The organism is Halorubrum sp. SD690R (genome assembly GCF_005435035.1).
GTDB lineage: Archaea > Halobacteriota > Halobacteria > Halobacteriales > Haloferacaceae > Halorubrum > Halorubrum ezzemoulense.
The window spans coordinates 1-55080 of record NZ_SGTV01000020.1; the positions used below are offsets into that span (position 1 = coordinate 1).

The 55080-nt window shown below is 70.5% G+C and carries 54 protein-coding genes (1 of these 54 only partly in view); 19 read left to right on the top strand and 35 right to left on the bottom strand.

What is annotated here, in order from left to right; genetic code table 11:
• Positions 1–13 precede the first annotated feature (13 nt).
• Both EXE41_RS12445 and EXE41_RS12450 read left to right on the top strand, forming a co-directional pair.
• Positions 14–2086, top strand: a complete 2073-nt coding sequence (locus EXE41_RS12445; protein ID WP_137691178.1) for a long-chain fatty acid--CoA ligase — start codon at positions 14–16, stop codon at positions 2084–2086.
• Positions 2087–2146: 60 nt separating this feature from the next.
• Entirely contained in the window at positions 2147–3232 is a 1086-nt protein-coding gene (locus EXE41_RS12450; RefSeq protein ID WP_080508527.1) for a sensor histidine kinase KdpD, read from the top strand.
• A gap of 164 nt (positions 3233–3396) precedes the next feature.
• Here EXE41_RS12450 and EXE41_RS12455 read toward each other — a convergent pair whose 3' ends face one another.
• The 5 genes from EXE41_RS12455 to sucC all read right to left on the bottom strand — a co-directional run bounded on the left by EXE41_RS12455 (position 3397) and on the right by sucC (position 9841).
• The gene (locus EXE41_RS12455) at positions 3397–4719 is read right to left on the bottom strand and encodes a tRNA (N(6)-L-threonylcarbamoyladenosine(37)-C(2))-methylthiotransferase (RefSeq protein WP_086220498.1); all 1323 of its coding nucleotides are present in this window, start codon (positions 4717–4719) and stop codon (positions 3397–3399) included.
• Between the two features lie 84 nt (positions 4720–4803).
• Positions 4804–5124, bottom strand: a complete 321-nt coding sequence (locus tag EXE41_RS12460) for a hypothetical protein (protein WP_049929458.1) — start codon at positions 5122–5124, stop codon at positions 4804–4806.
• A gap of 80 nt (positions 5125–5204) precedes the next feature.
• Positions 5205–7751 (bottom strand): GAF domain-containing protein, encoded by a 2547-nt coding sequence (locus EXE41_RS12465; RefSeq protein ID WP_137691179.1) that lies wholly within the window; start codon positions 7749–7751, stop codon positions 5205–5207.
• A gap of 78 nt (positions 7752–7829) precedes the next feature.
• Complete coding sequence (gene sucD / locus EXE41_RS12470; RefSeq protein ID WP_049929456.1) at positions 7830–8699, bottom strand: succinate--CoA ligase subunit alpha; 870 nt, start codon at positions 8697–8699, stop codon at positions 7830–7832.
• Positions 8696–9841 carry an ADP-forming succinate--CoA ligase subunit beta gene (gene sucC / locus EXE41_RS12475; RefSeq protein WP_086220948.1) on the bottom strand — a complete coding sequence of 382 codons (1146 nt, stop codon included), beginning with the start codon at positions 9839–9841 and terminating at the stop codon, positions 8696–8698. The genes sucD and sucC overlap by 4 nt, the downstream gene beginning before the upstream one ends.
• An 81-nt stretch (positions 9842–9922) precedes the next feature.
• Between sucC and EXE41_RS12480 the strand changes: the two genes are divergently transcribed.
• Complete coding sequence (locus EXE41_RS12480) at positions 9923–10306, top strand: ACT domain-containing protein (RefSeq protein ID WP_137691180.1); 384 nt, start codon at positions 9923–9925, stop codon at positions 10304–10306.
• An 18-nt stretch (positions 10307–10324) separates the two neighbouring features.
• Here EXE41_RS12480 and EXE41_RS12485 read toward each other — a convergent pair whose 3' ends face one another.
• Positions 10325–11734, bottom strand: coding sequence for a class II fumarate hydratase (locus EXE41_RS12485; protein ID WP_137691181.1), 1410 nt, complete (start codon positions 11732–11734; stop codon positions 10325–10327).
• Between the two features lie 283 nt (positions 11735–12017).
• Here EXE41_RS12485 and EXE41_RS12490 point away from each other — a divergent pair, with 283 nt between their 5' ends.
• On the top strand, positions 12018–12647 hold the full coding sequence (locus tag EXE41_RS12490; protein ID WP_086216725.1) for a hypothetical protein: 630 nt from the start codon (positions 12018–12020) through the stop codon (positions 12645–12647).
• Positions 12648–12671: 24 nt separating this feature from the next.
• Here the strand turns inward: EXE41_RS12490 and EXE41_RS12495 are convergent, their stop codons facing one another.
• The 3 genes from EXE41_RS12495 to EXE41_RS12505 all read right to left on the bottom strand — a co-directional run bounded on the left by EXE41_RS12495 (position 12672) and on the right by EXE41_RS12505 (position 14589).
• Entirely contained in the window at positions 12672–13199 is a 528-nt protein-coding gene (locus EXE41_RS12495) for a hypothetical protein (RefSeq protein WP_137691182.1), read from the bottom strand.
• A gap of 47 nt (positions 13200–13246) precedes the next feature.
• Positions 13247–13570 (bottom strand): BolA family protein, encoded by a 324-nt coding sequence (locus EXE41_RS12500; RefSeq protein WP_086216724.1) that lies wholly within the window; start codon positions 13568–13570, stop codon positions 13247–13249.
• Positions 13571–13650: 80 nt separating this feature from the next.
• Positions 13651–14589, bottom strand: coding sequence for a DUF1028 domain-containing protein (locus tag EXE41_RS12505; protein WP_137691183.1), 939 nt, complete (start codon positions 14587–14589; stop codon positions 13651–13653).
• Between the two features lie 439 nt (positions 14590–15028).
• Here EXE41_RS12505 and grpE point away from each other — a divergent pair, with 439 nt between their 5' ends.
• Positions 15029–15706 (top strand): nucleotide exchange factor GrpE, encoded by a 678-nt coding sequence (grpE, locus tag EXE41_RS12510; RefSeq protein WP_089307598.1) that lies wholly within the window; start codon positions 15029–15031, stop codon positions 15704–15706.
• A 13-nt stretch (positions 15707–15719) separates the two neighbouring features.
• Here the strand turns inward: grpE and surE are convergent, their stop codons facing one another.
• Positions 15720–16514 carry a 5'/3'-nucleotidase SurE gene (gene surE, locus EXE41_RS12515; RefSeq protein WP_137691184.1) on the bottom strand — a complete coding sequence of 265 codons (795 nt, stop codon included), beginning with the start codon at positions 16512–16514 and terminating at the stop codon, positions 15720–15722.
• 127 nt (positions 16515–16641) lie between these two features.
• Between surE and EXE41_RS12520 the strand changes: the two genes are divergently transcribed.
• Positions 16642–16941 carry a DUF5798 family protein gene (locus tag EXE41_RS12520; protein ID WP_086216810.1) on the top strand — a complete coding sequence of 100 codons (300 nt, stop codon included), beginning with the start codon at positions 16642–16644 and terminating at the stop codon, positions 16939–16941.
• A 23-nt stretch (positions 16942–16964) separates the two neighbouring features.
• Here EXE41_RS12520 and EXE41_RS12525 read toward each other — a convergent pair whose 3' ends face one another.
• Positions 16965–17513 carry a DapH/DapD/GlmU-related protein gene (locus EXE41_RS12525; protein ID WP_137691185.1) on the bottom strand — a complete coding sequence of 183 codons (549 nt, stop codon included), beginning with the start codon at positions 17511–17513 and terminating at the stop codon, positions 16965–16967.
• A 75-nt stretch (positions 17514–17588) separates the two neighbouring features.
• Positions 17589–18872 carry a phosphoribosylamine--glycine ligase gene (gene purD, locus EXE41_RS12530; RefSeq protein WP_094494898.1) on the bottom strand — a complete coding sequence of 428 codons (1284 nt, stop codon included), beginning with the start codon at positions 18870–18872 and terminating at the stop codon, positions 17589–17591.
• Positions 18873–19013: 141 nt separating this feature from the next.
• On the opposite strand from purD, the gene EXE41_RS12535 reads away from it, so the two are divergent.
• Positions 19014–21260, top strand: a complete 2247-nt coding sequence (locus EXE41_RS12535; RefSeq protein ID WP_137691186.1) for a thioredoxin domain-containing protein — start codon at positions 19014–19016, stop codon at positions 21258–21260.
• A 58-nt stretch (positions 21261–21318) separates the two neighbouring features.
• A complete protein-coding gene (locus EXE41_RS12540; protein WP_137691187.1) occupies positions 21319–22443 on the top strand; it encodes a geranylgeranyl reductase family protein in 1125 nt (374 codons plus the stop codon).
• 39 nt (positions 22444–22482) lie between these two features.
• Here the strand turns inward: EXE41_RS12540 and EXE41_RS12545 are convergent, their stop codons facing one another.
• Positions 22483–22962 (bottom strand): TRAM domain-containing protein, encoded by a 480-nt coding sequence (locus EXE41_RS12545; protein WP_137691188.1) that lies wholly within the window; start codon positions 22960–22962, stop codon positions 22483–22485.
• A gap of 96 nt (positions 22963–23058) precedes the next feature.
• Between EXE41_RS12545 and EXE41_RS12550 the strand changes: the two genes are divergently transcribed.
• Positions 23059–24297 carry a mandelate racemase/muconate lactonizing enzyme family protein gene (locus EXE41_RS12550; RefSeq protein WP_137691189.1) on the top strand — a complete coding sequence of 413 codons (1239 nt, stop codon included), beginning with the start codon at positions 23059–23061 and terminating at the stop codon, positions 24295–24297.
• 225 nt (positions 24298–24522) lie between these two features.
• Here EXE41_RS12550 and EXE41_RS12555 read toward each other — a convergent pair whose 3' ends face one another.
• Entirely contained in the window at positions 24523–25308 is a 786-nt protein-coding gene (locus EXE41_RS12555; RefSeq protein ID WP_049929439.1) for a PHP domain-containing protein, read from the bottom strand.
• A 180-nt stretch (positions 25309–25488) separates the two neighbouring features.
• Between EXE41_RS12555 and EXE41_RS12560 the strand changes: the two genes are divergently transcribed.
• Positions 25489–27600: a peroxidase family protein gene (locus tag EXE41_RS12560; protein ID WP_137691190.1), complete on the top strand. Its 2112-nt coding sequence runs from the start codon at positions 25489–25491 to the stop codon at positions 27598–27600.
• Between the two features lie 48 nt (positions 27601–27648).
• On the opposite strand, the gene EXE41_RS12565 is transcribed toward EXE41_RS12560, so the two are convergent.
• From EXE41_RS12565 to EXE41_RS12590, 6 genes are all read right to left on the bottom strand, one after another.
• A complete protein-coding gene (locus tag EXE41_RS12565; protein ID WP_137691191.1) occupies positions 27649–28866 on the bottom strand; it encodes an MFS transporter in 1218 nt (405 codons plus the stop codon).
• An 81-nt stretch (positions 28867–28947) separates the two neighbouring features.
• Entirely contained in the window at positions 28948–29583 is a 636-nt protein-coding gene (locus EXE41_RS12570; RefSeq protein WP_137691192.1) for a hypothetical protein, read from the bottom strand.
• The gene (locus tag EXE41_RS12575; protein WP_094593509.1) at positions 29573–30685 is read right to left on the bottom strand and encodes a DUF3179 domain-containing protein; all 1113 of its coding nucleotides are present in this window, start codon (positions 30683–30685) and stop codon (positions 29573–29575) included. The genes EXE41_RS12570 and EXE41_RS12575 overlap by 11 nt, the downstream gene beginning before the upstream one ends.
• A 103-nt stretch (positions 30686–30788) precedes the next feature.
• Entirely contained in the window at positions 30789–31361 is a 573-nt protein-coding gene (locus EXE41_RS12580) for an MOSC domain-containing protein (RefSeq protein WP_094520478.1), read from the bottom strand.
• Complete coding sequence (locus tag EXE41_RS12585; RefSeq protein ID WP_137691193.1) at positions 31361–31768, bottom strand: hypothetical protein; 408 nt, start codon at positions 31766–31768, stop codon at positions 31361–31363. Before EXE41_RS12585 ends, EXE41_RS12580 begins: the two co-directional genes overlap by 1 nt.
• 55 nt (positions 31769–31823) lie before the next feature.
• A complete protein-coding gene (locus EXE41_RS12590; protein ID WP_094553228.1) occupies positions 31824–32741 on the bottom strand; it encodes a PLP-dependent cysteine synthase family protein in 918 nt (305 codons plus the stop codon).
• A 218-nt stretch (positions 32742–32959) separates the two neighbouring features.
• Here EXE41_RS12590 and EXE41_RS12595 point away from each other — a divergent pair, with 218 nt between their 5' ends.
• The gene (locus EXE41_RS12595; protein ID WP_137691194.1) at positions 32960–33346 is read left to right on the top strand and encodes a thioredoxin; all 387 of its coding nucleotides are present in this window, start codon (positions 32960–32962) and stop codon (positions 33344–33346) included.
• 27 nt (positions 33347–33373) lie between these two features.
• Here the strand turns inward: EXE41_RS12595 and EXE41_RS12600 are convergent, their stop codons facing one another.
• A complete protein-coding gene (locus EXE41_RS12600; protein WP_049929429.1) occupies positions 33374–33589 on the bottom strand; it encodes a hypothetical protein in 216 nt (71 codons plus the stop codon).
• A 110-nt stretch (positions 33590–33699) separates the two neighbouring features.
• On the opposite strand from EXE41_RS12600, the gene EXE41_RS12605 reads away from it, so the two are divergent.
• Positions 33700–34443 carry a ThuA domain-containing protein gene (locus EXE41_RS12605; protein WP_049929428.1) on the top strand — a complete coding sequence of 248 codons (744 nt, stop codon included), beginning with the start codon at positions 33700–33702 and terminating at the stop codon, positions 34441–34443.
• An 87-nt stretch (positions 34444–34530) separates the two neighbouring features.
• On the opposite strand, the gene EXE41_RS12610 is transcribed toward EXE41_RS12605, so the two are convergent.
• A complete protein-coding gene (locus tag EXE41_RS12610) occupies positions 34531–35199 on the bottom strand; it encodes a helix-turn-helix domain-containing protein (protein ID WP_086216718.1) in 669 nt (222 codons plus the stop codon).
• Between the two features lie 84 nt (positions 35200–35283).
• On the opposite strand from EXE41_RS12610, the gene EXE41_RS12615 reads away from it, so the two are divergent.
• Positions 35284–36936, top strand: coding sequence for an NADH-quinone oxidoreductase subunit D (locus tag EXE41_RS12615; protein WP_137691195.1), 1653 nt, complete (start codon positions 35284–35286; stop codon positions 36934–36936).
• 195 nt (positions 36937–37131) lie between these two features.
• On the opposite strand, the gene EXE41_RS12620 is transcribed toward EXE41_RS12615, so the two are convergent.
• From EXE41_RS12620 to pyrB, 3 genes are all read right to left on the bottom strand, one after another.
• Positions 37132–37992, bottom strand: coding sequence for a hypothetical protein (locus EXE41_RS12620; protein ID WP_137691196.1), 861 nt, complete (start codon positions 37990–37992; stop codon positions 37132–37134).
• 395 nt (positions 37993–38387) lie between these two features.
• Positions 38388–38846, bottom strand: a complete 459-nt coding sequence (gene pyrI, locus EXE41_RS12625; RefSeq protein WP_049929424.1) for an aspartate carbamoyltransferase regulatory subunit — start codon at positions 38844–38846, stop codon at positions 38388–38390.
• Positions 38843–39790, bottom strand: a complete 948-nt coding sequence (gene pyrB / locus EXE41_RS12630) for an aspartate carbamoyltransferase (RefSeq protein WP_137691197.1) — start codon at positions 39788–39790, stop codon at positions 38843–38845. The genes pyrI and pyrB overlap by 4 nt, the downstream gene beginning before the upstream one ends.
• A 210-nt stretch (positions 39791–40000) precedes the next feature.
• Between pyrB and EXE41_RS12635 the strand changes: the two genes are divergently transcribed.
• Positions 40001–40318, top strand: a complete 318-nt coding sequence (locus EXE41_RS12635; RefSeq protein ID WP_049929422.1) for an ASCH domain-containing protein — start codon at positions 40001–40003, stop codon at positions 40316–40318.
• A 21-nt stretch (positions 40319–40339) separates the two neighbouring features.
• On the opposite strand, the gene EXE41_RS12640 is transcribed toward EXE41_RS12635, so the two are convergent.
• A complete protein-coding gene (locus tag EXE41_RS12640; protein WP_049929421.1) occupies positions 40340–40675 on the bottom strand; it encodes a 2Fe-2S iron-sulfur cluster-binding protein in 336 nt (111 codons plus the stop codon).
• An 82-nt stretch (positions 40676–40757) separates the two neighbouring features.
• Positions 40758–41264: a hypothetical protein gene (locus EXE41_RS12645; protein ID WP_137691198.1), complete on the bottom strand. Its 507-nt coding sequence runs from the start codon at positions 41262–41264 to the stop codon at positions 40758–40760.
• A gap of 105 nt (positions 41265–41369) precedes the next feature.
• On the opposite strand from EXE41_RS12645, the gene mvaD reads away from it, so the two are divergent.
• Both mvaD and EXE41_RS12655 read left to right on the top strand, forming a co-directional pair.
• A complete protein-coding gene (gene mvaD, locus EXE41_RS12650; protein WP_089307586.1) occupies positions 41370–42368 on the top strand; it encodes a phosphomevalonate decarboxylase MvaD in 999 nt (332 codons plus the stop codon).
• An 82-nt stretch (positions 42369–42450) separates the two neighbouring features.
• Entirely contained in the window at positions 42451–42810 is a 360-nt protein-coding gene (locus EXE41_RS12655; RefSeq protein ID WP_137691199.1) for a hypothetical protein, read from the top strand.
• Positions 42811–42837: 27 nt separating this feature from the next.
• On the opposite strand, the gene EXE41_RS12660 is transcribed toward EXE41_RS12655, so the two are convergent.
• The 8 genes from EXE41_RS12660 to EXE41_RS12695 all read right to left on the bottom strand — a co-directional run bounded on the left by EXE41_RS12660 (position 42838) and on the right by EXE41_RS12695 (position 52466).
• A complete protein-coding gene (locus EXE41_RS12660; RefSeq protein ID WP_137691200.1) occupies positions 42838–43179 on the bottom strand; it encodes a DUF6176 family protein in 342 nt (113 codons plus the stop codon).
• 76 nt (positions 43180–43255) lie between these two features.
• Positions 43256–44806 carry a deoxyribodipyrimidine photo-lyase gene (locus EXE41_RS12665; RefSeq protein WP_137691201.1) on the bottom strand — a complete coding sequence of 517 codons (1551 nt, stop codon included), beginning with the start codon at positions 44804–44806 and terminating at the stop codon, positions 43256–43258.
• Between the two features lie 71 nt (positions 44807–44877).
• Positions 44878–47322 carry a DEAD/DEAH box helicase gene (locus EXE41_RS12670; protein ID WP_137691202.1) on the bottom strand — a complete coding sequence of 815 codons (2445 nt, stop codon included), beginning with the start codon at positions 47320–47322 and terminating at the stop codon, positions 44878–44880.
• Positions 47323–47445: 123 nt separating this feature from the next.
• Positions 47446–48111 carry a GNAT family N-acetyltransferase gene (locus tag EXE41_RS12675; RefSeq protein ID WP_137691203.1) on the bottom strand — a complete coding sequence of 222 codons (666 nt, stop codon included), beginning with the start codon at positions 48109–48111 and terminating at the stop codon, positions 47446–47448.
• 104 nt (positions 48112–48215) lie between these two features.
• Positions 48216–49004 (bottom strand): mechanosensitive ion channel domain-containing protein, encoded by a 789-nt coding sequence (locus EXE41_RS12680; protein WP_049929411.1) that lies wholly within the window; start codon positions 49002–49004, stop codon positions 48216–48218.
• A 3-nt stretch (positions 49005–49007) separates the two neighbouring features.
• Positions 49008–49817 (bottom strand): diadenylate cyclase DacZ, encoded by an 810-nt coding sequence (dacZ, locus tag EXE41_RS12685; RefSeq protein WP_049929410.1) that lies wholly within the window; start codon positions 49815–49817, stop codon positions 49008–49010.
• Between the two features lie 184 nt (positions 49818–50001).
• Positions 50002–51627: a GMC family oxidoreductase gene (locus tag EXE41_RS12690; protein WP_137691204.1), complete on the bottom strand. Its 1626-nt coding sequence runs from the start codon at positions 51625–51627 to the stop codon at positions 50002–50004.
• A 110-nt stretch (positions 51628–51737) separates the two neighbouring features.
• Entirely contained in the window at positions 51738–52466 is a 729-nt protein-coding gene (locus tag EXE41_RS12695) for an SDR family NAD(P)-dependent oxidoreductase (protein WP_049929408.1), read from the bottom strand.
• A 269-nt stretch (positions 52467–52735) separates the two neighbouring features.
• On the opposite strand from EXE41_RS12695, the gene EXE41_RS12700 reads away from it, so the two are divergent.
• From EXE41_RS12700 to EXE41_RS12710, 3 genes are all read left to right on the top strand, one after another.
• Positions 52736–53356 (top strand): class I SAM-dependent methyltransferase, encoded by a 621-nt coding sequence (locus EXE41_RS12700; protein WP_137691205.1) that lies wholly within the window; start codon positions 52736–52738, stop codon positions 53354–53356.
• An 83-nt stretch (positions 53357–53439) separates the two neighbouring features.
• Complete coding sequence (locus tag EXE41_RS12705) at positions 53440–54552, top strand: aldo/keto reductase (protein WP_137691206.1); 1113 nt, start codon at positions 53440–53442, stop codon at positions 54550–54552.
• A 57-nt stretch (positions 54553–54609) separates the two neighbouring features.
• Positions 54610–55080, top strand: partial view of a hypothetical protein gene (locus EXE41_RS12710; RefSeq protein ID WP_137691207.1) — the 5' portion only. Its footprint extends 186 nt past the window's final position; only the first 471 of its 657 coding nucleotides appear in the window; it begins with the start codon at positions 54610–54612; its stop codon lies off the right edge, out of view.

The following is a 55080-nucleotide window of genomic DNA, read 5'->3' on the forward strand; positions in this document are numbered from 1 at the left end:
GGTCTGGGGGGGTATGAGTTGGCAGGAGGCGGAACGAGCGTTCACGGACGACGCCATCGCCCGAGAGACGCTCCCCGCGACGTTCGAACGCACCGCGGAGCGGCACGCTGACCGGATCGCACAGCGGTACAAGGGGGGAGTCCACGACCGGTCGCTCGTCGCGTCCGGGGTGGTTCCGGAGGCCCCCGCGGGCGAGTACGCCGACGTGACGTACGCGGAGATGCGGGGGATCGTCCGGAACCTCGCGACCGGGCTGCGCGAGCTGGGCGTCGACGACGACACGCGACTGGCGATGTACTCGCAGACCCGCATGGAGTGGGCTCAGACCGACTTCGCGGCGCTGGCCGCTGGCGCCGTCGTGACGACCGTGTACGCCTCGTCGTCCCCGAGCCAGCTGCGCTACCTGCTGGAGGACCCCGAGGCGACCGTGGTCGTGGCCGAGAACCGCGAGATGCTCCGCGAAGTCCTCGCGGTGCGCGGCGACCTCGAACACGACCTCGACGCGATCGTGACCCTCGACGAGGTCGACACCGACGACCTCGGGGACGATGCCGACGCTGACGTGGACGACGTGTACACCCTCGGCGAGGTCCACGAGCGCGGCGCCGCGGCGTTCGACGAGGCGGCCTACGAGGGATGGCTCGACGCGGTCGGCGTCGACGACCTCGCCAGCCTGATCTACACCTCCGGGACCACCGGGAAGCCGAAGGGGGTCAGGCTCACCCACGGCAACTTCCGGGACAACGTCTCCCAGTGTTACCGGCGGTTCGCGGACCGACCCGACCGCGACCCGGAGGTGCCCGGCATCTCCGCCGAGTCGACGACGCTGTCGTTCCTCCCGCTCGCGCACGTCTTCGAGCGGATGGCCGGCCACTACATGATGTTCGCGGCGGGGGCGACGGTCGCGTACGCGGAGAGCCCCGACACGCTCCGCGAGGACTTCGGGCTCGTCCGCCCGACGACGACCACCAGCGTCCCGCGCGTCTACGAGAAGCTGTACGACGCGATCCGCGAGCAGGCGAGCGAGTCGCCGGTGAAGGAGCGCATCTTCGAGTGGGCGGTCGACGTGGGCCGCGACCACCACGAGGCCGACGCCCCCGGTCCGCTACTCGACGCCAAGCGGGCGGTGGCCGATCGGCTCGTCTTCTCGTCGGTCCGGGAGGCGATCGGCGGGAACATCGACTTCTTCATTTCGGGCGGCGGGTCGCTGTCGGCGGAGCTGTGCGCGCTGTACCACGCGATGGACCTGCCGATACTGGAGGGGTACGGCCTGACTGAGACGTCGCCCGTCATCTGCGTCAACCCGCCCGAGAAGCCGAAGGTCGGCACCATCGGGCCGCCGGTGGTCGACACCGAGATCGCGATCGACGGCTCCGTGGTGGGACAAGAGGTCGCGGACCTGGCCGGCGACGTCGGCGAACTGCTCGTCCGGGGGCCACAGGTGACGGACGGCTACTGGAACCGGCCGGACGCGACCGCAGACGCGTTCGTCGACGCGGACGGCCTCCCGACCGACGCCGTCACCGCCGGGACCCCGGCCGACGACCGCGTCGGCGTCGGCGGGGACGGCCCCGGAGACGCGGAGGCCGCCGCCGCGGAGCCGTGGTTTCGCACCGGTGACATCGTCCAGCTCCGCCCCGACGGCTACGTCGCGTTCCGCGAGCGCGCGAAGCAGCTGCTCGTGCTCTCGACCGGGAAGAACGTCGCCCCCGGACCGATCGAGGACCGGTTCGCCGCCAACGAGTTCGTCGAGCAGTGCGTCGTCCTCGGCGACGGTCGGAAGTTCGTCTCGGCGCTCATCGTGCCGAACTTCGAGAGGGTCGAGGCGTGGGCCGAGGCCAACGGGATCGACTTGCCCGCGGAGCGCGCCGCGGTCTGCCGCGACGACCGCGTCCGCGAGCGGATTCAGGAGGAAGTCGACCGCGTGAACGAGGAGTTCGAGTCGTACGAGAAGATCAAGCAGTTCCGGCTCGTCGAGGAGGAGTTCACCGAGGAGAACGACCTGCTCACGCCGACGATGAAGAAGAAGCGACGGAACATCTTAGACCGATTCGCCGACGAGGTCGAGGTCATCTACGAGGAGTAGAGCGGCCGGAACCGGGCAGAACTAGAAACCGATATCCGTCGCGAGAGAGTAAATTCGGCGATGGGTCCCCACGTACCGCCCCGATACGGCTTCGCCGCTCTGGGGGGGTGTTGTTTCGGCCTCGGTGTGCTCCACCTGACTCACGCGGGCCCGACCGTGGGGATCGCACTCGAATCGGTGCTGATACTCGGCCTCTCGGGCGTCGCCTTCTACACCGTTCGCGACCTCCCGCGCTGGGGGATCTCTCGCTCCGGCCAGTGGCGAGCGGTCCGGATCGGCGCGGGGACCGCGCTCGGGTTCACCGGGCTCGCCGCCGTCGTCTGGCTCATTTGGCTGATCGGACACCACGCGTTCAAGCTCCCCTTTCTGCTCTCGTTCGCCGCCAGCCTCGGCGCGGCGGTCGGGTCTCGCGGGAGCCTCTACGCGGTGAAGGCGGACGAACAGCTCACCGAGGCGCAGGAGCTCGCGACGCTGCTCTCGATCAACGACCGGGTGTTGCGCCACAACATCCGGAACGAGCTCTCGGTGGCGCTCGGGTACCTCACCGAGATCGAGGCGGCGGACGACAGCCCGGAGACCCGAGCGCAGGTGGCGACGATCCGCGACCACTTGGAGTCGCTCCTCGACACGAGCGAGCGGACGCGACGGCTCGCGTCGATCTGGCAGACCGACGCGCGCTGCTCGGTGGACCTGGTCACCGTCGTCGAGGAGGAGGTGGCGCAGTTGACCGCCGAAGCGCCCGACGCGACGATCCGCACGGAGCTGCCGGAGCGCTGCGTCGTCCGGACGCATCCGTCCGTCCGGGTCGCGTTCGAAGAGGCGCTGCGGAACGCCGTCGAACATAACGACGACGTGACCGTGACGGTGCGCGTGTGGCGCGACGATGCGGTACACCTCGTCGTCGCGGACGACGGACGCGGCATCCCGCGGATCGAGCGGCGGACGCTCCGAAACTCCGAGGAGACCCCGCTCGAACACACCGAAGGCGTCGGGCTGTGGCTGATCTACTGGGCCGTGAACCGGGCGGGCGGAACGGTCGAGTTCGCGGAGAACGAGCCGGGGGGAACTGCGGTCCGGATCCGCCTCCCCGATCGGCCGGATTCGGACGGCTCGGCCGGCGTCGACTCCGGAGAGGATCGGCGGTGAGAGTGAGGTCGGAAGCCTCGGAGTAGCGGCCGTGCGACCCGTGCGGGAGCGATCTCGGTCGGTTCGGGCGCCGCGTCGACCGCGTGGCGGCGCGAGCCGTTCGCTGGACACCGAGGTCGCGGTCAGTTCGTTAGGCGTGGGAGAAGCGCGCCGTTCGCGTGGCGTTAGGCCGACGACGGCGTGGACTCCGGCTGTTCGTCGCGCTCGACCGAGTCGCCGTCGGCCGGTGTCGACTCCGTCACGGGGTCGCCGAACGCGTACACCGTGTTGTGGCCGGTCACCTCGACGGTGAGGAAGTCGCCGACCTCGACGCCGCGATCGGTCGCGTTCTGGACGATGATCTGTCGGTAGGCGCCGTCGCGGCACTTGACCGAGTCGCCCGTCCCCTCCTCGACGACGAGCACCTCGAACGTCCCGCCGACCATCGACTCGTACGCCTCGCCGACGACCTCCATCTTCAGCTCGGACATCGCCTTCGACCGCTCCTTCTTGACGGTCCCGCCGAGCCCCTTCATGTCGGCCGCGTCGGTGCCGGGGCGCTTCGAGAAGCGGGTGACGTTGATCTTTTCGGGCCGGACCTCGGCGAGCAGGTCCATCGAGCGCTCGTGGTCGGCCTCGCTCTCTGTGGGGAACCCGACGATGAAGTCGGTCGACAGCGTCCAGTGGTCGAGCCGGTCGTCGAAGGTGTCGACGACCTCGCGGAACTTCTCGACGCGGTGCTGACGGCGCATGTCTTCGAGCACGTCGTCGGAACCGGACTGGACCGGCGCGTGGATGAAGTCGTACAGCTCCTCGTTCTCGGCGAACACGTCGGCCAGCTCCTCGTGGATGCCGTGGATGCCGCCGGGGTTCGCCATCCCCAGCCGCACCCGGAAGTCGCCGTCGATGTCGCAGATGCGGTCGAGCAGCTCGGGAAGCTTCCGGTCGCCGTCGTCCCAGCCGTAGACGCCCGTGTCCTGCCCGGTGACGCGGATCTCCTTCGCGCCGGCGTGGATCAAGGCCCGGGCCTTCTCGACGTTCTCCTCGACCGACGGGGAGTCGACCCGGCCGGTGGCGAACTTGGTGATACAGTACGAGCAGTTGCTCATACAGCCGCGCGCGATCGGGAGGAGACCGACGACGCCGTCGAGGACCGGTTCGGCGTCGGGCGTGACCGTCGGGCACTCGCCGTTGAGCACGTACGAGGGGACCTCGTCCCAGTGGAGGATCTCGGCGTCGACGTCGGCTTCGGCGAACATCTCGCCCTGTGCCAGCGCCATACAGCCGGTAACGACGAGTTCGGCCGTCGTCTCCGACAGCTCCTCGGCGCGGCGGAGCATGTTCCGCTCCGTCTTCTCGACGACGGTACAGGTGTTGAGGATGGCGACGTCCGCGTCGTCCGGGCCGTCGGCCGGGCGGTGCCCCCCGTCGCGGAGGGCGCGCTCGATCTCCCGGCTCTCTCCCCGGTTCGAGCTACAGCCGTACGTTTCGATGTGGTACGTCGCCATCGGAGTGTCCTTACTATCGGTCCCGAGGGCAAAAGCGCGACGGATCGGGGCGTCGGCGGCCCGGCGAGTCGGCCCCGTTCCGCGTCAGTCTTCCGCGACCGCGGCAGTCGGCGCGTCGGCCTCGGAGGCCGAGTCGGCGGTCGCCTCCGGCTCGTCGACGGGGTCGCGCTCGGCCGGCGGAACCGCTTGGTAGACGGACCGGCGGGCGTCGCGGGGGCACAGCCCCTCCTCGACGAGGCCGACCTCGGTGAGCTTCTCGACCGCGAACCGGACGGTGCGGGTCGAGAGGCGGGTCTCCTCGGCGAGGCCGGTCTGGTCGAACCGGCCCTCCGCGTCGAGCACGTAGTAGACCAGTTTGGCGCTCGGCGGGAGCGGTTCGAGCAGCTCGCGGGTTCCGTCGTCCATACGTTACTTACAGGGGCGAATCGCGCATAACCGTGGCCCGCCTGTGCGCACCTTGCGCACGCCAACCGTCTTTTTATATACTATGGTTCAGGGCGGAACTCGAACCGCGCGCCGTCCCTGTCGTCGACCGACAGTTCCCAACCGTGAGCGGCCGCGATCTCTCGCACGATCGCGAGGCCGAACCCCGTCCCGTCCGGGGTACTTGATCGCCCGTACTCCGTCGCCGCCTCGGGGTCGATGTCGAAACCGCGTCCGTCGTCCGCGACGTAGAAACCGTCCGGGAGCGATCCAACGGAGACCGTGAGGTCGTCGGCGTCGTCCGAGCCGTGCTCGACGCCGTCGTCGGGCGTTGCCCGACTGCTCGTGGAACCGTGTTCCACGCTGTTCGTAAACAGGTTCTCGAGGAGCGTCCGGAGCCGCTCCGGGTCGGCGTCGACCGCGTCCGTCGCAGCCGACGCGTCGAGCGTGGCGCCCGCCGTGTCGACGGTGCGCCACGCGCGTTCGGCCGCCTCGTCCAGCGGGACGGGCTCGATGTCGTCGACCGTCCGACCCTGCCGCGCCAGCGCGAGGAGGTCGTCTATCAGCTGCGTCATCCGGTCGTGGGCGTCTTCCACCCGATCGAGCTCATCGAGGACCGCCGCGTCGTCGGTCAGCGCCCGAGCCAGGTCCGTCCGGCCGGCCGCGACGTTGAGCGGGTTCCGGAGGTCGTGAGAGACCAGCCCGGCGAACTTCTCCAGCCGGTCTATCTCCCGCTGGAGCGCCGCGTCCCGCTCGCGCAGCTGTTCTGTCCGCTCGGCGTGGTTGAGCGCGACCGTGACGTTCGCGGCGAGGACGCGGGCCAACTGGACGTCCGTCGCGTCGAAGAACTCCGGCTCCCGCGACCCCAACGGCATCACCCCGTGTTCGCCGAGCGGGACGACGAGGAGGCTCCGGTGTTCGCCGTACCCGACCGCGGTGTCGACCGTGTCGAGGTCGTCGACTACGATCGGCTGGCCGGACTCGAACGCCTCCCAGACGCGGCCGTCGCCCGGACCGAACGCGGGGCGGTCGCCGAACGCCGTGGTGGCCTCCTCGCTTATCGCCGTCGGGCGGAGGACGTTCGTCTCCGGCTCGTACAGCCGGACCCCGCTGCTCGGAAACCCGAGGGTGTCGATCGCCGCGCGGGTGGCCACCTCGGCGATCTCCGCCCGCGAGTCGCCGCCGAACATCTCGCGGGTCGTCGCGTGGAGCCGCCGAAGCGTCCGCTCGATGCGTTTCTGGTCGTCGATGTCGGCGTAGACGCTGTAGAGGACCGTCTCGTCCGACTGCTTGACGGGGATGACGTGGAGGATAAAATCGCGAATCCCGTCGACGGTCCGCCGGCGCACTTCGAGCCGCGAGGGCTCGCCGCGTTCGAGGACCGCCTCCGGCTCGAACCGCTCGGCGCTGTCCGGGATGACCTCGTCGCAGACCTCCTCGTACCCGCTGTCGGCGCCGTAGCCGAACGTCTCCCGGAACGCCTCGTTGGCGGCGTCGAGGCGACGGCCGCCCCCGTCGAGGGCGACGGTGCGCACCGCCGGGAGGGGGAGGTCGTGGAACAGCGCCGTCAGCCGATCTCGCTCCCGACGGAGCGCGTTCTCCGTCTCGATCTGCTCGATGGCGTTGGCCGCGTGGGCCGCCAGCAGCTCCGCGAACTCGACGTCGCTCTCGTCGAACGCGGCGTGCCCGTTCGAGACGGCCTGTAACACCCCGTGGGAACCGATCGGGACGCTGATCGCTGACCGGATGTCGTCGGCGACCGGGTCCGCCACCTCCGACCCGGTCCGGCGGTCGGCTCCGACCGACGACCGACCCGGAGAGGAGGGGTCCTCCAGTTCGTCCGGGTCCGCTGGGTCGACGCTGAGGTTGTCGACCACCATCGTCTCCTGCTCCGCGACCGTGGTCCCGACGACCCCCTCGCCGATGTCGAACGCCCGGACCTCCTCCTCGCTGACGCTCTCGGAGAGGACGGCCGGGACGACCTTATCGCCGCGGCGGCGGGCGGTGACGCAGCGGTCGAACTCCAAGATGTCCTCGGCCGCGTCGACCGTCCGGTCGAACACCGTCGCAACGTCGGTCACCGATGCCAGCTCCGCCGCGAACTCGTGGATCGCCGTGACCTTCGCGTTCACCTCACGGAGGTCCCGCTCTGCCCGGCGGCGGCCGAGCGCGTTCGCGACGCTGTTCGCGAGCATCTCGTAGCGGTCGCGACCGGCCCCCTTCTGGAGGTAGTCCGTCACCCCAGCGGAGATGGCGTCGCTCGCGATCTCCTCGCTCCCCTTCCCGGTGAACAGCACGAAGGGGAGCCCGGGGTCGATATCGCGGACCGATTCGAGGAACTCGAGCCCGTTTGATCCCGGCATGTCGAAGTCGCTGACGACGCAGTCGACGCGGCCGTCGCGGACCACCTCCAGCCCCTCGTCCGGCGACAGCCGCGTCAGCGTCTCGATCCCGTCCACGAGCCGATCGACGTGCGTGGCCGCGAGGTCAGCCGCCCCCGGCTCGTCGTCGACGAACAGGATACATCGGGACGAGTCTGCGTTCGATCCCGGCGCGTCGGACGCGGCCGCTCCGGTCCCCGCAGAGGCGTCGCCGGGTTCAGAATTCATGTGCGTGTGTTTCCCTACCGGTAGTTTTAGCTTTCGCTCCGGATACCGAAATTGAAAAGCCCGCCGACCGCGGGGCCCTTACAGGAAGTCCTCGACGTGGTCGGCGACCTCCTCGGGGGTGTCACCGACGGGGACGCCGGCGTCGTTGAGCGCGTCGATCTTCGACTGCGCGGTGCCGGTGCCGGAGCCGGAGACGATGGCGCCCGCGTGGCCCATGCGCTTGCCCGGCGGCGCGGTGCGCCCGGCGATGAAGCCGGCGACCGGCGTGTCCATGTGCTCGCCGATGAACTTCGCGGCCTGCTCCTCGTCCTCGCCGCCGATCTCGCCGCACATCACGACCGCGTCGGTGTCGGTGTCGGCCTCGAACGCTTCGAGGGCGTCGACGAAGGACGTGCCGATGATCGGGTCGCCCCCGATGCCGATCGCCGTCGACTGGCCGAGTCCGCGCTCGGTGAGGTTGTCGACGACCTGGTAGGTGAGGGTGCCGGACCGAGAGACCAGCCCGACGTTCCCCTCGGAGAAGATGTTACCGGGGAGGATGCCCAGTTTCGCCTCGCCGGGCGTGATGATCCCGGGGCAGTTCGGACCGATGAGACGGGTGTCGGTCTCGCTCAGGCGCTTGTTCACCTTCGCCATGTCCTGCGTCGGGATCCCCTCGGTGATCGCGACCGCGAGGTCGAGGTCCGTGTCCAGCGACTCGAAGATCGCGTCGGCGGCGAACGCCGGCGGCACGAAGATCACGGAGGCGTCCGCGTCCTCGGCCTCGACGGCCTCGTCGACGGTGTCGTAGACGGGGACGCCGTCGACCTCCTGTCCGCCCTTGCCGGGCACCGCGCCGGCGACGACGTTGGTGCCGTACTCGATCATCTGGCCGGCGTGGAACTTCCCCTCCCCGCCGGTGATCCCCTGGACCACCACTCTGGTGTCGTCGTCGACGAAAATGCTCATTGGGTCACCTCCTCCGCGTTCGCGACCGCTCGCTGGACCGCGTCCTCCAGCGTCTTCTCGACCTCGACGAGGTCGGTGTTCAGAATATCCATCCCCTCCTCGGCGTTCGTGCCGGCGAGCCGGACGACCACCTTCTTGGGGATCTCGTCGAACTGCTCTAGGGCCTCGTTGATCCCCTTGGCGACCTCGTCGCCGCGGGTGATCCCGCCGAAGATGTTGAAGACGACGGCGTCGACGTTGTCGTCGGAGAACACCATGTCGAGCGCCTGCGTGACGCGCTCGGCCTTCGCCCCGCCGCCGATGTCGAGGAAGTTCGCGGGCGCGCCGCCGTAGTAGTCGACGAGGTCGAGGGTCGTCATCACGAGCCCGGCGCCGTTGCCGATGATGCCGACGTTCCCGGAGAGGCGGACGTAGTCGAAGCCGTACTCGCCGGCCTTGCGTTCGAGGTCGTCCTCGTAGGACGCCTCGGCCATGTCGGCCAGGTCGGACTGGCGGAACAGCGCGTCTTCGTCGATGTTCATCACGGCGTCCGCGGCGATCACGTCGCGGTCGCCCGTGATCATCACGGGGTTGACCTCGATCTCGGAGGCGTCGTTCTCCTCGTAGAGGTCGTACAGTGTCGAGAGGATCGAGGCCACGTCGAGCGCCACGTCGGCGTCGACGCCGGCCTCGTAGACGACCTTCCGGGCTTGGTACGGGTGGAGGCCGAACGCGGGGTCGACGTGTTCGCGCGCGATCGCGTCGGGGTTCTCCTCGGCGACCTCCTCGATGTTGACGCCGCCCTCGGTCGACACCATCAGGACCGGCTTCCCCTCGCCGCGGTCCATCGTGACGCCGACGTACAGCTCGTCGACGAAGTCGACGCCGGCCTCGACGAGGACCTGATCGACGGTGTATCCCTTCAGGTCCATCCCGAGGATCTCGTCGGCGTACTGCTCGGCCTCCTCGCGGTCCGTCGCGATCTTGATCCCGCCGGCCTTGCCGCGGCCCCCCACGTGGACCTGCGCCTTGATCGCGGCCGGGTACCCGATCTCGTCGACAGCGTCGAGCGCCTCGTCGACGCTCGTCGCGAGCCGGGAGTCCGGAACCGGGATCCCGGCGTCGGCGAAGAGAGACTTCGCTTGATATTCGTGAAGTTTCATCCGTGTGGGATCGGTACCGACACCGGCTTAAATGGTTCCGATTCGGCGCGCCTCCTTTGGCATCGGGCGTCTGCTGCCCCCATGGATCCCGCCGAATTCCTCCGGAACGAGACGGTCAGCGTCCCGGCGGAGACGTACGCGGTCTGCCGGACCGACGGCGAACACCCCGGCGCGTTCGCGACTGTCCGGGAGGTCGGTGAGACGACGGTGGTGGTCGGCCAGGACGAGGCGGACGCCGTCGCGACCGACGCGGTCGAGCCCGGGTGGAAGCGCCTCACCTTCGAGCCCGAGCTCCCCTTCGAGCTGGTCTGGTTCCTCGCGGCGGTCGCGACGGCGCTCGCCGAGGTCGACGCCTCGGTGTTCGTCGTCTCGTCGTACGCGACCGACCACGTGTTCGTCAAGCGGGACGACCGCGCCGCGCCCGTCCGGCGGCTGGAAGCACTGGGCTGCGAAGTCGCCGACTGAGGTCGCCGAGCGGGCGGCTCAGTCCTCGTCGCCGAGGATGACGCGGTGGGTCATCGCCTCGGGGGCGAGCACCTCGTCGGCCTCCTCCTCGGTTAGGTAGCCGGCCTCGACCGCGGCCTCGCGGACGCTCTTCCCCTCCTTCAGGGCCGTCTTCGCGACCTTGCTGGCCTTATCGTAGCCGATCGCGGGGTTCAGCGCGGTCGCCAGCGCCATCGACTGCTCGACGCGTTCGCGCGCGAACTCCTCGTTCGCCTCCAGCTTCCCGACGAAGCGCTCGCCGAACGTCTCGGCGACGTTCGCGATCAGCTTCGCGGATTCGAGGAAGTTGTGGGCGATGACCGGCTTGTAGAGGTTCAGGTCGATCTCGCCGCGCGCGGCGCCCGCGGAGACGGCGGCGTCGTTGCCGACGACCTGCTTGTGGACCTGGTTGACCGACTCGGCGACGACGGGGTTGATCTTCCCGGGCATGATCGAGGAGCCGGGCTGGTTCTCCGGCTGCTCGACCTCGCCGAGCCCGTTGCGCGGGCCGGAGGCGAGGAGCCGCAGGTCGTTGGCCATCTTGTTGAGGCTACCCGCGATCGTTCGGAGGGCGCCGTGGCCCTCCGCCATCGCGTCGTGGGCGGCCTGCGCCTCGAAGTGGTTCTCCGCCTCGCGGAACTCCGTCCCGGTCTCGTCGGAGATGTACTCCGCGGCCAGCTCCGGGAACTCGGGGTGGGTGTTGAGCCCGGTCCCGACCGCGGTACCGCCGAGGGCGAGTTCGCGGAGGTTCGACTGGACGGCCTCGGCGCGCTCGATCCCCTTCGAGACCTGCGTCCGGTAGCCGCCGAACTCCTGGCCGAGTCGGATGGGGGTGGCGTCCTGGAGGTGCGTCCGGCCCGTCTTGACGACACCGTCGAATTCGGTCTCCTTGGCCTCCAGCTCGGCGTGGAGCGTTTCCAGCGCGGGCGCGAGGTCCTTCTCGACGGCCTCCAGCGCGGCGACGTGCATCGCCGTGGGGATCACGTCGTTCGAGGACTGGCCGTAGTTGACGTGGTCGTTGGGGTGGACGACCCTGTCGCCGATCTCCGCGCCCGCGATCTCGGCGGCACGGTTGGCGATCACCTCGTTAGCGTTCATGTTCGAGGAGGTGCCGGAGCCGGTCTGGAACACGTCGACCGGGAACTGGTCGTCGTGCTCGCCCGCGATCACCTCGTCGGCGGCGGCGACGATGGCCTCCGCGGTGTCGTCCTCGACGAGCCCGAGGTCGCGGTTGGCCTGCGCGGCCGCCTTCTTGACGACGCCGAGCGCGCGGATGAAGCGCCGGCTCATCCCGATCCCCGAGACGGGGAAGTTCTCGACGGCGCGCTGGGTCTGCGCGCCCCAGTAGGCGTCCGCCGGCACCTGCATCTCGCCGAGGCTGTCCTCCTCCGTGCGGTAGTCGTCTCCCATGCCTCGGCCTTCCCGCGAGACGCTGTAAAAGGTACTGGAAGGCGTCACCCACGTGAAATCGTGCGGTACGGTAGCAACACAATTGCCACCGAGAAACACGACTTTTACGAGGGTTCCGGCGACTGCCTCGATGGGGCGAGCGCCGCCACGAAACCGCCTGTGGCGCCACACTTGAGATGTATCGGCCGCTCTCGGCCGGGAATTTAATTCGACTAAAACCGGTTCAACTCGGGGCGACGGCGTTCCCGTTATATACCGGTCCGGCGGCAACGGCCGAGCGCCAATGAGCTCGAACGACTCAGCGATCGGAACGGCGCTCGACCGCGACACGGTCCGGTCGACGAGCAGACTGCTGATCGGCGCGCTGGCGGTCGTCGGCGTGCTCTCGCTCGTGACGCTGCTACCGGGGGTGGACCGGCTCGTCCCGTTCGCGCCGGTGACGTTCGCCGCGGTCGCGACGGGCGTCGTCGCGCTCGCGGTGGCCGGGATCCTCCTGTACGCCGCGCCGAAGTTCGCGCTGCTGACGCGCCTGGCGCTCGGCGAGGCCGACGCGGAGGGGGACGCTCGCCCGGACCGGATCGCCGAGAACGCGGGCGGCGTGGTCCACTGGCTCGTCGTCTTCGGGGCGGTGCTCGTCGCGTACCGCGGGCTCGCGGGCGTCGCGGTCCCCGTGTTGAACGGCGCCGCGTGGGCGTACGACGCCGCCTTCCTGTTCGTCGCGCTCGTCCCAGTGGTGTTCCTCGTCGCCCGCCTGACCGTCACGGTCGACCCGCTCGCTGAACTGGTCGCCGACCGCGTCGCGGGCGGCGCCGGCGCCGCAAATGACGACGGTGCCGGCGACGACGACGAGGTCGACGACTCCGCGGCCGAATTCGACGAGCCGACTGCGAGCGAGACCGGCGAGGACGGCTGACCGAAACGCCGACGCCGCACTCCCTTATTTAAAAATGAACGGGAGCGTGACGAGCGCCCCGTTGATCCCGAACGCGACCAGCAACAGCAGCCCGAGCGGCGGATCGTCGCCCGGATAGGTCGCGAGCAGCACGAGCGCGCCGACTCCCAGCGCGGCCAGCCCGAGCGTCAGCGCGGCGTCCGACCACCGGTTCCACGCGTCGTCGAGCGCGGGTTCGAGCCTCGCGAGCGGCCGGTCGGTCTCGGGGTCGTCGCCAGCACGGTCGGATCGGTCAGTCCACGCCGTATCGTCGACCGGCTCGTCGAGCCACGCGTCGCCTTCGGCGGTCCGTTCCGCTGTTCCACGGGGACCCGAATCCCCCCGGCCGAGCAGCCGCCGGATCCCGGAGCGGCCGGCGGCCGCGAACAGCGCCGCGACCGCGACCGCGGCGAGTCCGCCGAGGACGGTCGCAGAGGTGACGCGCGCCTCGACGGCCAGAAAGAGCGCGACGAACGCCAGCAGCGAGACCGCGGCGAGGACCCCGCGGACGGCGCGGACGAGTTCGGATCGCATCGGCATGGAGGGTGGAAGCGGGAAGTCGGCGGGAACGCGGCGCGGTTTCAGGCCTCGTCGACGGGGAGCAGCCCGGCATCGCGGAGGTCACCGGCGAGCGCACCGTCGCCGTGCTCCACGTACGCTTCGGGCGTGTACGTCTTGATTTCCAACGCGTGGACCGACTGCGTCATGTGATCGCCGACCGCGTCGTACACGCGCTGGTGCTGGTCGACGAGCGATTCGCCCTCGAAGGCCGGCGAGACGACGACGGCCGCGAAGTGGGCGTCCTCGTCCTCGTCGTTGTGGATCCGGGGCGCGGTGACCCGGGCGACCGCGTCGGGGAGGTCCGCCTCTATGAGGTCGGCCACCTCGTCGGGTTCGATCGGCATGGTCCCGCTCGGTTGCGGAGGGGCAAAAGTCGACCGGCCACGTCCGGCGGGGCGAACGCGCTCTGGCAAGGGGAGCGCGCTCAGACGCGGTCGAGCCGCGAGAGCCCGTTCCAGATAGCGTCGACGAGCCGCGACTCGGCGTCGTCACCGGGGGCCGTCTCCTCCCACCCGCGTGCGACGGCGTCCTCCAACACCGCGAGCGAGTGGTTCTCGAAGTTGTTCATGCCGCGGAAGGACTCCAGCGCGTCGCGAGCGTCCTCGCCGAACTCCGCGGTCGGCTCGCCGTCGTAGAAGCCGAGGTCGGCGAGCGCCGACCCGACAGCGACCGCCGTCTCGCCGGCCACTTCCCGCGTCTCGTCGGGCGCCTCGCGTTCGAGGAGGGTCACGTCGTATATCTTGAACACGCGCTCCAACTCGTCGATCGGCCGCTCGTGGTCGTCGACGCGCACGTCGACCCAGCGGTCGTTCCTGCCGTCGTAGCCGCCCTCGGGCTTCGCGACGTACAGCGCCGCGGACTGCTCGCCGCGCTTGTCGCCACCGGCCTCGTTGCCCGCGTGGAGCGCGGCGATCAACCGTTCCGGGAGCCCCCCGTCGGTCTCCTCGAACGCCGCGGCCATCGCGTCGAGGGTGTCGGCGTTCTCCAGGATGTTCCCCTGGACCGTGTAGTGGTCACCCTGTCGGTCGCCCGCGTGGTCGTGACACTCGTCGCCCGTGAACGCCGCCGGGGGCTCCTCGGGGTCGACGCCGACGATCCCCACCTGCCGCGAGGGCGCCTCGTCGTCGGCGCCCGTGAGCCGGTCGATCGCCTCCGCGGGGGCGTGCCCCTCGCGGAGCAGGTCGAGCCCGTCGGGGCCGTAGGCGACGTTCGCGAAGCTCTGTGTGGCGACCGCGCCCGCGTCGGCGCTGACGAACGGGACGACGGCGCCGACGCCGACGAACTTGGACTGGACCGCGACGCCGACCGCGTCCGTCTCCGGATCGCGCGCGGCGATCGAGAACGTCGAGGGTCGAGGTGGCATACGGAACCGATCGTGGGGGGCGACGAGCATAAATCCGCCCGTCGCGCGAGCCAGAGTCGAGCGCTTCGGGCGGCGTCACGTCGCCACTTCGGTCGGCGTCGCCACGCCGCCCCGATTCGCGTCACTCCGCCGCCCCGATTCGCGTCACTCCGCTAGCTCGGCCCAGGTCGGGGCCGCGGCGCCGGTCACGTGGATCCGGTCGGCCTCCACGCCCTCGTAGGCCGCGCCCCACCCGCCGACGGTCTACCGCTCGTCGCCGTCGTCGACGGCGATGGAGGCGATCCACGTCAGCGCCGTGACGCTCGGGGCCTAGTCAGCGCCGACCGCGGCGTCGGAGAGGTGTTCGGCGTTGACGACCTCGCCGACGAGATCGTGGAGCGCTGGGTCGACCTCGCCGCGGTTCTGAACGCTTATCCCCGCCGACCGACTTCCATCGGGTATGAGCGACGACGACGCCGTCGATGTCGAGTCCGCCGACGACGAGGGCGACGCGGCGAGAGCGAACGGCACGGCGGAGGCGACCGCCGACGGAGCGAGCGGGGAGTCGGCCGCCGGCGACGACGGCGGCGCCCGCGCCGAGAGTGAGGCGCTGGCCGCGGCCGTCGCCGAGCACGACGAGGCGCTCGCCCGCGAGGTGGCGGCGCTGGAGGCGGACCTCGCCGAGACCCGCGAGGCGCTCCGCGAGCGCGACGAGGAGGTCGAAGAGCTGACGAGCAAGCTCGCCCGCGTGAAGGCCGACTTCAGCAACTACAAGGAGCGCGCGAAGCGGAAGCAGGAGGACATCCGGGAGCGCGCCTCGGAGGCGCTCGTCGAGCGGCTCACGCCGGTCCGGAACGACCTGCTGCGCGCGCTCGACCAAGACGAGGGGAGTGACCTCCGCCCCGGCGTCGAGTCGACGCTGGAGAAGTTCGACGACGTGCTCGCCGAGGAGGGCGTCGAGGCGATCGACCCCGAGCCGGGCGAGGAGGTCGACCCCGCGCGCCATCAGGTGATGCTCCGCGTCGATAGCGAGCGCCCGGAGGGGACCGTCCACGAGGTGTACGAGCCCGGCTACGAGATGGGCGACCGCGTCCTGAGCGAGGCGAAGGTGACCGTCAGCACCGACGACGGCGAGTAGCGCGGCCCGCTTTTCACGACCGCACCGTCGCCTCGTAGGCCTCCGCCAGCTCGTCGAGGCCCGCCTCCGGCTCGGCGGCGTGGGGGACCGATAGCGGCGAGACGGACACCTCGCCGTCGACGACGGCGCGCCGGTCGGTGCCGACGGGGTCTGGGACGTCGTCGTCGTTCATCAGGCCCCAGATCGGATCGGAGAACCCGACGCGACCGTCCCCGTTTCGTTCCGCGCGCAGCCCGTACCATGTCGAGGGGGTCGTGACGCGGAGCGGTGCGCGGTCCTCGTCCGCGATCGGCGCGTTGATGTTGAGGTAGTCCGCGCGGTCGAACACGCCCGCCTCGACCGCCTCGTCGACGAGGAACCGCGTCGCCCGGGCCGCGTGCGCGAAGTCGGCGCCCTCGAACTCGCGTTTCCACCAATCGTCGCCGCCGGGCACGTACATCGAGGCCGCCACCGCGGGCACGTCGAAGAACGCCGCCTCGACCGCCGCCGAGACGGTCCCCGACCGCCCGAGCGTGTACGCCCCGAGGTTCGCGCCCTCGTTACAGCCCGCGACGACCGCGTCGACCTCCGGGACGAGCTCGTCGAGCCCCGCGACGACGCAGTCGACGGGGGTGCCGTCGACGACGTATCCGAGTTCGTGGTCCTCGACGGCCACGTCCTCGGAGAGCAGACGGCCGACGGACGACTGGTCGGCCGCGGGCGCGACGACGGTCACCGCGTACTCCTCGGCGAGCGCGTCGTACAGCGCGCGCAGTCCCGCGGCGTCGACGCCGTCGTCGTTGGTCAGGAGGATCCGGTCCACGCTCATACCCGTATCAGGGGCGAGTCGGGCAAAAGTCCACCGTCGGTCGGGGCCGCGGCGGTCGGCGAACCGACGGTTCGGGAGGGCCGCACCGAACGGAAAAGCACACGTATCGCCGGACCGACGCGTCGGTATGGGATTCGGGGACACCGCGAAGAAGATCCAGACGCTCGCCGACCGCGCGGAGCGCACCTACAAGAAGATCAGCGAGCTCCGCGACGAGGTCGACGAGACGCAGGAGACGGTGATAGACACCTCCGAGCGCGTCAAGACGCTCGAAAACGAGATGGCCGAGCAGCGGGCCGTCCTCGACGCCGTCGCCGAGGAGGTCGGCGTCGACCTCGAACGGGTGAGCACCGAGGCACACATCACCGACGCGGAGGAGGAACGGACCGCGAGCGACGGCGGCGACGCGGACGACGACGCCGTGTAAACCGCTGCCGCGTAGCCCCCCGGTCAGTCGTCGCTCGCGGCCGGGTCCGACCGCGAGACGACCTCGGCCGGGACCCCCGCGACGGTCGCGCCCGGCGGCACGTCCTCCGCGACGAGCGAGTTCGCGGCGACGCGCGCGCCCTCACCGATCGTGACGCCGGGGAGTACGACCGCCCCGGCGCCGATCATCGCCTGCTCCTCGACGACAACGTCGCCGAGCCGGTACTCCTCGTGGAGGAACTCGTGACACAGCAGCGTGGCGTCGTACCCGATTATCGCGTCGTCGTCGACCCGGATCCGCTCCGGCCAGAACACGTCCGGTGTCGACTCCAGCCCCCACGAGACGCCCTCCCCGACCGCGACGCCGATCCGCCGGAGCAGCCAGTTCTTCAGCCGGAGGCTCGGGCAGATCCGCGCGAGGACGATGACGACGTAGTTGCGGACGACCACGAGCGGCGACTTCGCGTCCGGCCACGACCACAGGGAGTTCCGGACGCCCGGCGTCGGGAACCTGTCGAGGCGGTCGCTTCGGGACAAATCCTCGCGCGTCGCGTCTGGGTCGTCGTCTGTCACGTCACGCCGTTCGGACGGGGAGGATAAAAGGGTCGCTCCGGGCCGCCGACCCGCCGACCGAGCGGCCGGGCCGGCTCAGGGTCGCAGCTCGTCCATGTGGTCGATCCGACGCTGGACGAGGTCGGCGGTCCCGATGTCGTGGCGGATGCGGACGCGGTCGCCCGCGGCGGCCAGGGCGTCCTCCGCTTGCGCCTCGGCGGCCGCGATCGAGTCACCGCGGCCGACGACGGCGAACGCCCGCGAGGTGGTGGTGTACAGCCCGCCGTCGCGCTCGTCGACGCTGGCGTAGTAGAGGAGCGCGTCCCCCGCGCTCTCCTCGTCGACCGCGATCGCCGCGCCCGCGTCAGGGTCGGTCGGGTAGCCGTCGGGGACGGCGTACTTACAGACGGTCGCCTCGCCGGAGAAGTCGAGCTCCGGGAGCGCGTCGCCGTCGCGAGCGGCGGCGAGCACGTCGACGAACGGCGTGTCGAGGACGGGCAGCGTGTTCATCGCCTCGGGGTCGCCGAACCGCGCGTTGAATTCGACGACCTTCGGCCCCTCGTCGGTGAGCATGAACTGTCCGTAGAGGACGCCCTTGTAGTCGGGGAGCGCGTCGACGACGGCCTCCAGCACGTCGACCGCGGCCTCGTAGTCGCCCTCGGCCATGAACGGGAGCGAGCGGCCGGTGTCGGTGTACGACCCCATCCCGCCGGTGTTCGGCCCCTCATCGCCCTCGTAGGCGCGCTTGTGATCCTGGACCGCGGGGGTCGTCCGCACGTCTCTGTTCGCGACGAACGCCTGAACCGTGAACTCCTCGCCGACGAGCCGCTCCTCGAGGACGACGCGGTCGTAGTCGGAATCGCGGAGGTACGCCTTGGCCTCCGCCGCCGTCACTTGGTCGCCGATCACTTTCACGCCCTTGCCACCGGTGAGCCCGGCGGGCTTGACCGCGAGGTCGCCGTCGTACTCGTCGATGTGCTGGCAGGCCGCCTCGGTGTCGTCGAACACGGCGTAGTCCGGGCAGCCGGGGATCGCGTTCCGCTCCATGAACTCCCGCTGGTACGCCTTGTCCGTCTCCAGGCGGGCCTCCGCGGCCCGCGGACCGAACGCGTAGACGCCGGCGTCGTCGAGGGCGTCCGCGACGCCGGCCTCCAGCGCCGACTCCGGGCCGATGACCGCAAGGTCCGCGCCGACCGCGGTCGCGTACTCGGCGACGGCCTCGGCGTCGGTCTCGTCGATCGACTCGAACCCGTCCGCGAGGCGCCGGATCCCCGGGTTCCGGACGCTCGCGCAGGCGTACAGCGCGCAGTCGTCAGCCACCGCTCGGGCGATCGCGTGTTCGCGGCCGCCGCCCCCCACAAGCAGCACGGTCTCCGTCATGCCCGACGGGTGACCGCACGGTAGTGTAAACCTTACTCTCTCCGCGGCCCGATATGTGCTCGTTCGTGGATACCCGCGTCGCGGGCGGCGGCGCTCGGCGCGCCCCGGACGCCTTTTGTCGCGCCGGGCCGAACCGGGCCCATGTCACAGCCGACCGAGCGGAACCGCCTCGACGGGGAGGCGAGTCCCTACCTCCGACAGCACGCCGACAACCCCGTCAACTGGCAGCCGTGGGGCGACGCGGCGTTCGAGCGCGCCCGCGAGCACGACGCGCCGGTGTTCGTTTCCATCGGTTACTCCTCGTGTCACTGGTGTCACGTCATGGCCGAGGAGAGCTTCGAGGACGAGTCGGTCGCGGCGGTCGTGAACGACTCGTTCGTCCCGATCAAGGTCGACCGCGAGGAGCGCCCGGACGTCGACAGCACGTTCATGACCGTCTCCCAGCTCGTCACCGGCGGGGGCGGGTGGCCGCTCTCGGCGTGGTGTACGCCCGAGGGGAAGCCGTTCTACGTCGGGACGTACTTCCCGCCCGAGCCACGGCGGAACCAGCCCGGGTTCCGCGAGCTCTGCGAGCGCATCGCCGACTCGTGGAGCGACCCCGAGCAGCGCGAGGAGATGGAGCGGCGCGCCGACCAGTGGGCCGAGAGCGCGCGCGACGAGCTGGAGTCGGTGCCGACGCCGGAACCGCCGGCTTCGGAGGAGGGGGGCGCCTCGCCGCCCGGCGACGACCTGCTCGACACGGCCGCGGCGGCCGCGCTGCGCGGCTACGACGAGGAACACGGCGGCTTCGGGAGCGGCGGCGCGAAGTTCCCGATGCCGGGCCGGGTCGACCTCCTGATGCGGGCGTACGCCGGCCGCGGCCGCGACGCGCTCCTGTCGGCCGCGACCGGAACCCTCGACGGGATGGCCGACGGGGGGATGTACGATCAGATCGGCGGCGGGTTCCACCGCTACGCGGTCGACCGCGAGTGGACCGTCCCCCACTTCGAGAAGATGCTGTACGACAACGCCGAACTACCGATGGTCTACCTCGACGGCTACCGGCTCACCGGCGACCCGAGGTACGCTCGCGTCGCGAGCGAGTCGCTAGCGTTCCTCGACCGCGAGCTGCGACACGAGGGCGGCGCCTTCTTCAGCACGCTCGACGCGCGGAGCCGACAGCCCGCGAGCCGCCGGGACGACGGGGATGCGAGCCGCGGAGACGGCGAGGGCGCGAGCGACGGCGAGGACGTGGAGGGCGCCTTCTACGTCTGGACGCCCGAGGAGGTGGACGCCGCCCTCGACGAGCCGGCAGCGTCGCTGGCGAAGGAGCGGTACGGGATCCGGCCCGGCGGGAACTTCGAGCGCGGCACGACGGTCCCGACGGTCGCGGCGTCGGTCGCGGAGCTGGCCGCGGACCGCGAGCAGTCGCCCGAGGCGGTCCGCGAGACGCTGACCGAGGCGCGCACGGCGCTGTTCGACGCCCGCGAGTCGCGACCGCGGCCCGCCCGCGACGAGAAGGTGCTAGCGGCGTGGAACGGGCGTGCGATCTCGGCGTTCGCGCGGGCCGGGGACGCTCTCGGCGAGCCGTACGCCGAGAGCGCCCGCGAGGCACTCGACTTCTGCCGCGACCGGCTCTACGACCCCGACGCCGAGACCGGCGCGCTCGCCCGACGCTGGCTCGACGGCGACGTGCGCGGGCCGGGGTACCTTGACGACTACGCGTTCCTCGCCCGCGGCGCGCTCGACACCTACGCCGCGACCGGCGACCCGGAGGCGCTCGGATTCGCCTTAGATCTGGCCGACGCGCTCGTCGCGGAGTTCTACGACGCGGACGACGATACGATATACTTCACGCGCGACCTCGACGGGGACGGGACCGGCGGGGCGGGAGAGCGCGCCGACGCGGGCCCGCTCATCGCCCGGCCGCAGGAGTTCACCGACCGGTCGACGCCGTCGAGCCTCGGCGTCGCGGCCGAGACGCTCGCGCTCCTCGACGGGTTCCGGACCGGCGGGGAGTTCCGTGAGATCGCCGAGCGCGTCGTGACGACCCACGCCGACCGGATCCGCGGCGGTCCGCTCGAACACGCCTCGCTCGTCCGGGCCGCGGACCTCGTCGAGACCGGGGGGATCGAGGTGACGGTCGCCGCCGACGAGGTGCCGGACGAGTGGCGCGAGACGCTCGGCGAGCGGTACCTGCCGGGCGCGCTCGTCGCGCCGCGCCCGGCCACGGACGCGGGGCTTGACGAGTGGCTCGACCGCCTCGACATGGTCGAGGCCCCGCCGATCTGGGCGGACCGGGACGCGACCGACGGCGAGCCGACCGCCTACGTCTGCGAGGGGTTCGCCTGCTCGCCGCCCCGGACCGACCTCGACGCGGCGCTCGCGTGGCTCGGCGGCGACGAGTGATCCGCGAACCGGTCGGGAGCCGGAACCGTTTAGCCGTCTCGGGACGGTGATTACGGGCGTGTACGACTTCGTCGTCGTCGGAGCGGGGCCGGCCGGGTCGCGGTTCGCGCGCCGGGCCGCCGAGGCGGGACGCGAGGTCCTCCTGCTGGAGTCGGGGACCGTCGGCGAACCGCTGGCCTGCTCCGGCCACGTCTCGACGGACCTCTGGGAGTACGTCGACGACGGGGCGGTAGACCGGCTCCGGCAGAACCGAGTGTTCGGCGCGCGGTTCCACGTCGGCGGGCCGGAGTCGGCCCCCTATCCGTTCTACAAGCGGGAGCCCGTGTCGAACGTGATCGACCGGGTCGGCCTCGATCGGACCTTGGCGGACCTCGCCGAGGACGCGGGCGCGGACCTCCGGGAGGGCCACACCGTCGTCTCGGTCGACGAGCGCGGCGACCGCGTCGTCGTCGAGGCTAGCCTCGCGGACGGCGCCACCGAGCGCTTCGAGGCGCGCATGGTCGCCGGGTGCGACGGTCCGACCTCGCGGGTGCGCCGCGCGCTCGACCTCCCGGAGCCGGACGAACTGCTCCACGGCGTCCTCGCGTTCGACGACGCGGCGGACGCGGGCGACTACGTCGACGTCCACCTCACCGCGCCGACGTTCTTCGCGTGGCGGATCCCCCGCGGCGACGCCGGCGTCGAGTACGGGCTCGCGGCGCCGCCGAGCGAGGACGTGTCGGCGGGCTTCGACCGGCTCACGGACGCGTACGGCGCGACGACGGACCGTCGCTGCTCAGGCGCGATCCCCGTGGGATCGCCGGCGCGGACGACGAGCGACCGCGGCTTCCTGATCGGCGACGCCGCCGCGCAGACGAAGCCGTTCACCGGGGGCGGAATCTTATACGGGATGCGCGCGGCCGACGTCGCCGCGGCGGCGATCGACCCGCGCGACCCGGCGACGCTCGCCGACTACGAGTCGGAGTGGCGCGAGGAGCTGTCGACGGAGATCCGGCTCGGGAAGGCGATACGGCGGTGCTACTCGCTGCCGGAGCCGGTCCAGCGGGTCGGGCTGCGGGCGCTCTCGGGCGAGATCGGCGTCCACATGGACGAGCCGTCCTCGTTCTTCTCGCCGTCGAACCTCCGGGCGCTGTTTTCGCGGGCCGAGCCGCCCGAGGAAGGCCGCGTAGAGAGAGACGGGTGACGGCGGCCTCGAAGGGTCTCGCGACCTCGCAGCGCGGCGCTACTCCTCGACGACGTTCGCGAACGAGACGTTCTCCCGGACGCTCGTGATCTCGACGGTCGGCTCCTCGCCGGGCTCGGCGTCGGGGACGATGACGACGTAACCGCGTTCGATCTTCGCGATCCCGTCGCCCTTGTCGCCCAGCGTCTCGATCGTCACCTCGCGGACCTCTCCCTCCGAGACGGGCGGGTCGGGTTGGACGGCCCCGGCGGCCCCGCGAGAGGTGGGTCGATCGCCCCCGTCGGACGGGGGGCCGCTGGCGTCGGCGTCGGCGTCGGGAACGGACGACGCGGCGCCGTCGTCGGCCGCCGCCGACGGCGAGCCGTCGGAGCGGTCGAGGACGGCGATCCGGTACGTCTCGCCGACGCTGACGCTTCCGTGTTCGATCTCCGACGCGGGGACGGTGACGACGTAGTCGTCGCCGCGGGACTCGACCCGACCCGTGTACAGACACGCGAGAGAATCCGTGATTTCGACCATGCCCACCCGTTGCGCGCACGGGGATGAAAAGCCACCTGTTCAGGCGTCCCACGCCCGATGGTAAACGTTTACCCTGTTCCGAATAAATCGGGGGGTATGAGCCGGAACTACGAGTCGCTCCACGACCCGAACGCGGAGTACACGATGCGGGAGCTCTCCGCCGAGACGATGGGGACCACGGGGACGCGCGGCGGCGATCGCAACGTCGAGATCACGGACGTCCAGACGACGATGGTCGACGGGAACTTCCCGTGGACGCTCGTCCGCGTCTACACCGACGCGGGCGTGGTCGGCACCGGCGAAGCGTACTGGGGCGCCGGCGTCTCGGAGCTGATCGAGCGCATGAAGCCGTTCGTGATCGGCGAGAACCCGCTCGACATCGACCGCCTCTACGAGCACCTGATCCAGAAGATGTCCGGCGAGGGCTCCGTCGAGGGCGTCACGGTCACGGCCATCTCCGGCATCGAAGTCGCGCTCCACGACCTCGCCGGCAAGATTCTCGACGTGCCCGCCTACCAGTTGCTCGGGGGGAAGTACCGCGACGAGATGCGCGTCTACTGCGACTGTCACACCGAGGACGAGGCGGACCCCGAGGCCTGCGCCGACGAGGCCGAGCGCGTCGTCGACGAACTCGGCTACGACGCGCTGAAGTTCGACCTCGACGTCCCCTCGGGCCACGAGAAGGACCGCGCGAACCGCCACCTCCGCCCCGGCGAGATCCGCCACAAGGCGGAGATCGTCGAGAAGGTCACCGAGCGCGTGAAGGACAAGGCGGACGTCTCCTTCGACTGCCACTGGACGTTCTCGGGCGGCTCCGCGAAGCGCCTCGCGGACGCCATCGAGGAGCACGACGTGTGGTGGCTCGAAGACCCCGTCCCGCCGGAGAACCTCGAAGTCCAGGAGGAGGTCACGAAGAACACGGTCACGCCGATCGCGGTCGGCGAAAACCGCTACCGCGTCACCGAGCTCCGCCGGCTCATCGAGAACCAGGCGGTCGACATCGTCGCGCCCGACCTGCCGAAGGTCGGCGGCATGCGCGAGACCCGCAAGATCGCCGACATCGCGAACCAGTACTACGTGCCGGTCGCGATGCACAACGTCGCCTCGCCGGTCGCGACGATGGCCGCGGCGCACGTCGGCGCCGCCATCCCGAACTCGCTCGCCATCGAGTACCACTCCTACGAGCTCGGCTGGTGGGAGGACCTCGTCGAGGAGAGTGTGATCGAGGACGGGTACATCGAGGTGCCGGAGGAGCCGGGCCTCGGCGTCACGCTCGACATGGACGCCGTCGAGGACCACATGGTCGAGGGCGAGACGTTATTCGACGAAGCGTAAGCCGAAGTCGAACTCGATAGGAGAGCGGAGCGAGCCTATCGGTGTTCGACGAAGCGTAGCTTCGTCGGGCGAGCGAATCTCCGATTCCCGTCGTCCGATCCGGCGTAAGCCGGGGCGAGCCAGCAGCGCGAAGCGCTGCGCTGTTTGACGAGGCGTAAGCCGAAATCACACGAGGAAATAGCTGCGTTTTCGAAGGTCGCTCTCTCGAGGGCGTGAGCGACCGCGTCAGGCGTCCGCGACGATCCGGTCGAGGGGGACCGGCTCCAGCCCGCGACGGTCGAGTTCCGTCTCGATCTCTTGTACCCGGGGATCGATCACGTCGGGCTCGTGGCTGTCGGTCCCGACGCTCACGTCGACGCCGGCGTCGACGAGGCGGTCGAGGAAGGCGGGGGCCGGGTGGAACTCGCCGTAGCCGTCGAGCAGCCGCCCGGCGTTGATCTCCGGGACGGTCCGCGAGTCGCGGAACGCCTCGGCGACCGCGGCGTAGTGGTCCTCGGTCGCGAACCCGCGGAGGTGGGGGTTGCGCTCGACCAAGTCCGGGTGCGCGGCGATCGCGAACAGCTCCGACTCGACCAGGGCGACCAGCTTCTCGAAGTACCGGTCGACGAGTTCGCGGCGCTCCGCCTCGGGCTTGTCGGCGAAGTGCGAGCGCGTGTGGACGTTGACGCCGTCGAGGTCGTGGACGCTGCCGACGGCGTAATCGAAGTCCGCCTCGTCGAGGAACTCGGCGATCGCGTCCGCGTGTTCGGGGTCGTAGTCCATCTCCGCCGCGTCGAACACGTCGACGTCGACGTCGTCGCGGACCGACTCGATCGCGTCGCGGCGCCGCTCGTAGGTCAGGTCGAGGTTGAACCCGAACGCGCGCTTGTGCTCCCGCGCGTTCGGCGCCGGCGAGACGTTACAGTGGTCTGCGAGCCCGATCCCGTCGAGCCCGGCGTCTGCGGCGGCCTCGACCATCCACCGGAGGAACGCCCCGTCCGAGTAGTTCGTGTGGGCGTGGTAGTCGTACACGACGGTAGTTCGTCTCGGGTGGACTCGAATGTTCGGGTCGCGTGCGAACGGCTGGCGTGCGGAGGCCCGTCAAGCGCGCGTCGCCCGACCGACGGGAGCGAAGCCAGCAATATAATCCGGGAAACGAGTTGAAAGTTCATTTAGATAATTTTTTGATACTTATGTGTGTCACATCAACTCATGGGTGCTACCGACAAGATAACATGTCGCGTCGTCGACGACGATTCCCGGCCGCTGGCGGGGCGGATAGTCATCGGCGAACGGGAGGACGGCGACCGCATCGGCCACTGGATGACCGAGGACGACGGGAACTTCGTCCTCGAAGCGGACGGCGGCGCCGACCTCGACAAGGTCTCGTTCACCGTGCGGAACCCCGCGCGGGGCGGGACCGAGGAGCCGGTCCGACGGCGGCGGCGACCGGACGGGAGCGAGGCGGCGCTCCACCTCTCGGTGAACGCGCGCAGCGTCGCCCTCCACGGCGGGAGCGACCACCGCGGGATGAACGAGGCCGCGTGTACGGCCGCGGGCCCGGTCCGGAGCCACCGGTTCCACACGCAGTTCCCCGAGCTGGACCCGTACGACCGCGACGAGGAGTTACTCCGGACGCTCGGCGGCGCCGACGGCGAGGCGGGGGCGCCGATGATGGAGTCGCCCGACGACCCGGTCGGGGACGCCGAGACGCCGGCCGGCTACGGCATCTTCGGTCAGTTCGTCGACCACGACCTCACGTTCGACCCGACCTCCGACATCGACCGGCGCAACGACCCGGCCGCGCTGCGGAACTTCCGGACGCCGGCGCTCGACCTCGACTCACTGTACCGGACGAACGCGGAGGCGGCACCGTTCCTCTACGACCACGAGACGGACGAGCGAAAGCTTCTCACCGGCGACGCGGTCGCGCCGGACGCCGAGGACGGCGGCGGGCTCTCGGGGCTCCCGGGGACGGACCTCCAGCGGAACGAGCAGGGGATCGCGCTGATCGGCGACCCGCGGAACGACGAGAACGTCGTCGTCTCGCAACTCGAGCTCGCCTTCGTGAACTTCCACAACCGCGTCGTCGACCACCTCCGCGGTCCCGGATCGTCGCTCGTCGAGGACGGCGAGTCCGTCCTTGAAGCCGCGCAGCGACTCGTCAGGTGGCACTACCAGTGGGTCGTGCGACGCGACTTCCTCCCCCGGATCTGCGACCGCTACGTCCTGGCCGACATCGAGGAGCGGGGCCGACAACACTTCGTGCCGCCGGGGCGCACGCCGGCGATCCCGGTCGAGTTCGGAGGCGCCGCGTACCGCTTCGGCCACAGCATGATCCGACACGCGTTCGACGTCAACGACGAGGTCGGCGAGGTGCCGCTGTTCCCGACCGGCCCCGGGGACGGGCGGAACCTCCGCGGCGGCCGACCGGTCCCGAGCGACCTCGTCGTCGACTGGTCGCGGCTGCTCGACACCGGCGACGGCGACTACCAGCCCTCGCGGAAGATCGAGCCCCTCCTCGCGCCGACGCTGTTCAACCTCCCGATCGCCGGGGACTCCTCGCTCGCCGTCCGGAACCTCCGGCGCGGGAAGGCGCTCGGCCTGGCCTCCGGACAGGACGTCGCCGCGCGGATGGGGTACGATCCGATCCGCAACGAGGCGTTCGGCGACGAATCGGCGATCATGGAGGCGCTGCAGGCGCACGGTCGCGGCGCAGACCCCGACTCGCCGCTCTGGTACTACGTGCTCGCCGAGGCGGACTACCAGCAGGACGGCGAGCGACTCGGCGCGGTCGGCAGTCGGATCGTCGCCGAGACGCTGATCGGGCTGATCGAGGCTGACGAGACCGCCTACCCCAACGCCGCGCCCGACGGCTGGGAGCCGAGCCTCCCGCAGCCGACGGCGACCGACGGGTACACGCTGGCGGACATCACGGCGTTCGCGGCCGAGGCGAACCCCGACGGACTGGTGATCGAGGCCGTCGACGCGGGCCCGGGGAGCGGCGGCGATGCGGGAGCTAACGGTGACGCCGGCGACGTGACCGGCGACGTGCTCGACGAGTCGGTGACCCTACGGAACGCCGCGGCGGAGCCGATCGACCTGACCGGGTACGTCATCGACCTCGACGGCCAGCGCGACGACCTCCCGGACGCGACGCTCGGGCCCGACGAGACCCTGACGGTTCACGTCGGCGCCGGCGCGGACACGGCGACCGACCACTACCTCGGCCGCGACGCGCCCGCGCTCGACGACGAGGGCGAGGTCGTCACCGTGTACGCCCCCGACGGCGAGCGCACGACGAGGCGGCGGTACGTCGGTTAGGCGGCCGTACGTCGGCTAACGGGCAGTACCTCGGCGAGGCGCCATCCCTCACCGCCGCTCGCCGACGAGCGCGTTCGCGGAGATGACGAGGAACGCGACCCCCGACATGCCGGCGATGACGGCGAACGACGCGCCCCAGCCGAACAGGTCCGCGACGAGCCCGACGCCGACCGAGCCGGCCGAGCCGATCACCGTGTAGACGGTCCGTATCAGGCCGAACCCGGCGCCTCGTTCCGCGTCGCCGAGGGCGTCCATGAATCGCGGGTCGATGGCGGAGAAGAAGCTCGACCCGAGCCCGGCGAGCAGCACGACGATCCCGAGCCCGCCGACCGTCGGCAGCGCCGGCAGCCCGACCGGGACCGGCAGCCGGACGAGGTCGGGGAGCGCCACCAGCCCTCCGAGGCCGAGCGCGCCGCTGAGGAGGGCCGCGGCGATGCTCGCGTCGCGGCCCAGCCGGTCAGAGAGCCCGCCGAGCCCGACCTGCGCGCCGGCGCGGACGACGAAGAACGCCGAGAAGACGCCGCCGGCGAACGCGGGGTCGTACCCCCGGAGCTCCACGAGGAACGTCGGCAGGAAAGAGATGACGCCCTGCGCGACGTACGTGCCGAGCGTGGCGACGACGAGCGGGACGAGCACCTCACGGCGCCCGACCAGTTCGAGCAGCGGGCCGACCTGGAGCCGCTCCGCCATCGGCTGGTCGGGGCGCCGCGGCTCGGTCGGCCGGACCCGCCGCGCGAACAGGAGGAAGATGGGAACCCCGACGACCGCGGCCAGCGCGACCCCGGGCCGCCAGCCGTAGCGGACGCCGACCCACGTCGCGGCGACCGGCGCCACGAGCCCGGCGAGCGGGCCGCCGAGCGAGTGGATCCCGACCGCGGTGCCGAGGTCGTCGAACGTCCGCGAGAGCAGCGTGGTCGCCACCGCGTAGTGGAGCCCCGCCACGAGCCCGAGGAGCACCGCCGCCAGCACGAACGCGGGGAAGACCGGTACGACGGCGAGCGCGAGGCTCATCGCGGTCGTGCCGCCGACGGCGACGAGGATCACCCGACGCTCGCCGAACCGGTCTGCGAGGATCCCGCTCGGGAACTGCGAGAGGCCGTAGGCGAACCACATCCCCGAGAGCGCCACCCCGACCGCCGTGTTCGAGACACCGAAGTCGTCGATGATGAGGGGGACGACTGGACTGATCGCCAGCCGCGCGAAGTACGTCACGAAGAACGCCAGCATACACAGCGTCAACACCGTGTGGCGGTACCGCCAGTTCATCCGACAGTCACGGGCGACTCATCGGGGCGGTCGGCCGTCAACACTTTCGGTTCCAGCAGGCCGTGAGCCGGTCGAGCGAGGTCAGCCCACGGCCCCCGTGTCGACCCGGCTCCCGACCCACAGGAGCGTGAGGAGGAGCCCGGCCACGGACGCCGGCATGAACCACCGGAACGCGGCGAGCAGTCCCGCCGAGGCCTGAAGGCCGATCACCGCCAGGAACGCGGGGCCGCAGCAGGCGACCCCGGAGAGGATCCCCGGAAGGCCCGCGGCGGCCCCCGCGCCGGCGCCGATCCGACAGGCCGAGGGGCCGCGCCACGCGACGACCGAGACGGCGAGCGTGACGCCGACGAGCACCGCGAGCGCGAGCCCGAGGGCGGCGTTGACGGGAGCGAAGAGGTACTCGACCGGTCCCGCGGAGAGCAGCGCCACGGGCTCGTACTGGAAGGGCGCGACGCGCCGGGTCGCGAGCGCGACCGGGTCGGCGGCGACGACGAGGTCGAACCGCGGCGTCCCGGCCGACTCGACCGCGCCGGCGCGCAGACCGAGGTGGCCGAGTCCGAGGTGGTAGGCAACGAGATAGGCGCCGGTGACGGCACCCGCGGTCGCCCGGCCGTCGCGCCGACCGAGGGCGGCGCGGACGGCGAACACCGTCCGGCGGACGAGTCCCGCGAGGCACGCGCGCGGCGACGCGGCCGGCGCGGCGGTCTCACCCCCCATAGCCCGCTCGCGTGTGCTCCCCGACGAACGCGGTGTCCGGGTAGAAGCCGTACCAGGCGAACCACATCGCGTCGAACGCGAGGAGCCGTTCGAGCGGCAGGTCCGCGGCCTCGAACCCGCCCTCACCGTCGACTCGGTACTCGTCGCCGTCCGGTTCGACCGCCACCTCGTCGGGGTTCCGGTAGACGTACCCCGTCGAAAGGGCAGGGTCGGCGACGGCGATGACGGCGGGGCCGCCCTCGCCGACGGTCCCGGTCAGCACTCGCTCCGAGAGCAGCGTGGTCTTGTCGAAGGCGACCGCGCCCGTCGCGGTCCGCGCCCCGATGACGACGGACTTCGCGTGGCCGTCCTCGGGGGACGCGAGCGGCGGGAACCTGGTCCCGTCCCGCACGTAGTACCCGCTCAGCGGCGCGTAGCTCCCGTACGGGTCGCTGTCGTAGCGGCGGACGTAGCCGGTCTCCTCGGTCATGAGGGAAGCGTCGGGATGTCGCGTCGCCCACTCGCCGGCGGTCGTCCACACGACGCGGAACTCGTCGAGGGTCTCGTCGGCCATCGACCCGTCGACCCCGGTGGCGAGCATCTGCGGCCACCAGCTGTCGGTGGCGCGGTCGTACATGATCAGGTTCGAGTTCACGAGCCGGCCCGACACGCCGAACGTCGTGTCGCCGCGACGGAACCCCTGTGCCGTCCCGGTGAGCGGGCAGTAGGTGATCGCGACCGACTCGCCGCCGACCTCGTCGTTGACGATCTCGTGGTGCGAGAGGATGCGACGTGGATACGCCTTCGCCTCGCCGCCGCGGACGACGCCGAACACCGGCTCGTTGCCAGCCATATCCGCCTCCGCGATCGGCCGAAACGCGGGGTCGTCGACGGAAGGGATCCCGTCCTTGCCGACGCCGCCGTCGAGCGACTCGGAGACGAGGGTGTCGGCCTCGTACGCGAGGTGATAGCCGGCGTCGACGGTCGGCGGGGGAGCTCCGGCACCCGTGTCCTCAGCGCCTCCGGTGACGGAGTCCGTCGCTCGGCCCCCGAGGCAGCCGGCGAGGGACGCCCCGCCGACCGCCGCGATCCCGGCCAGCGCCGCGCGACGGGTTCGGTACATGTCGTCGTCTCCGGCTTCGAGCGTATAAAATCCGCAGCGCGGGTGTGATTCACACGCACAGCCGATCTCCGGCGGCAGTCCGATGTCCGACGAGGCGGGGTCGCTACTCGTGACCGCTCGACGATCGCTCCCGCAACCGGTCGGCGATCGCCGCGCCGGCGGTCCGCGGGTCGGCCTCCCGCACCGTCACCGGATCGCCGACGGCGACGGACCCCGGTTCGACCACGTCACAGCAGAGGCCGCCGCGGTTCCGGAGCGCCGACGCGAGGCCGTCCTCGCCGGCGAGCTCCTCGAGGTGCGCACACGGCGGTCTCCGTCGGGTCGGTCGCAGGAGGGCGTCGCCGACCGCGACGGTCGCGCCGAGGAGCGAGTCCATCTCCGCGCCGAACCCCTCGACGACCACGTTGCGACGGTGACGGCCGTCGCGCACGTCGATGCCGGTCGCCTCACGGACCGCGGTCAGCGCCTCCCCGGCGACGAGCGTGACCGCGCAGCCGTCGAGTTGGAAGTGGCCGTCGCCGCGGCGGTAGCGGTCCCCCTCCACGCCGTCGGGACAGACCTCGACCGCCTCGCGACGGACCGGCGGGGCGCCGCCCTCGGGGGCCGTCACGAGCGCAGTGACCGCGCCGGGGCCCGCGTCCGCATCGTTCGATTCGGGTCGCCGATCGGCCGGCATCAGGGCTCCCCGAGAAGCGTCGTGTCGTCCGGCTTCAGCCATTCGCGGTGCGCGTAGTAGAGCGCGGCGACCGGAGGCGCGGGGAGCGCGGCCAGCGTGTAGATCCACTTGAAGACGCCCAGGTCGGCGACGCGTCGCTCGGCGAGCGAGAGCGCGTCGAGCAGGATCGTTGCGGTCGCCAGCGGCGCGAGCAGGTAGCTGTGCGCGAAGGCGACGGCCGGTCCAACCGGGGTCGCAGGCGTCAGCAGCGCCCAGTCGACCGCGTACAGGACCGTCCACGCTCCGACGGTCGCCGCTATCGCGGCGAGCCACGGTCCGTCGAAGCGGCGGTCCGAGCCCCCCGTCGGACCGCCGTCGGCCGGGTCGCGGTCGGGCGGCTCCGTCTCCGATTCGGCGCGCGTGTTCACGCCCGATCTGGGCGCCGAACGCTAATCAACACCGGGGTCGACCGCCGCGGCGCGGTCACTCGCCGAAGGTCCCCGCCGTCAAGTACCGCTCGCCGCTGTCCCAGAAGACGGTGACGACGAGGGGTTCCTCGCCGACGAACGCGCCGCTCTCGCGCAGTTCGGCCGCGACGACCTTCGCCGCGAGGTTCGACGCGCCCGACGACTGGCCGACGAGGATCCCCTCCTCGCGAGCGAGCCTGCGGCACTCGGTCTCGGCGTCGCCGAGTTCGACCGTGTGGACCTCGTCGATCAGGTCCACCTCGAGGTTCGGCGAGACGAAGCCCGGCCCCATCCCCTGGAAGTCGTCGGCGCTCGGCTCCTCGCCCGAGAGGACGGCGTTGTCCGCGGGCTCGACGGCGTCGATCCGGACGTCCGGGAACGCCTCTCGGAGACGGCGGCCGATCCCGGTGATCGTCCCGCCGGTGCCGACCCCGGCGACCAGGGCGTCGACGGTGCGGTCGCCCACCTGATCGAGTATCTCCGGGCCGGTCGTCTCGTAGTGCGCGCGGGGGTTGGCGGAGTTCTCGAACTGGCGGAGCTGGACGGTGTTCGGCTCCGCCTCCAGCTCGTCGGCGCGGTCCTTCGCGTCGGAGATGTCGCCGTCGACGAGCTCGACGGTGGCGCCGTACGCCCGCATGAGTCGGCGGCGCTCGATCGATTTCCCTTCGGGCATCACGAGGGTGACGTCGTAGTCGCGCGCCGCGCCGACCATCGCGAGGCCGATGCCGGTGTTGCCCGACGTGGGCTCGACGATGCGGTCGCCCCGCTCGATCTCGCCCGCCTCCTCGGCGGCCTCGACCATGTACAGCGCGGGGCGGTCCTTCGCCGAGCCGCCCGGGTTGCGGGACTCGACCTTCGCCGCGACCGTCGTCCCCGCGGGCGCGTCGACCCGCACCAGCGGCGAGCCGAGCGTCGACAGGATGTCGTCGTCCATTACCCGAACCGAGGCGGTCGTGACCCAAAGGCCCCGCGGACTCCGGCAATCGATGTCGCCCGCGGCTGGGGCTTCGGGGGTGTCAGCAGTCGGTCTGTAGCCGAGGACAGAAATCAGGTGTGTCTGCGAACTCGACGAGGTGTCGTCGACGGACCCGAATCGAATGTGCTCTTGCCACCGACGCGCCGTTTACGTGCCTCCGTGATCTACCGATCCCAATGACTCTCGAAACGCTCGCGCCCGCGGACGACCTCGACGCGGACGCGTTCGACGACTCGGTCCTCGACGCGCTCGCGGCGGACGACTACGTGTTCAAAGTGTGGGGCGGCGACTGGTGTATCGACTGCCAGCGACAGCTCCCCGAATTCGGTGCCGCGCTCGCCGCCGCCGGCGTCCCGGACGACCGCATCGAGTCGTTCCCGGTGACGAAGGGCCCGGGCGGGAAGGAGGGCGAACTCGTCGAGGCGTACGAGATCGGGCTTATCCCCACTGTCGTCGTCGAGTCGCCCGAGGGCGAGGAGGTCGCGCGGTTCGTCGAGGAGGAGGCCGTCTCCATCGCTGAGTACCTCGCGGACCGGCTCGCGGACGTCGAAGCGACGGCCTGAGTCGACGTTCGGGGCCGCGACACGGACTCAGCCGTCTTCCGCGTTCACGTCGCCGGCGTAGTAGAGCGCGGCCATCACGACGCCCATCGTGACCGCCTGAACCGTCGTCGACGCGCCGAGAGCGACGCCGACCGCGAGCACCGACGCCGTCACCACGGCGCCGGTGAAGAGGGCGTAGCGCAGCCGCGAGAGGCCGCGCGCCCAGTCGTCGGCCCGGCGGTACAACTGTCGGGGACCAGCCATATTCCGTGGTCTCGCGCGCGGAGCAAGTACCTTCGGGTGGGCGCCTATCGCCGAGTCCGCGCGCCAGGGCGAGGCCGACCGCTCAAGTCGGTGCGGCGTCGACCCCGAGCATGGCACGCGTCACGGTCTGGAACGAGTACCGCCACGAGCGCGAGAGCGACGCCGTCGCCGAGGTGTACCCCGACGGCATCCACGCCGTCGTCGCCGACGCGCTCCGCGAGGGGGGCCACGAGGTCCGCACCGCGACCCTCGATGAGGGACCGGAGCACGGGCTCACTGAGGCGGTCTTGGACGACACCGACGTGCTCGTCTGGTGGGGCCACGCCGCTCACGACGAGGTGCGCGACGCGGTCGTCGACCGCGTCCACGAGCGCGTCCTCGACGGGATGGGCCTCCTCGTCCTCCACTCCGCCCACTACTCGAAGATATTCAGGCGGCTGATGGGGACCAGCTGCTCGCTGAAGTGGCGTGAGGCCGCCGAGCGCGAACGGCTCTGGGCGATCGAGCCGAGCCACCCGATCGCGGACGGGATCGGCGAGGCGATCGAACTCGACGAGACGGAGATGTACGGCGAGCGGTTCGACGTGCCGGCGCCGGACACGCTCGTCTTCACCTCCTGGTTCGAGGGCGGCGAGACGTTCCGCTCCGGCTGCTGTTACCGCCGCGGGAACGGGCGGGTGTTCTACTTCCGGCCCGGTCACGAGACGTACCCGATCTACTACGACGAGGACGTCCGACGGGTGCTCCGGAACGCGGTCGGCTGGGCGGAGCCTGGCGACGGGCCGACGCCCGAGTTCGGCAACGCGGACCCGAGAGAAGAGATCGACACGAGCGACGACCGGACCGTTCACTGAGGAGAATCGTCGAACGGGCGCGTCGTCGGACGGACGCGTCGTCGGCCTGGCGCATCGTCGGGCGAGAACGCCGTCAGCCACCCGCTGTCAGGCCACGTCGCGCAGTCGCATGAACGCGTTCATCATGGCCGATTCGGCTTTCCTGAGGTGTTCGGACGCGGTGCTCGGCGAGGCGCCGATCCGCTCGGCGACATCCGAGACGGACGCCGCGCGCGGGGACTCGTAGTAGCCGCACTCGACGGCGGCCGCGACCGCGTCGAACTGCCGGTCGGTCAGTCCCGGGTCGAAGAGGTGCTGGCGCCAGTCGTACTCGCCGATGCGGAGGACCTCGCTTTCGATCCGCTCCGGGAGCGCGGCGAGGCCCTCCCGGAGCGGCTCGTGATCCCCGAGGATCGTCAGCCTCGCGACGCCGCTCGGACGGAAGTCGATCGGCGGGACCACGACGATGCCGGTCCGCCGGAGCGAGCCGAACATCGCGTCGTCGACGGCGTCGCGCCGTTGCGTGAGGAAGACGTAGTAGCCCGTCCCGTCGATCCGGGTGACCTCGAACTCCCGGATGCGGTCGACTGACCGCAGCGCGTCGACGTACACGTCGATGTCCCCTTCCACGTAGAACAGGAAGGTGTCGGCGGTCTCGTCGAAGAGGCTGCCGTGAAGGAGCACGTCCCGACCGATGGCGTCCGACTCGTCGACCAGTCGGTGCATCGGATGCATGAGTTCCGGCGGGTACCGGAGTTCGAGGCGCAGATACTTCACGGCGGACAATGACGACGGCGGTTTTATAAATATCCGTACTGAGCCGGCAGAAGCCTCGGGTCGTGCGCTCACGTCTCTTCCGGTATGTCGACAGAGCTGCTGCGCGAGCGCGACGACGAGGAGACGGCGGACGCGTTTTCGTCCGTCTGCGGGCTGATAACGGGGCGTGAGAGCCACCTGAACGCCCCCGCGGCGAGGGTCCGACCCGACGCGGTTCAGGAGGCGCTCTCCACGCTGCGAGACGAGGCGGGGTACGACCACCTCGCCTGCGTCACGGCACAGGAGTACGAGAACCGGTACGAGTCGATCTACCACCTGCGCTCCTACGACGACCCGACCCGAGAGCTCAGCGTCGTGGTTCCCACCGACAAGGAGGACCCGGTTTCGGAGTCCGCCGCGTCCGTGTTCCGCACCGCGGACTGGCACGAGCGCGAGGCGTACGACCTCGTCGGGATCGAGTACGACGATCACCCGGACCTCCGCCGGATCCTGCTCCCCGAGACGTGGCAGGGGCACCCCCTGTCGATGGACTACGATAAGGATCAGCCACAGATCGCCGCCCTCTCCGAGAACGAGCCGATCGAACCCGGGTCGTCGACCGCGACCGGCAGCGACACCATGCTGCTCAACATCGGGCCGCACCACCCCGCGACCCACGGCGTCTTACACCTCCAGGTCACCCTCGACGGCGAAACGGTCGTCGGCGTGGAGCCCGACATCGGCTACATCCACCGCTGCGAGGAGCAGATGGCGCAGTCCGGGACGTACCGTCACCAGATCATGCCGTACCCCGACCGCTGGGACTGGGGCGGCGCGGGGCTGCTCAACGAGTGGGCGTACGCCCGGGTCGCCGAGGACCTCGCCGACATCGAGGTGCCAGAGTACGCGCACGTCGTCCGCACCATGGCCGCGGAGTTCAGCCGGATCCTCTCGCACATGCTGTCGATGGGCGCGTACGCGCTCGACGTGATCGGCGACTTCACGGCGACGTTCATGTACGCCATACAGGAGCGCGAGCGCGTTCAGGACATCGTCGAGGAGCTGACGGGCCAGCGGCTGATGTTCAACTACTTCCGGCTCGGCGGCGTCGCGTGGGACCTCCCCGAACCCCGTGAGGAGTTCCTGCGGAGCGTCCGCGAGTACCTCGACGGCCTCCCGCGCCGCATCGAGGAGTACCACGACCTCCTGACCCGGAACGAGATCCTCCAGCTCCCCACAGTGGACACGGGAACCCTCCCGCCGGAGGTCGCGAAGAGCTACGGCGCGACCGGCCCCGTCGTCCGCGGCTCGGGGGTCGACTACGACCTCCGCCGCGACGACCCGTACGGCTACTACGACGAGCTCGACTGGGATGTGGTGACCGAAGACGGCTGCGACAACTACAGTCGCCTGCTCGTCCGGATGGGCGAAGTCGAGGAGTCCGCGAAGATCATCGAGCAGTGCGTCGACCTGCTCGAAGACTGGCCCGAGGACGAGCGGACCGTTCAGGCGAACGTCCCGCGGACGATCCGGCCGGACGACGACACGGAGATCTACCGGGCCGTCGAGGGCGCCAAGGGCGAACTCGGCATCTACATCCGCGCCGACGGCACCGACAAGCCCGCCCGGTTCAAGATCCGCGGGCCCTCGTTCTCGAACCTCCAGACGCTGCCGGAGATGGCCGAGGGGGAGTCGATACCGGACCTGATCGCCGCGCTCGGCAGTCTCGACACGATCATGGGAGAAGTCGACCGCTGAGGCGGCGCGGCGAGCCGGCGGCTCATCGGTGTAGGACGACCGCCGCTACGGCGCGGACGTTGAAAGGCGACCGCCTCGCGCGAACGCGAGACGACCGGTTGTGTCGCACGCCGGCGGCCGGTCGAGTAGCAGTCGACCGTGGGCGTATTTAAACCCTCGTCCACGGAGTCGCAAGCGGACGGCCGACGCGCCCGGTCACTCCGGCCGGTGGACCTCGCCGTCGCGCGAGTCGGCGTCCTTCCGACGGACCGCGGCGGCCGCGTTGTTCGCGTCGTAGCCGAAGAACACGTCCTTCGCGTACGTCTCGGCGACCTCAGTCGCGTGGATCAGGTCGTCGACGTCGACCTCGACCGCGTACAGTTCCAGCGAGAACGGCGTCTCCGGCGGCGCGCCGTGGAGGGAGTAGTCGCCGCCGAGCATCGAGCGGAACCCCCGCGCGATGGTCTCCAGCCAGTAGGTCGTCGCGTACTCGGTGTCGTACAGCGGGACGACGAACTCGTCGACGTGGGCGGCGAGGCGGTCGACGTCGAGGCCGGCCCGCTCGTAGAGGTGGTCGGGGTACGGGTCGGGGTACAGCGTCAGCAGGAGTCGGCCGGGGACCAGATCGGCCGCCTCGGCGACGAAGTCGGTTATCACGTCCGCGCGCCAGTCGGCGAACTCCTCGCGGTCGCTCTCGGCGAACAGACGCTCACAGCGGTCGCAGTGACAGAACCCCTCGCGGGGGAACCCCACGTCGTCGAGGCGCACGTCCTCGTTCTCGGCGGCGCAGTCCGCGATGATCTCCAAGAGTCCCTCGCGGTACTCCGGGTGTGTCGGGCAGATGTACGCCCAGTCGAAGTAGTCGCGGTCGCGAGTCGCCGGCTCGCCGCGCTCGTCGACCGGGACGAGGTCGTCGTCCTCGCTCGTGGCCGCGTTGTCGCCGAAACACGACACCATGTTCACGGCGTCCGGCAGGGGCTCGGCCGCCCGCCCCGTGACGTCTTTCACCTCGTAGAAGCCGAGGTCGAACGGCTCCATCGCGACCTCGTCGGCGTTGCGCGTGACGACCCCGTACATGGAGTCGCATACGTGACTGGTCGGTAAAAACGGACGGTATCGGGGTGGTCGACCGGGGAGGCGAGTCGACGCGGAGTCTAATTCGGCGTGCCGTGCGGCGAGTGGTGTGACGAGCGCGGCGTCGAGCGGAGAGCGCGAGCGCGGCGTCTCGCGGTTACTCCACTTCGACCGGCTGTTTGTCGCCGGCGAACAGGAAGTACGCGAGCGCGACGAGCGACAGGACGAGGACGAGCTTGGCTTTCTTGCTCATACTTGCCGGTTGGAACGGTGGGCGCTAAAACCTACCGGACCGAGAACAGGTCGCCCCGAATAGGTCGGAACAAGACAGGTCGCCCCGAGTAGAACGGACAGAAAACAGGCTGCCCAGAGCGGAGCGACCCGCGGCGCCGGCCGCCTCAGACGTCGATGTGATCGGCGATGTCGGACCGCAGGATCGTCGCGCAGTAGTCGCAGCGCACCCCGTCGGCGACCACGTCGAACCGCGTCTCGACCGGCTCGCCGGCGTTGGTGATACAGTTGCGGTTCGGACAGGAGAGCACGCCGGTGACGCCGTCGGGACGGGTGACCCGGTTCTTCTCGACGACCTCGAAGTCGCGGACGATGTTGATCGTCGCCTCGGGCGCGATGAGCGAGAGCACGTCGACCTCCGACTGCGACAGCTCCCGGTCCTCGACCTTCACGATGTCCTTGCGGCCGAGCCGGTCGGAGGGGACGTTCATCCCGACGGAGACGCCCAACCCCTCGGAGCCGTCGATGCCTAAGATTGCGAGGACGTTCAGCGCCTGGCCCCCCTCGACGTGGTCGATAACGGTGCCGTCGCGGATCTTCGAGACGCGCAGCTCGTGATCGCTCATCGACTCACCTCCGTCTCCTCGTCGCCATCCGGGTTCGCGTTCTCCAACAGGGTGTCGAGCAGCGCCATCCGCACCGGGATCCCGTTGTGCGCCTGCTCGAAGTAGCGGGCGTGGTCGGTCTCGTCGACGTCGGGCGCGATCTCGTCGACGCGCGGGAGCGGATGCATCACGGTGAGGTCGTCGGGGGCGTCCGCCAGCGTCTCGGCATCGATCTGGTACTCGCCCGCGACGCGGTGGTACTCGTTCTCGTCCGGGAACCGTTCCTTCTGGATCCGGGTGACGTACAGCACGTCGAGCTCGTCGAGGACGGGTTCGAGATCATCGTGTTCGCGGATCTGCGCGCCCGTCTCGTGGAGGTCGAAGCGCACGGAGCGCGGGAGCCGCAGCGACTCGGGGCTGATGAAGTGCTGGTTGGCGTCGAACTCCGTCAGCGCGGCCGCCAGCGAGTGGACCGTCCGGCCGTACTTCAGGTCGCCCATGACCCCGATCGTGAGGTCGTCGAGCCCGTGGTCCTCGCGGATCGTGTGGAGGTCGAGGAGCGTCTGGGAGGGGTGTTGTCCGGCGCCGTCGCCCGCGTTGACGACCGGTACGTCGACGCGCTCCCCGGCGAGCGTCGCGGCACCCTCGCTGGGGTGGCGGAGGACGAGGGCGTCCGCGTACCCCTCGATGACGCGGACGGTGTCGGACAGCGACTCCCCCTTCGAGACGGACGAGGAGTCGACGTCGCCCATGTCGATGGTGTTCATCCCGAGGCGCTTGGCCGCGCTGTCGAAGCTCATCCGGGTCCGCGTGCTCGGCTCGAAGAAGCAGAGCGCGAGCACGCGGCCGGCGTGCCGGTCCGCGTAGGCGGCGGGGTCGTCGGCGACCGCCCGGGCCCGGTCGAGTACGGCCTCGATGTCATCCCGCGAGAGCTGGGTCGCGGTGATGAGGTGGTCCTGTCGCATCGTCAGAGATGGGTGTCGGCAGTATCTTGAATCCCTCGGCTCGGGGCGCAGCGCGGGTGTTCACGGACGTGCGTACCCGCTCGGGTCGCCGTTTCGATATCCGCAACGCGCCCCGAACCGGTCCGGGATCGGCGCGACAGAGTCGAAGACTCGCCGCCGTGCCGACCCCTCGCCGCCGTACATAAGCCGCCGCGGACCGAAGCGGATCGCATGGCAGACAACGACCCGGCCGACCTGCTCCCGAACGACCGCGTGAAGCAGGCGGCCCTCGACGGCGAGGTGACGCAGCTCCACCGCGGGAACCGATACGGCGAAGAGGGCGACACCTTCGAGATCGACGGCGTCGCCTTCGAACTGGTCGAGGTGACCGAGCGCACGCTCGGCGACATGACCGACGAGGACGCGAAGCGCGAGGGGTCGCCGTCGCTGTCGGCGTACAAGGAGCGAATGGTCCGCGCGCACGGCGGGAACTTCGAGTGGGACGACGACGCCGACGTGGTCAGACACCGGTTCGAGCGCGCCGAGTAGGGCCGGAGAAGGCGGGACGGCTCAGTCGTCGTCCGCGGCTGCGCCGTCTCCCGCCGCGGTCGCCGCGTCGTCCTCGATGCTCGGCGGGTACTTCCCGCGGTCGAGCTTCAGATCGGACTGCGGGCGGGCCATACAGGTGAGCGCGTACCGCTCGGCTTCCTCGTCGGAGAGGCCGCGAGCCGCGGGCTGTGTCACCTCGCCCTCGACGATCTCGGCGGAGCAGGCGAGACACATCCCGACGCGGCAGGAGTACTCCTGAGCGATCCCCTCCTCGAAGCAGGCGCTGAGGATCGTCTCCGTGTCGGCCACCTCGATCGTCTCGTCGGTGCCGACGAACTCGACGGTGTACTCTGTCATGGCGCGGAGTACCCGCCGACCGGTCAAAAAGGGTTCCCTCTATCCCGTCGCCGGCGCGGGGACGGAAGCGAGCGCTCGGTCGCTACGCGGCGGCGTCCGAGCGCTCGTTCCGCCTGTCACGAACGGTCCGCGCCACGACTAACACGCCGACGGCGACGAGGAAGTCTCGACCGATCGATCCGAACACGTCGACCCACAGGCGCATGATCTGCGGGTCGGCCGCGAAGGTGCCCGACCACAGCAGGGTCCTGAGCGAGTGGGGAGCGACTCCGACGTACTGTCCCGCGAGCCCGCCGATGAGCGCGCCCGCGAAGAGCGCGAGTAGCGACCGGCCGGTCAGTGGAATCCGCGAGCCGGGAGCGATAAGCGCGTAGAACGCGACGAACAGAAGCCCCGGCACCACGAGGTAGGTTCCGGCGACGTCGACCACGAGGTCGAGCGGCGTTCGGGCGGTCACCGGCTGTCCCTCCCGTATCGCGTACTGGCGGGACCGAGTCACGGCTTCGAGGAACACCACTCCCGCCGTGACGGCGGCGAGGGCGTACGGCTTCGCTCGCGGCCGGCGGAGGAGCGCGTCGCGGCGGACCATGTCGGGCCCTGCGTCGCATCTCAGTAATATCTTGTTCCGACAACGGTCGCGCACCGCCTCCCACCTATCGCAACGACTAATCCCCCGCCGGACGCTTCCCGAGACATGACCGGCAAGGCCACCGCGCGAGCCCACCCGATCCAGGGGCTCGTCAAGTATCACGGGATGCGCGACGAGGAACTGCGGCTCCCGTACCACGACAGCATCAGCCTCTGTACCGCGCCGACCGCCACGACGACCACCGTCGAGTGGCAGCCGGACGCGAGCGAGGACGCATACGTCATCGGCGGCGAGGCGGTCGACGGCCGCGCGGCCGAGCGCATCGACATGGTCGTCGACCACGTCCGCGACCTGGCCGGCGTCGACGCCGCCGTCCGACTGGAGAGCGAGAACTCCTTCCCGTCGAACATCGGGTTCGGCTCCTCCTCGTCGGGCTTCGCGGCCGCCGCACTCGCCCTCGTGGAGGCCGCGGGCCTCGACATGTCTCTCCCGGAGGTCTCGACGGTCGCCCGCCGCGGCTCCTCCTCTGCCGCCCGCTCGGTGACGGGCGCGTACTCGCGGCTCGACGCCGGGCTCAACGACGAGGACTGTCGCTCCTCCCGGCTCGACGTGGGGGTGAGCGAGGACGGCTTCGACCCCGAGGAGGACCTCCGAATCGTCGCCGCACACGTCCCCGCGTACAAGGAGACGGAGGAGGCCCACCGCGAGGCCGCCGCGAGCCACATGATGCAGGCGCGGACCGCGCACGTCCAAGACCAGCTAGTTGAGATGACCGACGCGCTCCGCACGGGCGACTTCGACCGGATCTTCGAGACGGCGGAGCACGACTCGCTGTCCCTGACGGCCACGACGATGACCGGCCCCGCGGGATGGGTGTACTGGCAGCCCGAGACGATCGCCGTGTTCAACGCGGTGCGCGAACTCCGCGAGTCGGGCGTCCCTGTCTACTTCTCGACCGACACCGGGGCCTCGGTGTACGTGAACACGCTCGCGGACCACGTCGACGAGGTCGAGAGCCGGATCGCCGAGATCGGCGTCGACACCGACGTCTGGGAGGTCGGCGGTCCGGCGCGCGTCCTCGACGAGAGCGAGGCGCTGTTCTGAGGGGCGGGACGGGCGGGGCAGAACCGGCGCTGGCGGAGTCTGTCGCGGTGATTTATGAGCCCGCGGAATGAATGAAAGTGACATGTCACCGATCGCCGACACGATCCTCGCGTTCGACGGGCCCGCGCCCCGGGTCGTCGCCGATCTCCGGAGCGTGTCGTTCGAGGTCGAACACGTCCGCGAGGACGTGGAGGACCGCTACTCGGACGCCGACCTCGACGAGGCGTACCAGCTGGTGATGTCGAACCAGATCACGGGCGACGACTTCAAGCGCCTCGTGGGGAAGAGTCGGTACGCTGCGCAGACGCTGTTCTTCGACGACCTGGTGGTGTTCCTCTTCCCGTCGAACCGATACGACGCGGTGTTCGCGTCGTTCGACTACGACGAGTCCTTCCCGGTGAACGAGCTGGTGAGCGCGGTCTCTGAGGCGACGACCGAGTGACCGCGCGGCGGAACCGGTTCCCGGGCGTTAGCGGTCGGGGTTTTCGAGGTGATAGAGGAGGTCGTACTCGCCGACGTTCTCGCCGGTTTCGAGGACCTCGCTCAGCACGCGCTCGTGCTCCTCGTCGATGTCGTGGGACGACTCCTCGTACGCCTCGTAGACCGCGTCGATGTCCTCGGCTTTCATATAGTAAACGAGGTAGTCCCCGTCGTCGGCGTGCTCGACGAACGCGGTCTCGGAGTACATCCCTTCGTTGCGCAGGGTTTCAACCGCCTCGGACTCTCGATCCCGAATCTCTCGCGCCCACGCTTCGAGCCGCTCGGTCGCTCCGGGCTCGATCCGCTGTTTCGTGAGGACGACGTCGACCATACGGCCGGGTCGCGCCCGTTTCACCTAACGGTTGTCCGCCTTTGTTAATTGTTGGCACGCTCTCGGACGGCGGGAGTCAGTCCTCCTCCGGGTCCTCGCCGCGGGCCCGCTTGTACATGGCGAGGGCCTCCTCGCGGCGCTCCGAGTGGTCGACGATCGGCGCGGGATACGCCGGAGCCGCGTTCGCGCGCTGTGTCGGCGACAGCTCGTGCCACTCGTGGATGAGGTCGGGCTCGACGCCGCGCAGTTCGGGGACGTACGCCGTGATGTACTCCGCGTCGGGGTCGTATCGCTCGCCCTGCGTCATGGGGTTGAAGATGCGGAAGTACGGCTGCGCGTCGGTCCCCGTCGAGGCCGCCCACTGCCAGCCCCCGTTGTCGTTCGCGGTGTCGTGGTCGGCCAGCCGCTCGCGGAAGTGGTCGTAGCCGTGCCGCCAGTCCGCGAGCAGGTCCTTCGTGAGGAAGGAGGCGACGATCATCCGCACGCGGTTGTGCATGAACGCCTCCTCGCGCAGCTGGCGCATCCCGGCGTCGACGATGGGATATCCCGTCTCGCCGCGCTTCCACGCCGCGATCTCGTCGGGGTCGTCGCGCCAGTCGATCCCCTCCTCGTACTCCTTGTAGTTCGCCGTCACCACCTCGGGGTTGTGGAAGAGGACCTGCGTGTAGAACTCCCGCCACGCCAGCTGCTGTTGGAACTCCTCGACCTGCTCGGGGGCGTCGTCGGGCCGCGCGTCCGACGCCGCCTCGGCCATCGCCTCCTCGGTCGCCGCGTACGCCTCGCGGACGCCGATCTCCCCGTACTTGAGGAAGGTCGACAGCCGCGAGGTCGCGTCCTCGGCGGGGTAGTCGCGCTCGGCCTCGTAGGCGAACACCGCCTCGTCGAGGAAGTCGGAGAGGCGCTCGCGCGCGGCAGCGGTCCCCGCCGGCCCGACATCGGCGTCCGGCTCGGCGAAGCCGAGGTCGGCGGGCGTCGGGAGGTCGCCCACCGTGGCGACGGGGAGCGCGTCGACGCCGGCGTCGGCCACCGTCGCGTCGCCCGCGTCGGTCCCGTCGATAGCGTCGACCGCGTCCGTCAGTCGGTCGGCGGCGGCGAGCGCAGCGCCGGTCGGCGCGGAAAGGGGGTCGTCCTTCGCGCGGTCGGTCCACTTCTTCCAGTAGTAGCTGTACACGGAGTACGGGTCCCCGGCGTTCGTCCGGATCGCGTCGGGGTCGTGGAGGACCGCGTCGTGGTGGGCCTCTCGCGCGACGCCGGCCGCGTCGAGCGCGCGTCGAACCCCGGCGTCGCGCTCGCGGGCGAGCCCCGAGTAGTCGCGGTTCCAGACGACGCGCTCGGCGCCGAGCGCCTCGGCGAGGCGCGGGAGCAGCGCTTCAAGGTCCCCGTGCGCGACGATCAGGTCGCTCCCGCGCTCGCGGTACGCCTCGCGGAGCGCCGCGAGCCCGTCGAGCAGGCGGCGGACCCGCACGTCGCTCGCGTGGTCGAGCACGTCGGGGTCGAAGACGAAGACGGGCGCGGCGGGCCCCTGGTCGGCGTCTTCGCTCGTGTCTCCGTCGCCGGCCCCCGCGGCGGCCGCTAAGCCGACGTTGTCCGCGACTCTGAGGTCCCGTCGGTGCCAGAACAGCTCCATGGGATCCGCACGGACGCGTCCACCGTGAAACCACCGGGACCGGCGGAGGCTTGACTGGCTCCGAGCAGGTCCTATCGGGCGTCCGCGTCGGCCCCCGTGAGAGATTCGAGCAGTCGCACGGCCGGCGCTTTCGCCAGCGGGTCGTTCCCGTTCCCGCAGTGGGGCGACTGGACGCAGGCGGGGCAGCCACCCTCGCAGCCGCAGGTGTCGATCAGCCGCGCGGTTCGGGTCATCAGCTCCTCGATCCGCCGGTGGCCGCGGCGCGTGAGTCCGACGCCGCCGGGGTAGCCGTCGTAGACGAACACCGCCGGCCCCTCAGTGTGCGGGTGGTGGGGCGTCGAGATCCCCCCCACGTCGGCCCGGTCGCACAGCAGGTGGAACGGGAACAGCGAGATGATCCCGTGTTCGGCGGCGTGGATTCCGCCGTTGAACGCGTACTCGCCGCCCGGGATCGGCTCGCCGTCGACATCGACGCCCGAATCGGGCGCACCTCCGTCGGCGCTGACCTCGGGATCTCCGGCGTCCCCATCGTCGAGCGCGTCGCCGAGTCGCCGCATCTCGCGCTCGACGTCCGCGGGCACGGGGAAGTACAACGACTTCGTCCGTAGCGTCGTCTCCGGGAGGTCGAGCGTCGACTCGCCGAGCGACTCCCCGGTCGCCGCGTCTTTCCGCACGAACCCCGTGATCTGCTCGGTCACCGTGACGTCCGCGAACCGGACGGGCACGTCGGGGCGCGCCGAGAGCGCCCGCTCGTCGAGGTCCTCGTTCACGACGATGTCCTTGTCGGAGCGCACCTGCGTGTAGTAGTCCGCCCACGACTGCTGGAGCTCGGCCACGTCGCGGTCGAGGTCCAGCTCGACCACCTCGTAGGTGCGGCCCTGCTGGTGGTAGATCGCGCCCGGGTGGGCGTCGCGGAGCGCGTCCGCGAAGGCGAGCGTCGCGACCGTCTCGCCGCTCGACCGCTCGATCAGCGATATCTCGCGCTCCTCGGCCGTGCGGAGGTTCACAGACTGCTGGGGGCTTCCGTCGTCGGCGTGGACCCAGCGCGTGCCCTTCGCGGCCTCGCGCCGTTCGAGGGCGCCCGCCTCGGTCAGGCCGGCGACGACGCCCGGGAACGTGTCGCCGAAGAAGCGCTCGTCGTCTGGAGAGAGCCAGTTCTCGTCGGCCGCGCAGGCGACGTGGCCGGGCATGAGCTGCCCGTTCTCCGGGTCGCAGATCGCGTCCTCCGGCGGCGCGTCGAAGAAGTCGCTCGGGTTGCGCATCAGGTACTGGTCGAGCTGGTCCTCGCCCCCGACCATGACGACCGTGGCCGGGTCGTCGCCGCGACCGGCCCGCCCCGCGCGCTGGTGCGCGGACATCCGCGTGCCGGGGTAGCCGTCCAGCACCACGGCGTCGAGCCCGCCCACGTCGACGCCGAGTTCGAGGGCGCTCGTCGACCAGACGCCGCGGAGGTCGCCCGCGTGGAGGTCGGCCTCGATCTCGCGGCGTCGGTCGTCGGTGAGCGCCGCCTGGTACGCGCCGACCTTCCCTGCGAGGTCGCGCTCCCCCCGCTCGCGGAGGTCGCTCGCGCTGTCGGTCGCGTACTGCTCGGCGGTCTGGCGGGCGCGGGTGAACGCGAGCGTCTGCTGGCCCGCCGTGACGAGGTCGACGAAGAGGCGCTTGCTCTCCGTGTGGCTCGACTTCCGGCGGCCGCTGCCGCGCTCCTGCCAGTCGTCGTCGTACTCGGGCGGGTTCCACAGCACCCAGTTGCGCGGCCCGCGCCCCGAGGTGTCCTCGTCGACGAGGGCGATCCCGTCGGGGTCGCGGCCGGTAACGGTCGCGACGTGGTCGACGGGGTTGTTGATCGTCGCCGAGCAGCAGACGAACTGCGGCGCGGAGCCGAATCGCTCGCAGGTCCGCGCGAGCCGGCGGAGGGTCAGCGCGACCTGCGAGCCGAACACGCCGCGGTAGCTGTGGACCTCGTCGATTACGACGTGCTCCAGCGAGGAGAAGAACCAGTCCCACAGGCGCCCCGCGTACGGGAGCAGCGCGTAGTGGAGCATGTCCGGGTTCGAGAGGAGGACGGTTGGGCGGCGGTCGCGCACGTCGCGCTTCTCCGCCCGCGAGAGCCGCCCGGTGTACGAGTCGACCGACACGCGGCTACCGAAGCCGAGGTCGGCCGCGAGCTCGGACAGCGACTCCTCCTGGTCGGCTATCAGCGCGTTCTGCGGGCCGACGTACAGCGTGCGCCCGCCGTGGTCCATCGCGGCCTCGAACGCCGGGACGGTGTACGCGAGCGACTTGCCGCTGGCCGTCTCGGTCGCGAGCACGACGTCGTCGCCGTCGCGGACCGCGCCGATGGCGTCGGCCTGATGCCGGTAGAGCCGCTCGATGCCGCGGTCCGCGAGCGCGTCGGCGAGCCGCGGTTCGAGGTCGACATCGGCGAACTCCGGCTCGCGCGCCGGGAGCCGCCGTTGGTCGGCGATCTGTCCCTCGTAGAAGGGGCGGTCTCGCAGCCACTCGATGGCGTCGTCCACGGTTACGATACCCTCGGGTCGGCGGGGCCTAACGGTTGCGGTGGCACCGAGGAGAGTGCGGTGTCGACCGGGCGGTTGCGGGAACGCTGTGGCGGCCAGTCGCCCGCGGGAGCGCCGTGCCGCTCAGTCGTCCGCGGGCGATCGCTCGGGCCCGCCGTCGGTCGGTGAGAGGTCGACCGCCGGCTCCGCGGGGCCCTCGCGGGCGAGCGGCGGCCAGCGGACCTCGGTCGCGATCGGCTGGTCGAGGTCGACCCGCATCCGGAGGTCGCCGCGCCGCTCGACGACTTCGAAGCCGACCGTCCGGTAGACGCTCCGCGCGGGGCGGTTCGCGGTCTCGACGTGGAGTTCGATCCCGTCGCGGCCGGCGGCCGCGGCGTTGGCGATCACGTGACGGCACAGCTCCGTCCCGACGCCGCGGTCCTGCGCGTCCGGGTGGACGAAGACGGCGAGTTCGGGGGTGTCGGCGTCGGTCGGGGTGTACATCGCGTGGCCGAACAGTTCGCCGTCCCGCTCGGCGACGACGTTGTTCCCCTCCGACAGCATGGATCGGATCCAGTCGACGCGCCGGCGCCGGCTCACCGGCGGGAGCCCCTGCGCGCGGTGGGGGCGGCCGAACCGCTCGTACATCTCTGCGAGGAACGGCTCGTCCGCGTCGGTCGCGGGCCGGATCGTCCAGCGCGCGCCCTCCTTGTCGACGAAGCGCGGACACCGCGGCGGGCAGTGCGGCGTCCCCTCGCACTCGCTCCCGTCCCAGCCGTCGCAAGCGGCGCTCGCGGTATCGGAGGTCATGTATCAACGTTGGCGTCGGGTCGTGTTATAGGGTGACAACGACTTTCACAGCGTGAGAATCGGTAACGGAGTCGGCGTCGGCCGCAACGTGGTCGGATCGGGGGTTACTCCCGGATCAGCACGATCCCCTCGCGGAACACGACGTGGTTCGGGAGGACGTGCTCCTCGCCGTCGGTCTCGATGTGGGTGACGAAGAGGTCGACCTCCTGAACGACGCCGCGCTCGCCGGCGACGCGGACCTCGTCGCCGATGCCGTACGGCTGTCGGAGCAGGAGAAAGACGCCGGCGGCGGCCGACGCGACGAGGTCCTTCGTCGCGAGCGCGGCGAACAGCACCACCGCAAACGCGTACGCCGCGAGCAGCACGATGAGCGCGAGCGTCTGAACGCCCACCTGTCCGAGGGCGATGAGCGCGGCGACGTAGACGACGCTGTAGTTCACGACCGTCGGGAGCACGCCGAGTTCGGGGAGCTTGATCCCCCGGAGGCGCTCGGCGACGAGCAGCTCCGCCTTGTCGCCGACGACGACGCCGACGATGACGACGACGGCGGCGACGAACAGCCGCGGGAGGAAGGCGGCGACGCCGGACCAGAACTGTTCGAGGTAGTTCACGTCTGCGACCGTGAGGGCGACGATGACCGCGACGGCGACGATGAAGTAGCTCGACAGCTGCGCCAAGATCCGCACCGTCGAGGTGTCGAACTCGCGGGCCGTCCGCTCGAAGGTGGTCCCCTCGATCACCTCGGGGACGCCCGCCCGGCGGAGCAGCCGGCGGTTGATCACGCCGGTGAGGTACGCCAGCGCGAGACCGAAGAGGAGCACCGCCAGCGCCAGCCAGATCCGGTACCGCACGTTCAGGAGGAACTCTGGGACGGTGATCTGGACCGCGGACATGAGTCAGTACTCCTCCGGATCGATCTCCAAGACGAGTTCGCCCGCCTTGAACGCCCGGACGAGCCCGTCCGACTCGGAGAGGACGATCGCGGTCGAGTTGGTGTCGCGGGTGATCGCGGCTCCGGACATGTGGCGCGCGCCGAGGCCCTTCGGGATGTCGACCCCCTCGGCGGCGGGTTCGAGGTAACGGTACGCCGAGACGATCTTCCCGGAGTCGGAGACGACGAACGCGCCGTCCAGCCGCGAGAACTCCTTGAGCATGACGTTCACGATTGGGTCGCCGACGTGGACGTGGCTCTTCTCGAATGGGTTGTACGACAGCGGCCGCGACTTGTTCATCACCTTCCCCGCGTCGCCGACGACGAACAGCGCGCCCACCGGCTTCCCCTTCTGTCCCTTCTGACCGAGTTCGATCGCGACCTCGAACACGTCGCGGATCACGCTCGGCTCGGCGCGGGAGTTGGCGAACAGGTCGAAGATGCCGGTGTGGATACTCTCGTCGACGGTGACCCGGACGACCGCGTCCGAGCCGCCCTCGAAGACGGAGGCGACGCACGCGACCTCGTCGCCCTCGGAGACGAGGTCCGCGTCCATCGCGCCCTCGATGCCGAACCGGATCCGGTCTTTCACGTTGTCGAAGGGGAGCGGGAGATCGACGAACGTCTCAGCGTCGACGTCGTTGTCGGGCGCGACGACGACGACCTCGCTCCCGCCGTTCGCGAACCGCTCGTAGAAGGAGCTCGTCGGAGAGAACAGCAGCGCGGCGTCGACGTCAGCGACGAGGTCCGCCAGGTGGTCGGTGAGCGAGTCCATTGACGCAACTGACACGAGGAATCCGTATAGTCGTTGCGTCGGCGTCGTGCGTGCGTCTGACGCCGAACGAGAGCGGCGGCGGCGCGGTCCGGAGCGAAGCGGCCAGCGAGGCGCGGTCCGGAACGAAGCGGCCAGCGGGGCGCGGTCCGGAGCGAAGCGGCCGCTGGCGCGGGCCCGAACCAGGTCAGTCGTCGGCGGCCGCGGCCGGCTCCGTCGCGCTCGGCGTCGGCCGGTCGCGGATCAGGTCCGCCGCCCGCTCGGCGACGGCGATCGTCGGGGCGTTCGTGTTGCCGCCGACGAGCGTGGGCATCACGCTCGCGTCGACGACGCGGAGCGCCTCGACGCCGTGAACCCGAAGCTCCTCGTCCACGACCGCCGCCTCGTCGTCCCCCATCGCGCACGTGCCGACGGGGTGGTACACGGTGTGGCACGTGTCGCGGACGTGCCGGGCGATCGCCTCGTCGGTCTCGGCGTCCTCGCCGGGCCACACCTCGCGCCCGACGTGCCCGGCGAGCGCGTCCTGCCGGGCGATCTCGCGGGCGCGCTTGACCCCGTCCACGAGCGTTTCGAGGTCCGCGTCCGCGTCGAGGTAGTTCGGGTCGATGATAGGGTCGTCGAACGGGTCGGCCGAGCGAAGCGTGACGCGCCCGCGGCTCTCCGGCCGGAGCTGCGTCGCGCCGATCGACAGCCCCCGCCCGGTCTCGGGGTTCGCGAAGCCGTGGTCCATGAAGTACGAGGGAGCGAAGTGGAACTGGAGGTCGGGCCGGGAATCGGCGCCGTCGGTGCGGACGAACCCGCCGGCCTCGGCGACGTTGGAGGTCAGCTTCCCGCGCTTGCGGAGGAACCAGTTGAAGACGTCCAGCAGGCCGCCGGCGTCGTCGAGCGTGCTGATGTCGCCGTCGATCTCGTAGACGGTGAACGCGAACAGGTGGTCTTGGAGGTTCCGACCGACGCCGGGCGACGCCGTCTCGACATCGATGCCGTGGTCCGCGAGGTGGTCTGGGTCGCCCACGCCCGAGAGCATGAGGAGCTGCGGGGAGTTGACCGCGCCGGCGCTGAGGAGGACCTCCTCGGCGGCCCCCGCGGACCGGCTCTGATCGTCCTGACTGTACTGAACTCCCGTCGCGCGACCGTCCTCGATGGTCACCTCGGTCACCTGCGCGCCGGTCTCGGCGGTGAGGTTCGGTCGGTCGAGGGCGGGCTTGAGGTACGCGTCGGCGGCGCTGTGGCGTTCCCCGTTCTTCTGCGTGACGTGGTACATCCCCACGCCCTCCTGTGCCGCCCCGTTGAAGTCGTCCGTGCGGTCGTAGCCCGCCTGCGCGGCGGCGTCGACAAACGCCTGGGAGACCGGTCGCGGCGAGGACTGGTCCGTCACGTTGAGCGGCCCCGCGGACCCGTGGTAGGGCGATCCCGACGGCGTGAACGTCTCCGCCCGCTTGAAGTACTCCAGCATGGTCTCGTACCCCCAGCCGTTGTTGCCGAGGGCCGCCCAGTCGTCGTAGTCCGACGGGTGGCCGCGGATGTAGATCATCGCGTTCGTGGAGGAGCACCCGCCGAGCGTCTTACCGCGCGGCCAGTAGAGCCGTCGACCGCCGCAGCCGTCCTGCGGCTCGGTGTAGTACTCCCAGTCCGCGTCGCTCTCGAACAGCTCCGGAAAGCCCGCCGGGATCCGCATGTTCCGGTCGTCGTCGGGTGTGCCCGCTTCGAGGAGCAGCACGCTCCTGTCCGGGTCCGCGGTGAGTCGGTTCGCGAGGACGCAGCCCGCAGAGCCCGCCCCGACGACGACGAAGTCGTATTCCGTGTCTGTCATAGACTAGCATGTGAGAGACTAGTATTTAAACGGATCAGCGACTACGAGGTCGCTCGGGTCACGCCGAATATGACTGGATAGACCGGGGTCGAAGCCGACGGGGCCGCGCGTCAGTGCGTCGTCCACCCGCCGTCGATCGAGAGGTTGACTCCGGTGATGTACGAGGCCTTGTCCGAGACGAGGAACGCCGCCGGTTCTGCGATCTCTTCCGGTTCGGCGATGCGGCCGATCGGCGTCTGACTGAGGACGAACTCGTAGAAAGAGTCGTCGTTAAGCTCTGACGCAGTCATCTCGGTCTCGACGAAGCCGGGACAGATGCTGTTCACCCGGACGCCGGCGTCGGCGTAATCGACGGCCGTCGTTCGGGTGAAGTTGACGACAGCGCCCTTCGCGGTCGCGTACGCGGCCGTCTGCGGTCCCCCGACCAGTCCGAACACCGACGCGACGTTGAGGACCGCCCCCGAGGACTCGCGCAGGTACGGCATGGCTGCTCGCGTCCCGTAGATGACGCCGTTGAGATTGACCTCTAACAACTTGTGCCAGTCCTCGAGCGACGTCTCCTCGACCGTTCCAGTGAGCCCGATCCCGGCATTGTTCACGAGGATGTCCAACCCGCCGTGTTCCTCGACCGTCTGTTCGACCAGCGATTCGACGGATTCGTACGACGAGACATCGCACTGGACGAACGAACAGCCGAGCTCCTCGGCGGTCTCTCGTCCCGCCTCCTCGGTCCGGTTCGCGATCACGACCGACGCCCCTTGATCGACGAACTCCGCAGCGATGGCCTTCCCGATGCCGGCCGAGCCGCCGGTGACGATAGCGGTCTTTCCGTCGAGCATATTTACTCGTTTGTGTGTATATTTTGTATTTCTTTCGGAATATTGATACTGATATGTACTTCCCTCGTTTCGTTGTACCGGGAATCCGCCGGGCGTTTGAAGTCCGCTACGACCGTACCAACGGGTTTAAACGCGCGATAACGGCCGCGTACGGAGTACGAACGTCGGAGGGCCGTCGGCGCCTGACGCGTCCGAGCGGGCCGCGGCGGCGTCGGCGCACACCGCGCGCCGTTCGACGGCGTTATGCCTCGCTGCCAGAATCGTTATCCGTGAACATCAACACCGTCCGAGACTCCTGGACGAACCGGACGGGCGAATACTCGCCGGCGTACTACGCCCACCGCGGGCCGAACAAGACGAGCGGGCTGATCCGTGAGGGCCTCGACGCGCGCCTCGACCGCGACGCGGCCGTCCTCGAGCTGGGGTGCGGGTCGGGCCGGCACCTCGACCACCTCGCAACCCACGGCTTCGAGGACCTCTCTGGCGTCGACATCAACCCCGGGGCGTTCGACGAGATGCGGGACGCCTACCCCGAGCTCGCCGCCGACGGGACCTTTCACTGCGGCGCGATAGAGGACGTGGTCAGCGGGTTTGACGACGGCGCGTTCGACGCGGTGTTCTCGGTCGAGACGCTACAACACCTCCATCCGGACGCCGAGCCGGCCTTCGAGGAGATAGCGCGGATCACCGACGAGCTTCTGATCACGGCCGAGATCGAGGCCCCGACGCAGGGGTCGGCGTCAGCTCCGCCGGACGTGAACTACGTCGACGAGGGGACGCCGCTGTTCTACCGGGACTGGGGCGAGGTGTTCACCTCGCTCGGGCTCGTCGAGGTCGACGTCACCCGCGGGAAGCGAGACACCACGCGGACCTTCCGCGCGTCCCGTTGACAGACGCCCGTTCCTGACGCGGTGTGAGCGCGACCGGCGGTCTCCCGCGCGACTTTTACCCGCGAGCCGACAACTCCGGACACATGGCGACTCGCGAGGCCCTCTGGGGGTACCGGAACCGGTTCGGCGACGCCTTCGGGCGCACCTACTTCCGGCGGTTCGGTCCCGGCGTCGTCTCCAGCGTCGGGATCGGGACGTACCTCGGCGACCCGACGCCCGCGGTCGACGAGGCCTCGCGCGAGTCGATCGAGCTGGCGCTCCGGTCCGGCGTGAACCACGTGGACACCGCGGCCAACTACCGCTGCGGCCGCGCCGAGCGCGTCGTCGGCGAGGCGCTCCGGGACGCGCCCCTCGACCGGGAGTCGGTGGTCGTCGCCACGAAGGGCGGCTTCCTCCCGTTCGACGGCGAGCGACCGAGCGACCCGAGCGCGTACGTCCGCGAGCGCTTCGTCGAGCCGGGGATCGTCGACCCCGACGACCTCGCGAACGGGGCGCACGCGATGACCCCCGACTTCCTGGAGTGGTCGCTCGACCGCTCGCTCGACCGGCTCGGCCTCGACGCGGTCGACTGCTTCTACGTCCACAACCCCGAGACGCAGCTCGCTGTCAGGTCGCGTGGCGACGTGTACGACGCGCTCGAAGCCGCGTTCGAGGCGCTCGAACGCCGGCGCGCCGCGGGCGACGTCGGGGCTTACGGCGTCGCGACGTGGGACGCGTTCCGCGTTGCGGAGGACGGCGACCGGTACCTCTCGCTCGCGGAGGTGCTCTCGCGGGCCGAGGCCGCCGGCGAGGCGGTCGGCCCCGACGACGACCACGGGCTCGCGGCGGTCCAGCTCCCCTTCAACGTCGCGATGGCGGACGCGTTCACCCGGCGGAACCACCGCGCGCCGTCCGAGGGTGACGCGGACGGGCCCGTCTCGGCGCTCTCGTTCGCCCACGAGGCCGGGCTCTCAGTGGTGACGAGCGCGAGCATCGGACAGGGAGACCTCGCGGTCGAGGGCGCGGTCCCGCCTGACGTCGACGCGACGCTCGCCGGGGAGACGCCGGCCCAGCGCGCGCTCAACTTCGCGCGGAGCGCACCGGGCGTCACCTCGTCGCTCGTCGGCACGACCGACCCCAACCACGTCCGCGAGAACGTCGCCGCCGGCACCTTCGACCCGCTGGGCGCGTCGGCGTTCGACGCCGTCTTCGAGTGACCGCGGACGACGACCGGCCCCAAAAGAGGTTTACCCGGACCGACGGTATCGCCTCCTATGTCCCCCACCCGACGAGCCCTCCTCCGCGGCGGCGCCATCGGCGCTATCGCCGCGCTCGCCGGCTGCTCCGGCGCGGACGGCACAGGATCGGAGTCGGTCCGACGGCAGGTCTCCGGGACGGACACGGACCCGACCGTCCTGAAGCCGCGGAACCCGAGCGGCGACCCGGTCCTCCTCGACGGGAGCGCGACCAACGGCGCCGGAGAGCCCGTCGCGATCGACCGCGAGCTCGTCACGAGCGCCGAGCGGGCGGCCGAGCTGCTCGTGGCCGAGGACGTCGCCGAGGCGGACCGCGATCGGATCCGGTCGTTCCTCGACGAGACCGACTACGACGCGGAGACGGTGTACGTGTCGCCCGCCGGCATCGAGTCGTGCGAACGACTCCACATCGAGTCCGTCTCGTGGGATCCCGGGCACGTGGAGTTCGAGTACTGCCGCGAGCTCAGGCCGCCGGACGAGGCCTGCGAG

Excerpts from the sequence above, each read along its gene's own strand:
- EXE41_RS12445 (WP_137691178.1), top strand. The coding sequence starts at position 14 with ATGAGTTGGCAGGAGGCGGAACGAGCGTTCACGGACGACGCCATCGCC.
- EXE41_RS12450 (WP_080508527.1), top strand. The coding sequence starts at position 2,147 with ATGGGTCCCCACGTACCGCCCCGATACGGCTTCGCCGCTCTGGGGGGG.
- EXE41_RS12455 (WP_086220498.1), bottom strand. The coding sequence starts at position 4,719 with ATGGCGACGTACCACATCGAAACGTACGGCTGTAGCTCGAACCGGGGA.
- EXE41_RS12460 (WP_049929458.1), bottom strand. The coding sequence starts at position 5,124 with ATGGACGACGGAACCCGCGAGCTGCTCGAACCGCTCCCGCCGAGCGCC.
- EXE41_RS12465 (WP_137691179.1), bottom strand. The coding sequence starts at position 7,751 with ATGAATTCTGAACCCGGCGACGCCTCTGCGGGGACCGGAGCGGCCGCG.
- sucD (WP_049929456.1), bottom strand. The coding sequence starts at position 8,699 with ATGAGCATTTTCGTCGACGACGACACCAGAGTGGTGGTCCAGGGGATC.
- sucC (WP_086220948.1), bottom strand. The coding sequence starts at position 9,841 with ATGAAACTTCACGAATATCAAGCGAAGTCTCTCTTCGCCGACGCCGGG.
- EXE41_RS12480 (WP_137691180.1), top strand. The coding sequence starts at position 9,923 with ATGGATCCCGCCGAATTCCTCCGGAACGAGACGGTCAGCGTCCCGGCG.
- EXE41_RS12485 (WP_137691181.1), bottom strand. The coding sequence starts at position 11,734 with ATGGGAGACGACTACCGCACGGAGGAGGACAGCCTCGGCGAGATGCAG.
- EXE41_RS12490 (WP_086216725.1), top strand. The coding sequence starts at position 12,018 with ATGAGCTCGAACGACTCAGCGATCGGAACGGCGCTCGACCGCGACACG.
- EXE41_RS12495 (WP_137691182.1), bottom strand. The coding sequence starts at position 13,199 with ATGCGATCCGAACTCGTCCGCGCCGTCCGCGGGGTCCTCGCCGCGGTC.
- EXE41_RS12500 (WP_086216724.1), bottom strand. The coding sequence starts at position 13,570 with ATGCCGATCGAACCCGACGAGGTGGCCGACCTCATAGAGGCGGACCTC.
- EXE41_RS12505 (WP_137691183.1), bottom strand. The coding sequence starts at position 14,589 with ATGCCACCTCGACCCTCGACGTTCTCGATCGCCGCGCGCGATCCGGAG.
- grpE (WP_089307598.1), top strand. The coding sequence starts at position 15,029 with ATGAGCGACGACGACGCCGTCGATGTCGAGTCCGCCGACGACGAGGGC.
- surE (WP_137691184.1), bottom strand. The coding sequence starts at position 16,514 with ATGAGCGTGGACCGGATCCTCCTGACCAACGACGACGGCGTCGACGCC.
- EXE41_RS12520 (WP_086216810.1), top strand. The coding sequence starts at position 16,642 with ATGGGATTCGGGGACACCGCGAAGAAGATCCAGACGCTCGCCGACCGC.
- purD (WP_094494898.1), bottom strand. The coding sequence starts at position 18,872 with ATGACGGAGACCGTGCTGCTTGTGGGGGGCGGCGGCCGCGAACACGCG.
- EXE41_RS12535 (WP_137691186.1), top strand. The coding sequence starts at position 19,014 with ATGTCACAGCCGACCGAGCGGAACCGCCTCGACGGGGAGGCGAGTCCC.
- EXE41_RS12545 (WP_137691188.1), bottom strand. The coding sequence starts at position 22,962 with ATGGTCGAAATCACGGATTCTCTCGCGTGTCTGTACACGGGTCGGGTC.
- EXE41_RS12550 (WP_137691189.1), top strand. The coding sequence starts at position 23,059 with ATGAGCCGGAACTACGAGTCGCTCCACGACCCGAACGCGGAGTACACG.
- EXE41_RS12560 (WP_137691190.1), top strand. The coding sequence starts at position 25,489 with ATGGGTGCTACCGACAAGATAACATGTCGCGTCGTCGACGACGATTCC.
- EXE41_RS12565 (WP_137691191.1), bottom strand. The coding sequence starts at position 28,866 with ATGAACTGGCGGTACCGCCACACGGTGTTGACGCTGTGTATGCTGGCG.
- EXE41_RS12570 (WP_137691192.1), bottom strand. The coding sequence starts at position 29,583 with ATGGGGGGTGAGACCGCCGCGCCGGCCGCGTCGCCGCGCGCGTGCCTC.
- EXE41_RS12575 (WP_094593509.1), bottom strand. The coding sequence starts at position 30,685 with ATGTACCGAACCCGTCGCGCGGCGCTGGCCGGGATCGCGGCGGTCGGC.
- EXE41_RS12580 (WP_094520478.1), bottom strand. The coding sequence starts at position 31,361 with ATGCCGGCCGATCGGCGACCCGAATCGAACGATGCGGACGCGGGCCCC.
- EXE41_RS12590 (WP_094553228.1), bottom strand. The coding sequence starts at position 32,741 with ATGGACGACGACATCCTGTCGACGCTCGGCTCGCCGCTGGTGCGGGTC.
- EXE41_RS12595 (WP_137691194.1), top strand. The coding sequence starts at position 32,960 with ATGACTCTCGAAACGCTCGCGCCCGCGGACGACCTCGACGCGGACGCG.
- EXE41_RS12600 (WP_049929429.1), bottom strand. The coding sequence starts at position 33,589 with ATGGCTGGTCCCCGACAGTTGTACCGCCGGGCCGACGACTGGGCGCGC.
- EXE41_RS12605 (WP_049929428.1), top strand. The coding sequence starts at position 33,700 with ATGGCACGCGTCACGGTCTGGAACGAGTACCGCCACGAGCGCGAGAGC.
- EXE41_RS12615 (WP_137691195.1), top strand. The coding sequence starts at position 35,284 with ATGTCGACAGAGCTGCTGCGCGAGCGCGACGACGAGGAGACGGCGGAC.
- EXE41_RS12620 (WP_137691196.1), bottom strand. The coding sequence starts at position 37,992 with ATGTACGGGGTCGTCACGCGCAACGCCGACGAGGTCGCGATGGAGCCG.
- pyrI (WP_049929424.1), bottom strand. The coding sequence starts at position 38,846 with ATGAGCGATCACGAGCTGCGCGTCTCGAAGATCCGCGACGGCACCGTT.
- pyrB (WP_137691197.1), bottom strand. The coding sequence starts at position 39,790 with ATGCGACAGGACCACCTCATCACCGCGACCCAGCTCTCGCGGGATGAC.
- EXE41_RS12635 (WP_049929422.1), top strand. The coding sequence starts at position 40,001 with ATGGCAGACAACGACCCGGCCGACCTGCTCCCGAACGACCGCGTGAAG.
- EXE41_RS12640 (WP_049929421.1), bottom strand. The coding sequence starts at position 40,675 with ATGACAGAGTACACCGTCGAGTTCGTCGGCACCGACGAGACGATCGAG.
- EXE41_RS12645 (WP_137691198.1), bottom strand. The coding sequence starts at position 41,264 with ATGGTCCGCCGCGACGCGCTCCTCCGCCGGCCGCGAGCGAAGCCGTAC.
- mvaD (WP_089307586.1), top strand. The coding sequence starts at position 41,370 with ATGACCGGCAAGGCCACCGCGCGAGCCCACCCGATCCAGGGGCTCGTC.
- EXE41_RS12655 (WP_137691199.1), top strand. The coding sequence starts at position 42,451 with ATGTCACCGATCGCCGACACGATCCTCGCGTTCGACGGGCCCGCGCCC.
- EXE41_RS12660 (WP_137691200.1), bottom strand. The coding sequence starts at position 43,179 with ATGGTCGACGTCGTCCTCACGAAACAGCGGATCGAGCCCGGAGCGACC.
- EXE41_RS12665 (WP_137691201.1), bottom strand. The coding sequence starts at position 44,806 with ATGGAGCTGTTCTGGCACCGACGGGACCTCAGAGTCGCGGACAACGTC.
- EXE41_RS12675 (WP_137691203.1), bottom strand. The coding sequence starts at position 48,111 with ATGACCTCCGATACCGCGAGCGCCGCTTGCGACGGCTGGGACGGGAGC.
- EXE41_RS12680 (WP_049929411.1), bottom strand. The coding sequence starts at position 49,004 with ATGTCCGCGGTCCAGATCACCGTCCCAGAGTTCCTCCTGAACGTGCGG.
- dacZ (WP_049929410.1), bottom strand. The coding sequence starts at position 49,817 with ATGGACTCGCTCACCGACCACCTGGCGGACCTCGTCGCTGACGTCGAC.
- EXE41_RS12690 (WP_137691204.1), bottom strand. The coding sequence starts at position 51,627 with ATGACAGACACGGAATACGACTTCGTCGTCGTCGGGGCGGGCTCTGCG.
- EXE41_RS12695 (WP_049929408.1), bottom strand. The coding sequence starts at position 52,466 with ATGCTCGACGGAAAGACCGCTATCGTCACCGGCGGCTCGGCCGGCATC.
- EXE41_RS12705 (WP_137691206.1), top strand. The coding sequence starts at position 53,440 with ATGGCGACTCGCGAGGCCCTCTGGGGGTACCGGAACCGGTTCGGCGAC.